Annotated in this window: 37 protein-coding genes and 1 pseudogene; 31 read left to right on the plus strand and 7 right to left on the minus strand. The window is 33.7% G+C overall.

Annotation, left to right across the window (positions count from 1 at the left end; translation table 11 throughout):
- A partial coding sequence (locus tag UMM65_RS15990) for a DUF4138 domain-containing protein (protein WP_321977974.1) occupies nt 1-478 on the plus strand: 478 nt, incomplete at its 5' end.
- 39 nt (nt 479-517) lie between these two features.
- Nucleotides 518-1,261, plus strand: a complete 744-nt coding sequence (locus UMM65_RS15995; RefSeq protein WP_321977975.1) for a hypothetical protein — start codon at nt 518-520, stop codon at nt 1,259-1,261.
- 183 nt (nt 1,262-1,444) lie between these two features.
- Here UMM65_RS15995 and UMM65_RS16000 read toward each other — a convergent pair whose 3' ends face one another.
- Complete coding sequence (locus UMM65_RS16000; protein ID WP_321977976.1) at nt 1,445-2,728, minus strand: site-specific integrase; 1,284 nt, start codon at nt 2,726-2,728, stop codon at nt 1,445-1,447.
- Nucleotides 2,729-3,447: 719 nt separating this feature from the next.
- Here UMM65_RS16000 and UMM65_RS16005 point away from each other — a divergent pair.
- From UMM65_RS16005 to UMM65_RS16010, 3 genes are all read left to right on the plus strand, one after another.
- A complete protein-coding gene (locus tag UMM65_RS16005) occupies nt 3,448-4,047 on the plus strand; it encodes a helix-turn-helix domain-containing protein (protein ID WP_321977978.1) in 600 nt (199 codons plus the stop codon).
- A gap of 232 nt (nt 4,048-4,279) precedes the next feature.
- Nucleotides 4,280-4,480 carry a transposase gene (locus tag UMM65_RS17670; RefSeq protein ID WP_415859568.1) on the plus strand — a complete coding sequence of 67 codons (201 nt, stop codon included), beginning with the start codon at nt 4,280-4,282 and terminating at the stop codon, nt 4,478-4,480.
- A 17-nt stretch (nt 4,481-4,497) separates the two neighbouring features.
- On the plus strand, nt 4,498-4,956 hold the full coding sequence (locus tag UMM65_RS16010; protein ID WP_321978037.1) for a Dps family protein: 459 nt from the start codon (nt 4,498-4,500) through the stop codon (nt 4,954-4,956).
- Between the two features lie 78 nt (nt 4,957-5,034).
- Here the strand turns inward: UMM65_RS16010 and UMM65_RS16015 are convergent, their stop codons facing one another.
- Nucleotides 5,035-5,634: an RNA polymerase sigma factor gene (locus UMM65_RS16015; RefSeq protein ID WP_321977980.1), complete on the minus strand. Its 600-nt coding sequence runs from the start codon at nt 5,632-5,634 to the stop codon at nt 5,035-5,037.
- Nucleotides 5,635-5,750: 116 nt separating this feature from the next.
- On the opposite strand from UMM65_RS16015, the gene UMM65_RS16020 reads away from it, so the two are divergent.
- The 6 genes from UMM65_RS16020 to UMM65_RS16045 all read left to right on the plus strand — a co-directional run bounded on the left by UMM65_RS16020 (nt 5,751) and on the right by UMM65_RS16045 (nt 15,121).
- On the plus strand, nt 5,751-6,908 hold the full coding sequence (locus UMM65_RS16020; protein WP_321977982.1) for a FecR family protein: 1,158 nt from the start codon (nt 5,751-5,753) through the stop codon (nt 6,906-6,908).
- 97 nt (nt 6,909-7,005) lie between these two features.
- Nucleotides 7,006-10,557 carry a SusC/RagA family TonB-linked outer membrane protein gene (locus tag UMM65_RS16025; RefSeq protein WP_321977984.1) on the plus strand — a complete coding sequence of 1,184 codons (3,552 nt, stop codon included), beginning with the start codon at nt 7,006-7,008 and terminating at the stop codon, nt 10,555-10,557.
- A gap of 24 nt (nt 10,558-10,581) precedes the next feature.
- Nucleotides 10,582-11,982, plus strand: a complete 1,401-nt coding sequence (locus tag UMM65_RS16030; RefSeq protein WP_321977986.1) for a RagB/SusD family nutrient uptake outer membrane protein — start codon at nt 10,582-10,584, stop codon at nt 11,980-11,982.
- 71 nt (nt 11,983-12,053) lie between these two features.
- On the plus strand, nt 12,054-12,719 hold the full coding sequence (locus tag UMM65_RS16035; protein WP_321977988.1) for an MORN repeat-containing protein: 666 nt from the start codon (nt 12,054-12,056) through the stop codon (nt 12,717-12,719).
- 14 nt (nt 12,720-12,733) lie between these two features.
- Nucleotides 12,734-13,924 (plus strand): TlpA family protein disulfide reductase, encoded by a 1,191-nt coding sequence (locus UMM65_RS16040; RefSeq protein ID WP_321977990.1) that lies wholly within the window; start codon nt 12,734-12,736, stop codon nt 13,922-13,924.
- Between the two features lie 12 nt (nt 13,925-13,936).
- Nucleotides 13,937-15,121, plus strand: a complete 1,185-nt coding sequence (locus UMM65_RS16045; protein WP_321977992.1) for a peroxiredoxin family protein — start codon at nt 13,937-13,939, stop codon at nt 15,119-15,121.
- Nucleotides 15,122-15,377: 256 nt separating this feature from the next.
- Here UMM65_RS16045 and UMM65_RS16050 read toward each other — a convergent pair whose 3' ends face one another.
- Together UMM65_RS16050 and UMM65_RS16055 are read right to left on the minus strand one after the other, a co-directional pair.
- A complete protein-coding gene (locus tag UMM65_RS16050) occupies nt 15,378-15,581 on the minus strand; it encodes a hypothetical protein (protein WP_321977993.1) in 204 nt (67 codons plus the stop codon).
- A gap of 324 nt (nt 15,582-15,905) precedes the next feature.
- Nucleotides 15,906-18,713, minus strand: coding sequence for a M16 family metallopeptidase (locus UMM65_RS16055; protein WP_321977995.1), 2,808 nt, complete (start codon nt 18,711-18,713; stop codon nt 15,906-15,908).
- Nucleotides 18,714-19,405: 692 nt separating this feature from the next.
- Between UMM65_RS16055 and UMM65_RS16060 the strand changes: the two genes are divergently transcribed.
- The 3 genes from UMM65_RS16060 to UMM65_RS16070 all read left to right on the plus strand — a co-directional run bounded on the left by UMM65_RS16060 (nt 19,406) and on the right by UMM65_RS16070 (nt 24,130).
- Nucleotides 19,406-21,421 carry a protein-disulfide reductase DsbD family protein gene (locus tag UMM65_RS16060; RefSeq protein ID WP_321977997.1) on the plus strand — a complete coding sequence of 672 codons (2,016 nt, stop codon included), beginning with the start codon at nt 19,406-19,408 and terminating at the stop codon, nt 21,419-21,421.
- A 19-nt stretch (nt 21,422-21,440) separates the two neighbouring features.
- A complete protein-coding gene (locus UMM65_RS16065) occupies nt 21,441-22,463 on the plus strand; it encodes a TlpA family protein disulfide reductase (protein WP_321977999.1) in 1,023 nt (340 codons plus the stop codon).
- A 167-nt stretch (nt 22,464-22,630) separates the two neighbouring features.
- The gene (locus tag UMM65_RS16070) at nt 22,631-24,130 is read left to right on the plus strand and encodes an aminotransferase class V-fold PLP-dependent enzyme (protein ID WP_321978001.1); all 1,500 of its coding nucleotides are present in this window, start codon (nt 22,631-22,633) and stop codon (nt 24,128-24,130) included.
- Between the two features lie 124 nt (nt 24,131-24,254).
- On the opposite strand, the pseudogene UMM65_RS16075 reads toward UMM65_RS16070, so the two are convergent.
- A pseudogene (locus UMM65_RS16075) lies at nt 24,255-25,073 on the minus strand (IS5 family transposase).
- 904 nt (nt 25,074-25,977) lie between these two features.
- On the opposite strand from UMM65_RS16075, the gene UMM65_RS16080 reads away from it, so the two are divergent.
- The 17 genes from UMM65_RS16080 (at nt 25,978) to UMM65_RS16160 (ending at nt 44,292) form a co-directional block, all read left to right on the plus strand.
- Nucleotides 25,978-26,313 (plus strand): single-stranded DNA-binding protein, encoded by a 336-nt coding sequence (locus UMM65_RS16080; protein WP_321978003.1) that lies wholly within the window; start codon nt 25,978-25,980, stop codon nt 26,311-26,313.
- Between the two features lie 76 nt (nt 26,314-26,389).
- Nucleotides 26,390-26,770 carry a DUF6876 family protein gene (locus tag UMM65_RS16085; protein WP_321978005.1) on the plus strand — a complete coding sequence of 127 codons (381 nt, stop codon included), beginning with the start codon at nt 26,390-26,392 and terminating at the stop codon, nt 26,768-26,770.
- A gap of 11 nt (nt 26,771-26,781) precedes the next feature.
- Complete coding sequence (locus tag UMM65_RS16090) at nt 26,782-26,979, plus strand: hypothetical protein (RefSeq protein WP_321978007.1); 198 nt, start codon at nt 26,782-26,784, stop codon at nt 26,977-26,979.
- Nucleotides 26,980-27,514: 535 nt separating this feature from the next.
- Nucleotides 27,515-28,063, plus strand: a complete 549-nt coding sequence (locus UMM65_RS16095; protein WP_321978009.1) for a BfmA/BtgA family mobilization protein — start codon at nt 27,515-27,517, stop codon at nt 28,061-28,063.
- A gap of 1 nt (nt 28,064) precedes the next feature.
- Nucleotides 28,065-29,093 (plus strand): MobB family relaxase, encoded by a 1,029-nt coding sequence (gene mobB, locus UMM65_RS16100; RefSeq protein WP_321978011.1) that lies wholly within the window; start codon nt 28,065-28,067, stop codon nt 29,091-29,093.
- Between the two features lie 8 nt (nt 29,094-29,101).
- A complete protein-coding gene (locus UMM65_RS16105) occupies nt 29,102-30,535 on the plus strand; it encodes a type IV secretory system conjugative DNA transfer family protein (RefSeq protein ID WP_321978013.1) in 1,434 nt (477 codons plus the stop codon).
- 61 nt (nt 30,536-30,596) lie between these two features.
- Nucleotides 30,597-31,010, plus strand: coding sequence for an HYC_CC_PP family protein (locus UMM65_RS16110; RefSeq protein WP_321978015.1), 414 nt, complete (start codon nt 30,597-30,599; stop codon nt 31,008-31,010).
- Nucleotides 31,011-31,118: 108 nt separating this feature from the next.
- A complete protein-coding gene (locus UMM65_RS16115) occupies nt 31,119-34,868 on the plus strand; it encodes an efflux RND transporter permease subunit (RefSeq protein ID WP_321978017.1) in 3,750 nt (1,249 codons plus the stop codon).
- Nucleotides 34,865-36,082, plus strand: coding sequence for a TolC family protein (locus UMM65_RS16120; protein WP_321978018.1), 1,218 nt, complete (start codon nt 34,865-34,867; stop codon nt 36,080-36,082). Before UMM65_RS16115 ends, UMM65_RS16120 begins: the two co-directional genes overlap by 4 nt.
- Before the next feature lie 28 nt (nt 36,083-36,110).
- Nucleotides 36,111-36,701, plus strand: a complete 591-nt coding sequence (locus UMM65_RS16125; protein ID WP_321978020.1) for a DUF3347 domain-containing protein — start codon at nt 36,111-36,113, stop codon at nt 36,699-36,701.
- The gene (locus UMM65_RS16130) at nt 36,702-37,157 is read left to right on the plus strand and encodes a heme-binding domain-containing protein (RefSeq protein ID WP_321978022.1); all 456 of its coding nucleotides are present in this window, start codon (nt 36,702-36,704) and stop codon (nt 37,155-37,157) included.
- A 73-nt stretch (nt 37,158-37,230) separates the two neighbouring features.
- A complete protein-coding gene (locus UMM65_RS16135; protein ID WP_321978024.1) occupies nt 37,231-39,732 on the plus strand; it encodes a heavy metal translocating P-type ATPase in 2,502 nt (833 codons plus the stop codon).
- Between the two features lie 4 nt (nt 39,733-39,736).
- Entirely contained in the window at nt 39,737-41,509 is a 1,773-nt protein-coding gene (locus UMM65_RS16140) for an efflux RND transporter periplasmic adaptor subunit (RefSeq protein WP_321978026.1), read from the plus strand.
- 23 nt (nt 41,510-41,532) lie between these two features.
- Nucleotides 41,533-42,384, plus strand: coding sequence for an RteC domain-containing protein (locus UMM65_RS16145; RefSeq protein ID WP_321978028.1), 852 nt, complete (start codon nt 41,533-41,535; stop codon nt 42,382-42,384).
- Nucleotides 42,385-42,660: 276 nt separating this feature from the next.
- The gene (locus UMM65_RS16150) at nt 42,661-42,939 is read left to right on the plus strand and encodes a helix-turn-helix domain-containing protein (RefSeq protein WP_321978030.1); all 279 of its coding nucleotides are present in this window, start codon (nt 42,661-42,663) and stop codon (nt 42,937-42,939) included.
- A 49-nt stretch (nt 42,940-42,988) separates the two neighbouring features.
- Entirely contained in the window at nt 42,989-43,633 is a 645-nt protein-coding gene (locus UMM65_RS16155) for a hypothetical protein (protein WP_321978031.1), read from the plus strand.
- The gene (locus tag UMM65_RS16160; protein WP_321978032.1) at nt 43,630-44,292 is read left to right on the plus strand and encodes a P-loop NTPase family protein; all 663 of its coding nucleotides are present in this window, start codon (nt 43,630-43,632) and stop codon (nt 44,290-44,292) included. Before UMM65_RS16155 ends, UMM65_RS16160 begins: the two co-directional genes overlap by 4 nt.
- A gap of 2 nt (nt 44,293-44,294) precedes the next feature.
- Here UMM65_RS16160 and UMM65_RS16165 read toward each other — a convergent pair whose 3' ends face one another.
- Together UMM65_RS16165 and UMM65_RS16170 are read right to left on the minus strand one after the other, a co-directional pair.
- Nucleotides 44,295-44,720, minus strand: a complete 426-nt coding sequence (locus UMM65_RS16165) for an exodeoxyribonuclease X C-terminal domain-containing protein (RefSeq protein WP_321978033.1) — start codon at nt 44,718-44,720, stop codon at nt 44,295-44,297.
- Between the two features lie 190 nt (nt 44,721-44,910).
- Nucleotides 44,911-45,516, minus strand: a complete 606-nt coding sequence (locus UMM65_RS16170; protein WP_321978036.1) for an N-acetylmuramoyl-L-alanine amidase family protein — start codon at nt 45,514-45,516, stop codon at nt 44,911-44,913.
- Between the last annotated feature and the right edge of the window lie 373 nt (nt 45,517-45,889).

The raw sequence follows: 45,889 nt of genomic DNA on the forward strand, positions 1-45,889 counted from the left end.
CCCTAAAAAGGAAAAAGATGAAAATAAACAGGTTCAACAAGATTCTTTGCTAAAATCTCAAACTCAAAACCCCTATCAATATCGAAAAGAATATTTTGAAAAATTTAGTGCGTATTTGCTGACCAAAAAACATCCGGTTCAAAAATCAAGACATGATAAGGCTATATTATTCTCCCTTAAAAAGTTGGTCTATAACCGTTCTGAAGTATATGCGGTTATAGAAATCAATAACAGATCAGGAATTGATTTTGAAGTCGATTATATTAATTTTTACAGTGTGAATGCCAATAAAAGAAGAAAATCTTCCTTTCAGAAATTACAAATAAAACCTATATTTACTTATAATCTTCCTGAAGTATTCAAAAATGGAAAAACTAATAAGTTTGTTGTGGTAATGCCCAAATTTACCCTAGGGGATTCTGAAAAGCTATCCATTCAAATTAATGAGAAAAATGGGAATAGGGAGTTGAAGATGTAATTTGGTAAGAATAAGTATATTGGTCAAAAATTTAAAATTATGACCGAAAAAATTCTTCAGCATTATAACAATGAACTTATCTTTGAAAAAATAGCTTCCAAGAATTTTACATGGAAAATGAAGTTCATCAATGGTATTGTATTTACCCATTTATTGATTAGCTTTAGTATTGGCTTTGCAGTTTTGTTTAATTCCTGGGTTTGGTTACTGTTATCAATAATTTTCAGTATTGATTTGTTTTTATTTATACTTTTCAAATTAGGTTTGTTTGCAGTTGTCAATAGAAGAAAGAATATTGCTGTACAAGCGTACCTTAAGAAATTTTTTAAAAAAAATGAATCTGATTTACCCCGAGCTATATTGAAGTTTAGAAAGAAAGAGATGAAAATGCTTTTTAAAAATCAAGGATGGCGATTAGATTTTAATTTTGTACTCGGAGAATTACATCAGAAGTTAGATTCAATGCACAAAAAATTTATCTTATTTACTTTAAGCACAATTACGGCCGTAAGTGGAGCTTTTATTTTATTATCCAAAGCCTTTACAAATTCGGACGACTTTTTTGCCCATTTAACCACCGTAATAAATAATGGAATTGAGAAAATTCCAGAAGAACTGGTTCCAACTTATGTAATAACTACCATATCGTATTTATTTATTCATGTAATGATTACTGTAATTCCCTCAATGATTCTAAAAATTTGTTATGATTATCATTTTAGGGGTATCAAAGAATTAATAGAGTTGTTACAAATACTTGAAATTAAACGTAAAAGTAGGTAAACAAAGACACTATCCTAAAAAGTGTGTAAGTTAAAATAACTTGAGTCGGGTTTTATTCTTAAAATATTATATACTTTATTTTCTACGATAGATTAATCTTTTTAATTTAAAGTAGAAACTTAATCCGTGACCAAACTATACCTGGTTATTATAGATCATCGCAAATTGAAATCAATTGCCCTATCACACTATTTTCAAATGATTGTAGGCCGTGTCCCTGTATTCAATTTTCTTTCTAGAATTAGTTTTTAGTTTTGCTTTTAATTGGTTCATATCTTTGCTGATTTTCTTTTCAACTACCCTAGCATATCTCTGGGTTGTCGATAATTTTTTATGCCCCAATAACTTAGATACGGTTATGATAGGAACCCCGTTTAAAAGTGCTACTGTAGTTGCAAACGTATGACGTGCCACATGAAAGGTAAGGTTCTTGTCAATATTGCTGAGTTTAGCTATTTCTTTAAGATATTTATTGATTTTTTGGTCGCTATATACCCTTAGAAGCGAATAGCTGTTCCCAATACATGGATAATCCTTGTATTTTTCTAAAATTTCTTTGGCTTCGTCCAATAATGGCAACTTTACGGGAGTACTCGATTTCTGGCGTCTTACCATAATCCATTGCTCTCCATCTATTCCATTGACAATGCTCTGTTTTTTTAAGTTCTTTACTTCTATATAACATAGCCCCGTATAACAAGCGAAAACAAAAATATCCCTTACCAAATTCATGCTTTCATTGGATATTGGAACAACTGCGATTGCATCTAGCTCAAATTGTTCTAAAAAAGGACCATCAAATTCTTCATATTTCAATTCGTACAATGCGAACGGGTTTATTCTGATCCAACCATGTTTAAAGGCTATGTTCGTAAGCTTTTGCAAACGTTCGAGATGCTTCATGATTCCATTATTGTTCAATGGTTGGGATTGGCGTAGGGGAGGGCAGGTATGCAGGTAGCTTTCAAATTTCACAATAAATGAATAGTCCAATTGGCACAAATGGACATCATTCGATTTGAATTCTTTTTTAATAAAGCGGTCAATATATTTTTCGGTAGCACGGTAATTCTTAATGGTTCCCTGGGCTAATTTTTTTAGTTCCTTGTCCCTGTGATATTCTATAAGTTCTTTGCAGGTCAAAATAGCTTTATCCTTGCCCAAATACCGTTGCTTTACGGCATGTGCCGTAATAAACCTGCCTTCTTCTTTGAGTTGTTCGTAAGCTTTTTTAATTTTGGAATGTACATCATCAAGAACTTCATTGATGTGTTTTGCGTTTTTCACCCTTTTCTTTGCTCGACTTGCTAGAGTGCACCAATGCTCTTCTAAAACGGCTTCCTTCGTACTTACATCAACGGGAGTACTATCTATCCAAATCCGTGCATAGATGGGTGCGGTCCCATCTTTTTTGATTGAAGACTTTTTCAACCAAAAATGGACGTTAAATGTGTGTGTAGTTGTCATTACTTTCGTTTCTAATTAAAAAATCAGTTAAACGAAAGCCAAATCGCCACGAAAGTCAAATACGGGCCGTGAACTGTAAATTTAGGAATTTATTTCCAAAAAAATAGGACACGAAATAGGACACTAAGAGATATGCCCTCAAATGGAAACAAAAAAAGCCAGTAAAAATGTATTTTACTGGCCTTCATTTGTTTAGGTATTCAATGTTTTGTTTCAATACCCTATCTGTCGGGGTGGCAGGATTATACCCAAACCACACAATATTATAGTTATCAGTCTGTTACAGATTCTGAAACTTAACTGTTAGCCGATTTGTTGACGATATTATAAATGAACTTAAAGTAAAATGCTTTACTTTCTGATGGTGCAAATATATAATTTGTAATATTCCAAACCAATATAAAAAGTCATTTATTTTATGGCTTTTATTTGCTCTTCAAACTCTGTTTATTATATCCTGTTCATCTATTTCAATATAGGTCTTTTATGCGGTTAACTTCTATAGAAAAATTTGTGGTAGAGAGTATTCATACAATATTTCCGAAATATAAACGTCGCAAAATATTTTCGGAAAAGGGATGGCATAAAGCCATCTCTTCTTCCATCGCTTATTCCGTTTCCTTTCCGCTCCAAAATTTTGTCTTTCGTTTGGTCGATGCTCAAATATTGTTTAATACTATTTCTTTTGTTAATTTACTCAATAATTTGTATATTGCTATATGGCAAAACAAATAGACATAGTTATTCATGAAAGTGAGTCAGAGTTAAAGGCTTTACTTAATCAACAGACCAAGCTGTTGGAATATCAGAGGGCAAAAGCATTATTATTAATAAAACAAGGTAAAGTTAGCTACACTTACCAATTGGCAAAAAAGCTTAAGCGTGAACGTAAGACTATATATAATTGGCTAAAGCTATATGCCCAAGAAGGGATAGCCTCTTATTTAAAGATAAAAAGTCGCGGTTCTCGCAAAGAGCAAATTCCTAAAGAAGTTAAAGAAGCACTATCAGTAAAGTTATCGGATTCATCCACGAGCATAACAAGTTATGTAGAGCTTTTGGAATGGATTGAAAACCATTTTGGTTTGGTTTTAAATTACAAGACACTTTACAGTCATTGTCGAGCCCATTATAATAGTGTTCTAAAAGTAGCACGAAAATCCCATCATAAAAAAGATGACAAGGCTGTAGAGGCCTTTAAAAAACTACCGGATAGGCTACTTGAGGTTAGAACTATTCTAAATAAAGATAAGTATGATAGTATGAACCTTTACTTTCAAGATGAAAGCAGGTTTAGGTTGATGACCAAACAAAACTAGTAGGAAGATACCAGCATAGTTATAAATGGTTATGGCTTTAGGGCTGTTTCTCACCTATTACAGAAGATAGTTTCTATTGGAGACACCATGGTTCTCCAATACTATCTTTAAAGGGTTCCTTAACGATTTTAGTAAACAAAACCCTAGAGAACTTAAAATCATCATCATCGATAACGCAGGATTCCGTGCTTGTCAAAGCATTAGTGTCCTTGATAATATCAAACTTATATGAATTCCGCCTTACAGTCCTGAACTAAACCCTGCCGAGAAAGTTTGGCAATGGATGAAAGCTAAAGTGACAATGAAACTCTTTAAAGATATTACAATATTGCAAGATAAAATTACAGAGATGGTTAATCAGCTCAATCCTCGGTTAGTTAAATCTATTACTGGCTATGAATTATACTCTAAAACATTTTTTGAGTATTTTTAAATCAGAAATGGTATAACATAGGTTTAGATAATACAAAAGCAAAAGAGTTAGCAGATTCGTTAAATGATTTGTTGGCTAATTATTCAATTTTTTATCAAAACACAAGAGGCTTTCACTGGAATATTAAAGGCGATAAATTTTTTGAATTACACGTTAAATTTGAAGAGTTATATAATGATCTTTTTGTAAAGATAGATGATATTGCCGAAAGAATACTTACGTTAGGTTACCATCCAAATCATCAATACACTAGCTATTTAAAAAGTTCCGAAATTAAAGAAGCGACTAAGGTAAGCAATGGCAATGAGTGTGTAGCACAAATTTTAAATGCTTTTAAAACATTATTGATAAAACAGCGACATATTTTAGACTTATCTTCAGAAATTGATGATGAAGGCACTAATGCTCTAATGAGCGATTATATTAGAGAGCAAGAAAAATTGGTTTGGATGTATAGCTCTTTTTTACAGGAATAATTTTTTTAGGACACAAGAAATTGTACGTGTAAAATTTTTATCATTAGCCTATTAAACTGTTAATAAAACGCTACATCATTAATCTAAATTGTAGCTTTTAAAAGTATTTCTAAAATCAAATAGCAAAAACAATATAGGCTTAATTTTATCGCCAAGCTTGTCATTAAGTATTTTAAAAGCTCTTGTTATGTGCCCTTCGACAGTTTTAATAGAAATGTTTAAATATTCTGAAATTTCAATATGCGTAAGACCTTCTTTTTTACTTAAAATAAATATTTTTTTGCACTTATAAGGCAGTTGTTCAATTTCTTTATTGACGAGATTCATTAAAAAGTCAATATCAAGCTGTTTATCGTCTATAACCAGATCTAGTGCTTCTAAGTACTTCTTTTCTAAATAAAGCAGCTTCTTGTCTTTTCTAAATTCGTCAATAAATTCATTATACACAGAGCGGTAAAGATAATTTTTTAATGACGAAGAAAATTCAATCTTTTTTCTTTTTGTCCAAATCTTTACAATAACATTTTGGACGATATCTTCGGCTTGAACATTATCTTTTGTTAAAGAAAGTGCATAAGCACATAATTTATGATAATAAAGATCCATAAGCATGTCATATGCCTTGCCGTCTCCAGTTTTTAGACGTGCAATTAAAAAATGATCTTTATTTATATTCAATTTTTAAAAAGTTCTAATGGTTTTTAGTTTGCCAAATGTAAAAAAAATGAAAAGAAAATAAAAGAAAATAGAGGGGGTAATAAAATTTACACGTCTATATTGTAAACTAAGCATAAATGGGTAAGTCAAAAATAGAATTAATTATTATTAAATTTCTAAATAATGAAGCAGGATATGATGACCTTAAAATTTTAGATTTTTGGCTAGGGAATACTGAAAATTTACCTTTTTTTAATCGATTTGTAAAAACAAATCATATAACAAATTTATGTATGAGCGAATTTAATGTAGAAGAAGCAAGATTAAATATTAAAAGAAAGTTAAAAGAAAGAAAAAGAAAAACTTTCAAGAAAAACTTTTATAAAACAACAGCAGTAGCTGTACTTGCGTTCTTACTAAGTGTGCCATTTTGGTATAATACAACTACTAAAAATTTAGAATATAAAACTGTAGAAGAAAAGGCTATCGTTCCAGGTACTAACAAAGCTATTTTAACTTTAGAAGATGGCAAACAAATTACTATCGAAGAAGATAAAAACTTCGCCACTAATAAAGTTTATAGTGACGGTAAGGGGTTAGTGTATACGAAGAAACAAAATGATAAAATAACTGCTACAGTTGAATATAATTACATTACTGTGCCTAGAGGAGGCGAATTCTACGTTGAACTTTCAGATGGCACCCAAGTTTGGTTAAATTCAGCATCAAAATTAAAATATCCTGTTTCATTTGTTAAAGGGAAGACCAGAGTTGTCGAATTACTATATGGTGAGGCTTATTTTGATGTTTCTCCCAGCTCAAAAAACAATAATTCAAAGTTTAAAGTAACTTCTAATTTACAAGACATTGAAGTTTTAGGTACCAAATTCAATATTAATGCGTATCAAGATGAAGAATATATAATTACCACCTTGGTTGAAGGGAAAGTGTTAGTAAAGAATCTGGTAAACAATAATTTTTTAACTCCAAGGCAACAGGCTATAATGAATATTGATACAGGAACTATTGAAGTGCTTAATGATGTAAATATTTCAGAGGTAATAGCCTGGAAAAATGGCATATTTAGTTTTAAGAATATGGCATTAAAAGATATAATGAAAACCCTTTCAAGATGGTATGATGTGCATGTTATTTTTACTAATCCTGAAATTGAATCAGTTGAATTTACAGGAGTATTAGGTAAAGAACAATCTATTGAAGAAATTCTTTTAACTATTGCTAATCCTAATGATTTAATATATGAAATTAAAGATAAAACTATAATTTTTAAATAAAAAATAAGGAAACATGGTTCGAATTTTCAGACACAAACCATTGTTTCCCTTTCTAGGTATTAATTAAAATAAATATTAACTAACACTTTACAAATTTATGGAATTAAAATTTACTACGGTGCTTTTCTTGGCTAAGAGAAGAACGCTTATACTATTTATGAAAATATTTATATTCTTATTTTGCACAGCAGTCTTTAGTTTATCCTCTGGTAATGTTTTTTCGCAAAATGTTAAAATTAATATAGACTCAGATAAATTAGTGACAGCAGATGAAGTTTTTGAAATGATAAAAAAACAAACTGATTATCGTTTTGTGTACAAGTCAGATGCATTTAAGGCAAGCCCAAAGATTCAATTAAAAAAAGGCTTAATCAAAGCACACGACTTAATTATAAAGGTATTATCTCATGGTGATTATGCATATCAATTAACAAAAAACAGAACTATTCTTTTAACAAAGAAACCTGAAGTTGCTAATTCTTTACAAGATGAGGTTAAAGGTGTTGTAACAGATAATGAAGGGCTACCATTGCCTGGAGTAACTGTTATTGAAAAGGGTACAACAAATGGTGTTGCTTCAGACTTTAATGGTAATTATACTATTAAAGTTAGCAGTGCTGATGCAATTTTGGTTTTTTCTTATATTGGGTATACCACTCAAGAAGTTAAAGTAGAAAATCGTTCTGAAATAAACATTCAGCTTATTCAAAGTGCTAATCAACTTGATGAGGTAATAATAACAGGGTATCAAGAAATTAAAGCAAACGAAACTACTGCTGCGTATAAAAATGTCACTAACGAACAATTGGACCGAAAAACCAGAACTAATATTACAAATAAGTTAGAAGGTTTGGTTCCTGGGCTTGTTCTTACTCCAGATCCTACGGAAGAAGGTGCAAGAAAATTAAATATTAGAGGTTTGGCAACTGTAACAGGTAATGCTAATCCTCTTATAGTAGTAGATGGTTTTCCGTTGGTAGGTGATCTTTCTACCATTAACCCAAATGATGTAGAAACCATAACCGTATTAAAAGATGCCTCAGCAGCTTCTATATATGGATCTCAATCTGCAAATGGTGTTATTGTAATTACTACAAAAAAAGGAGCTTTAGGAGAGAAATTTAGAGTAGATTACACCAGCAGTTACGCTATAACACAAGCTCCAGATCTTTCATATAGCTTACAAAGAGCTACTACTGATGATATAATTGATCTGCATCAAGGCACATTTGTAGACGGTTCACCTTCTTTTCTAGATGCTACTTTTAATATTGATCGCGTTTATAACGCATTGAATAGGGCACAATTTGGCGTAATTACACAAGATGAAGCCAATAACATCATCAACGGATTACGTGGAACAGATAACTTATCACAACTACAGGACGAACTAGTTAAAGATGCCACAGAATTGCAGCAAAATGTTTCCATAAGTGGTGGGTCTGCTAAAAACACCTATAGAGCCTCTTTAAATTATGTAAATAATAAACCAAATACACCAACTCAAAATGCAGATAGAGTTATTTTTGATTTAAGAAATAGTTCGCAACTATCAGATAAAATAAAATTAGATATTTCTGGAAATTTTTCGCTTTTCAATTCTAAAGAAAATATTTTAGATAGAAATGTATTGTTGGGTTTACCAGCGTATAATCTTTTAAGAGATAGTAATGGCAACCCATTACCAGTAGAATTAGGCTCTCTTGGTGTATCTACTGGTGATATTCGAACAGGTGGTAAAAGCCCATCAGAAATACAGCGATTAATAGATTTAGGTTTATTAGACGAAACCTTTATACCACTATCAGATTTTAACGAACGATCGATTAGTAGTAAAAGTTTTAATATGAGACTTCAGGCTTTATTAAATATAGACATCTTAAAAAATTTAAAGGGTACTATTGGATTTCAATATGAAAATGGTAATTCAAAAAGTGATCGTTTTGCATCAGGTGATTCCCGAGAAATGAGAAATATAATCAACAATGCCGCAAGCAACTCATTTACTGGGAGTCCAGAAGATTATAACATCCCCTTAGGAGGAAGTTTAAGAGCTACCAGAGGCGATAGAGAATCATATACACTCAGAGGTCTATTAAATTTTAATAAGAATTTCTCTAATTCTGATCATATAATTAATAGCATCGCAGGTTTTGAATTAAGAAGCATTTCCTCTACAGGTAGCATTGTGACTCGATTTGGATACAACCCTGTTAGCTTACAATTCCAGTCTATTAACGAATTGGGATTGAGAGAGGGTATACCCACACAAGATTCTAATAGTAGTATCCTATTTTTTGATGTTAATGACCCAAATTTAGGTTTCAACAATTTTACTGAGCAAGTAAATCGCTTTGTTTCTGCTTATGGAAACGCTTCCTATACTTACAAGCGTAGATATACCGCTTCTGGAAGCATACGTGTCGACCAATCTAATCTATTCGGCACAAATCCTAAGTTTAGATATAAGCCTCTGTGGTCTGCTGGCTTAGCATGGAACGTATCAAACGAGCCTTTCTTTAATGTCGGTTTTATAGATAACCTAAACCTGCGTTATACCTATGGTGTAAATGGTAATATAGATAATTTGCAAGGTCCCTTTACAATTGCCCAAACTCAATTTGCATTTAGAACACAATCACAATCTAATCGCATCTTAAGTCCTGCTAATAATCAGCTTAGACGTGAAAGTACATATACATCAAATATTGGTTTAGACCTATCTGTTTTTAAAAACCGTTTAAACCTTACCTTAGATTATTACAACAGAAATAGTGAGGATTTACTTGCACCTGTACAGACAGATCCAACTAGTGGATTTCCAACTTTAGTTTTAAACCAATCTTCCATTGAAAATAAAGGTTTTGAAATAGGGTTAAATGCTAATATAATACAATCAGAAAATTTTCAATGGTCTTCAAATATCAACCTTAGAACAAATAAAAATTTGGTGAAGAGAGTCTTTATCGAAAATGATCTTCCTGCCTTTAGAGTTGCCGTACCTGCCATAGTTGAAGGGTTTCCTGCCAATAGCTTGTTTAGCTATCGATTTGGAGGGTTAGATGAAGAAGGTCGTGCTACCGCAATTAAGGAAGATGGTACGGTAATTACAGATTCTAGAGCAGCAGAAATTACTGATCTTGTGCATACAGGTACCGTAGACCCAACAGTTAGTGGTGGTATTACGAATAATATAAGATATAAAGGCTTCGAACTGTCATTTTTATTTGTCTATAATGGAGGGCATGTAATGATTAATGATACGTATGGCGGCATATATTCGGCAGTTCCTATTTCATACCATAGTGATGTAAATCGTAGATGGAGACAGCCTGGAGATGAAGCTACTACAAATATTCCTGCTGCAGCGTCAGCACCTCAGAATATTGAGAGATTGTTTACCCGTGCCGACATTAATGTATTAGAGGCAGACTATCTAAAATTAAGGGAGCTTATCTTTTCGTATAATTTTAATGAAAACGTATTGTCTAAAACGCCGTTTAAAGATTTAGGTATAAGATTTCAGGCAGATAATCTTTTTTATTGGGCTAAGAATGATGAAGGCATTGACCCAGAAGCACATGGTTTAGGAAGACGTTTTTTCTCTATTGAGCCAACATTTACATTTGGTATTAGAGCATCGTTTTAAATTAATATAATAACAGACGAAATAATGAAAAATATAACAAAATTTTTAGCATATACCTGTATCACAATTTTATTTTTTAGCTGTGATGATTATTTAGATGTGGAACCTACAGGCTTATTAATTCCTACTACAATAGAAGATTATGAGTTATTATTAAATAGCAATGAAATTGTCAGTTCAAATGATGAGAGGGTCATCTTTTATGCTGCAGACGATTTTTATGATATACAAAGCCCATTTTATCTTCTTTTACCAGAAGGTAGCAAACAACGTGCTTCTTATATTTGGGATGAGGTTATTTACAGTGAAGATCAAAACCCTACATTATGGGCTGTACCTTATAGAAATATATTCACATATAATTTGATAATTGATGAAATTGATGCTGCTGAGGGTAATAATGAAGATTTAAAAGCATCTATTAAAGCAGAAGCACTAACAGGTAGAGCATTAGAATATTTATTATTGGTAAATACATTCGCCAAACATTACGACAGTAATACGGCAACATCAGACTTGGGTGTTCCTATTATTACGATGCCTGATGTTAACTTACCTACGCCACGCAGATCTTCTGTCGAAGACGTTTATAATTTTATCATTGAGGACCTTACCCAAGCTATAGGTAACTTGCCTTCAGATAATACGAGTCGTTTTAGGGCAACCAAAGCAGCAGCTTATGGCTTACTTGCTCGTGCTTACCTTTTTCAAGGCAAATATACTGAGGCATTACAAAACGTAGAAAGTGCTTTGGATGAAAACAGCTTTTTGGGCAATTATACAAGTATTGTCACAGAAGACCCAAACTTCGATAATGCAGCTCAATTCCAGGCAAGAATAGCTCTAGAAGACGTATTTAATCAAGAACAGGTATACCACCGTAACTTTCAAGCATCAGGAGGTTTTAGCGGTTTAGGATACATAACTCCTGAAGTTGAGGCCTTATTTGAAGATGGTGATTTGAGAAGATTAGTAAGCCTAAACGATTTTGGAGGATTCTTCTCGGCACGACTTTGGCAGGCATTTCCTATGCTCTCTAATCATGCCATTTCGGTACCAGAAATGTATGTAATTAGAGCTGAATGTAATGCCAGGCTTGGCAATCTTCAAAGTGCGTTAGATGATATCAATTTGATTAGAAAAAATAGAATTTTGCCAGATTTTTATCAAGATATTATGTCATCTGATGCCGATGAAGTATTGCAAAAGGTATTAAATGAAAGAAGGATAGAATTATTGGCAACAGGTTTGAGATGGTTTGATCTAAAACGCCTTAATAAAGAGCCGCAGTTTGCAAAAACAATAACGCATACCTTAGATGGTGTAGATTACACATTAGAACCCAATTCTAATAATTATGTATTCCCTATTCCGTTACAGGTTATTGGGTTTAATCCAGATATGGAGCAAAATCCTAGAGATTAAAATAGTACTAACAGATAACACCTAAAATTTGGAAACTCTTCAGGTTTTAGGTGTTTTTAACAAAGCTTCAAATGAAAAGAATATATGTTTTAACATTCGTGATATTACTGTTTAATAGTGTTGCTTATGCTCAATCAGAGTGTGAAGTTAAGCTTCAATCAATCAACACCACATATAAAGGGGCATGTAAAAAGAAACTTGCTCATGGTAAAGGAGAAGCTAAAGGCGAAAAAGACACTTATATAGGCGACTTTAAAAAAGGATATCCGCACGGCGAAGGCACCTATACATGGGGAAATGGTAACATATATAAAGGAAGTTTTGCAAAAGGTAAAATGGATGGAAAAGGCGTGCTAACACTTGTTAAAGCCAACGGAGAAACAGAAATACAAGAAGGCTATTTTAAAAAAGGGAAATACCTAGGTAAATATAAAACACCCTATGTAGTAACAAATAATCAAGGAGTTAGAAAAGTTGATTTTCAAGAAGTTTTAAAGAAAACTACTAACGAAATAAAAATAACCATCTATGCGAATGGTAGAATTATTAATCCGCCATTAACAATTACCGATGCTAACAATTCGTTTATTGAAAATAGAAACGATGCTGTTGTACTTAAAAATGTAAATTTTCCAATAAAAAATATTGATGTCTCATTTACTTTTGAGTCTTTTTCTTATAGAGCCATTTTTGATATATACAAAGAAGGCTCTTGGCAGATAGCCATCTCATTATAAAATTTAAAGCTTATATGTCTTACAGATACTTCTATTTAGCTTTTACGCTAATATTCCTGTTTTTTTCTTGTCAACAATCTAAAAAGCAACAAGACACATTACCTCCAAACACTTTTAAAGTTTCTGGTAAAATAGAAAATTTAGATACAAAGGTGATGTTTTTTGACGGTAGAGATGCATCGGGTAACCGTGTTTGGGATACCATAAAGGTTGACCATGGTTTTTTTGAATATACAGGAAAAACCTTTGCACCAAGCCAGGTTAAAATCTGGCCAAGAATAGAACGTATTGAAAAAAGACCCAATAAAAGAAGTTCTATAGCCACACCTTCCAATAAATTTAAGTTTTTTGTATCTGATGGTGCTATTGTAAAATTTGATGGAAAAATTACCGATTTTGTTGAGGCGTATCCATCTGGTACAACAATTAATGAGGAGCTGGCTTCTTTAAATAAAGTGTTATATCCACTTCAAAATAAGCTTGCTAATTTCAAGGTTTTACGAGCAAAGTCTAATGAAGCAGAACAGAAACAACAACTTACAGATTCTATAGCTAATGTAGAAGCGATAATTTTAAATAACACTATTGATTTTATAAAACAAAATCCTACTTCTGAATTATCAGCCTTTTTAGTAAACGATTTAAATGCCAAATCCTTAATTTCTAAGGAAGAAATAGCAACCCTTTTTAAGGAACTCGATGGCGAAGCGTTAAAAACAAGTACTTTTTACCAATCGCTTAATACAAGAGTTATTGCCCTCAAATCTGTGGTTGTTGGTAATATGGCTCCTGCAGTAATCAGCACCGATTTAATAACAGGTAGTAAATTTAATTTAAACGACTTACGTGGTAAGATGGTGTTGCTAGATTTTTGGGGCACCTGGTGTGGACCTTGTGTTTCTGAAATGCCTAGACTAAAAAAATACCATGAGCAGTATAAAAATCAATTGGCCATTGTAGGCGTAAACCAAGGCGATCGATTAAAAAAAGTGCGAAAATTTGTGAACGATCATAATTATAACTGGCATCATATACCAGCGAAAGATTCACTAAAAAATTTAGTCGATGTTTTTAACGTTACCATATTTCCAACCAAAGTATTACTTGACGAAAAAGGAAAGATAATATACCATAAATCGGGTGTTGGAGATGATGCTTTTAAATTAATTGAACGTACTCTCAGCAATAAGTCAAATACGCATTAATACTTACGTAAAATGAAACCATTAAAAAATAAGACACTACACAAACTACCTATAATTGTACTGCTTACAATACTTACTGCATGTACAAAAGAAAGTAAAACCATAGCGATAGATGTCAAATTACCAAATTACAGTATTAAAGATTCTACAAATTTACTGTACTTAGTCAATAAGATTAGTTTAGACATTGTAGACTCTTTGAAGTTAGGCAGGGAAAATTACATTTTTCATATAGATAAAAAGCCTTATGAGGAAATATATTATGTGGGTGTGGGAAAAAACAAAACTCCCAGATCTTCTCTCGTAAGTTTTTTTGCTGGAGATAAGGATATGCAGATTGAGGTTGAAACAGAAAATAATGAAACTATAGCATCAACCATAAATGGGAAGGAGAAAGAACAAGTAACATACGAAGAATACTTAAAACGTATAAAAGTTATAGAAGATAAGGAAAAGGATTTGAATGTAAAGTGGGATCAGTTGGTTAAGGAAAATAAACAAAGAGATTCAATCTTAAGAGCACCTTTAGATTCAATTTATACAGAAATAACAAAAGAATATAAAGCGTTTTATGATGACTATATTGCCAATAATACAAATGCGACATCATTATACCTTTTAAATACTAAGCTTAGGTTTAAATATAATGCTGAAGAACTTACAAGTATGTTAACAAAATACCCAAGCGAGTACAGCTCAACTTTGGGATTTTTAAAATTAGAAGAGAAAATAGAGATACTTAACAATTTAAAAATTGGAGCCATTGCACCAGATTTTACAATACCTGACGTTAACGGCAACCCAGTCTCTCTTAGTTCTTTTAGAGGAAAATATACGCTTATAGACTTTTGGGCATCTTGGTGTGTACCTTGTAGAAAAGAGAATCCGCATGTGGTAGAAGCCTATAATTTATATAAAGATAAAGGCTTCGAAGTGTTAGGTGTATCGTATGACTTCCCTGGAAAAAGAGAAGCGTGGCTAGAAGCCATTGAGCATGATAAATTACCAGGGACACAAGTTTCAAATTTAATGGGTTGGAAAGATCCTACGGCAAAGTTATACAACATCAGAGGTATTCCAGCACCATTTTTGATAGATCCTGAAGGAAAAATAATTGCAAAATATGATGAGCTTAGAGGAGGCAATAACCTAATCAAAAAACTTTCAGAAATATTTGATACTAAAGTGGTTAAATAAAAAGGTATAAGTAAGTCTTACTTAGTATTTTTGACTATTGTTACTTTGCACTGGTGTACTATGCTTTATAGTCATGTACTAATTTTTTCAAATTGAAGCTATCTCTAGCAAAATATTCACCATTATTCACTTTTCCAAGAATTTGTGGACACCTTTTAAAGAATCGTTTCGCTGAACGTTTAAAAGCCTTAGGTTAATTATAATAAAAAAATAGGTATTACTTTGATAAATAGGTAACAAGGTTGTTTGAAAAATACTAATTTATATGGGGCATAGTAATTTTCCCAAACAATTGAACCAAACAATCTACTTGATTGTTTTCATAAATTAATGAATTTAACCCATTAGCAACACCACCTCTCATATTCCTTAAATTATAGATTTTTATGGTATCAATTGCAATGGGTTCATTTTTAGCGTTCCTTTTCAAATCAACCAAATCTAGTTTATGTTGTAACATTAATGATTTCAATAACTTATTTGAAGATTTATCACTATAAAATTAAACATAATTAACTTCTAATTCCACTCAATCTTTAGTTTTTTCTCCTTTAGGTTTGTCTTTGGAAAAAAAGATTGACTTGTTATTAGTGGGATTTTGGAAACCATATCCTGTTTCGATGATGTCATTAAGCGTCAGTTATTTAAGTTTAACAAATGAATTACTAAATTGTTCTTTCTTTAGAACTCTATATCCAAACTGTGCGTTTAAATTCCAAATCCAACATAATGATGTTATTAATACAATTGATTCGTTTTAACTATTGTAATCGGTATCCTTTATCTACACTTTTTTAGGCTTAATTACAATCTCATACGATTTACCTTTTTTAACGATTTTCTTGGCGACTTTCTTAATATCTTTTTTACTAATAGCATTAAGAATAGCTTCAAAATTTTTAGGATCGTCTAAATTATAACCGTCTCTGTAAAATGTCTTTAACAATGACATTTTATAAGCGTTATGTGTTTTGTTTTGTTGCCTGTCTTTTCTATAATTTGTCAATGCTTTGTCGAGATCTTCTTGTTGTATTTTGCCTTTGCAAATTTTAGAAGTTTCTGAATGTACAATAGCAATGAGTTTCTCAGCCAAATCTGGGTTACAATCAAAACTAACACTTAAATAGGCCCTACTTTCTGGCTCTTTAACTAAATACGAATTCACCCTAGGTGAATAGACGCCACCCTCCTGTTCTCTAAGCCTATCTAGCAATCGTAATTCTAAAATATCGCCTAATGCCCTTACCAGATAATTGTTAGTCACATTATACTTCATGTCTAATTTGTAAGTTAAATTGACATTAGTCTTGGGGTCTTCCATAGCGATAAATATATCCTTGTCTATCTTATCGGCATTCCATTGTATATGGTGGTCGGTAAACCTTTCAAAGTCGTTATTAGTGGGAATGCTCGCAATGTATTTTTTTAATAACGGTTCAATTGTTTCAGGTTTCACGTCCCCAACTATAAAGAATTCAAAATCTGCAGCGTTTTTAAACCTGTCTAGATAAACGGCTTTTGTTCTTTCGAAAGAAACCTTATCTAAATAAGATTTGTCATAAATTAGTTTTCTAGGATTGTTTTTTCCATAGAGCGTAGTTATGATACTGTCTCTTATTTTTGAATTTAAGTTTTTGCTATTGGCAGTAATAGAATTTTTAATATTCTTTTTTAGAACAGTAAATGCTTCTTTATCAAATCTTGGTTTTACAAAATCTAAATGTACTAATTGTAACAACGTTTCAACATCTTTTGCTGTAGAAGCACCTATAAGCTCTTCCCTTGTTTCTCTAATATTAAGTCTTGTAAAGGCTGTTTTACCTGTTAAAAGCTTCTTTAAATCGGACGCTTTATAGTTTCCAACTCCTGAATTTGATTTAAGACTATTTACCAATGTTGCTTGTGCAAAATCTTGATTATTTAGTAAAGACGTTCCTCCAGGGCTTATTGCTTCAAGAGAAACAGCGTTTTTCTGCTTATCGGCAAATTTATAATGCACTTTTATACCATTACTTAAATTATAAGTTGTAGCATTTAATGCTTTATTGTTTATGGTACTTGTTATGGTGCCCTCTTTTATGTCAACCCCTTCCAATAAAGTTTTTCCCTCAAATGAATCTTTATAAGGTTTTAGTGTATAGTCATTTTCAACGTTATTTAGTATTTCATTTACTTCGGCTTTAGTTAAATTATGATGTCCTTCTACGCCAGTAACATTAATAAATCTATTCTTTTTTGTATATAATTTTTTAATAGTCTTATGAACATCTTCTGGTGTAATATTAGATAGCAGTTGTTTTACGAGATCATATTGCTTAACGATGTCTATTATAGTAATATTATTTAAATAGTCATCTTTAATTTTATTAATAATAGTACCATGGGCGATTTCATCTTTTTTACTAACCAGTGTTTCATAGTAATTTAAAAGTAATTTAACAGATCGATCTATTTCTGCAGCGGTATATCCATATTTTACAGCTCTATTCAACTCAGTAACTACAGCCTTAAAAGCATCTTGTTGCTGGTTGGGTTTGGGTGAAATAGTTATACTCAACAGATTATTTACCCTTGAAAGTTGTGTATAATTAATACTGGCCGACAAAAAGGGCGCATCTGGCTTTTCTGCTTCATCGGCAATTCTTGTAGTAACTAAAGAGGTGGCCATATACTCAAGAAGCTCATCGCGTAAACTATTTACTGTTTGCGTCTCTAACGATTTTTTATGTCGAATACCTAGCTCTATACGTGAGGTTGAAATTTCAGTATCCATACCTAAGCTGTACAAAAGTTCGTCATTTTCGGGTATTTCTACTACAAATCGTTCTCTGGGATTTTTAACAGCGGGTATTTTAGAAAATAGGCTCTTTATTTTAGCTTCAATAGCATCTACATTAATATCTCCTATTATAGCTATTGCCTGTAAATCAGTACGATACCAGTCGTGATAAAAATCACGCAATGCCTGATATTTAAAATTTTCCACGATACGCATTAAGCCTATAGGTAGTCTATCGGCATATTTAGAATGATTGAAGGTTACAGGTAGTGAGGTTTTAAATAAACGCATATTACCATTTTGCCTAGAGCGCCATTCTTCTTTAATAACGCCACGTTCTGCATCAATTTCTTCATCTGTAAGCAATAAATAGTTACACCAATCGTGCAGTACCAAAAGTCCTTTATCTATTAAAATTGGTGTTGTTGGCACATTATTTATGTTATAAACAGTCTCATCAAATGAGGTATAGGCATTGATATCCCTTCCAAAAATCAGCCCTTGTTTTTGAAACGTGTTAAGTATACCCTTGCCTTTAAAGTTTTGTGTACCATTAAATGCCATGTGCTCTAAAAAATGGGCCAGACCTTGTTGGTTATCATTTTCTAATATAGAACCCACGTTTTGAATAATATAAAAACTGGCAGCTTTTTCTACAATATCTGTGCTTTTTATATAATAGGTAAGTCCGTTAGGTAAGACTCCTTTTTTAATACTCTTGTCTATTGGAAGTGCTGCTTCCAAGTTTATTTTTTGTGCATTTAATTGTAGAAATGATAAGGTTATAAAAACCAGTGTAATACTATTTTTCATTTTTTATAATACGTTTAAAATTAAAAAAACAGCACCAATAATGTGCAGGTGCTGTTTTTACCAAACTAATTCAAATAATTTAACTAAAAAACCAATTTATGAAATTGTAATTTTATGTTAGGACGGTTTAACATTGCTACACCCTTTGTAATAAATGTTAAAATTTTGACAACATATTTTTAGAGAGAATGTTATATATCTTGTTATACTTATTGAAGATTAAATCTTTCTTTTTAACTGTTGTAATTCGGTTCTGGCTACAGAACGAATATCATATTGATCTACTTTTGTAGCTTTAAGATATATGCCATTAGATATTAAAATTCAACAGATGAAATTCTTAATCTTACCATAAGATTTTACTTAGTTTCTCAATAAACATCCAGCATATTTATTACATGTTGTAAGACACTAATTTCTTCATTAAACTCATATTGACTTTTAGTGTTTAACCGAAAATGAGATGAAACTTATTCAGATAAGGCACTTTTTTAGGAAATAGAAAAAGTCAAGATAAGTTCATTATGTATTTAACATACAGTCTAAATAAAATCATGCTTTCTATTTTTTTAACAATTTAAGTTAGGGGTAAGCAAAAAATTCTTCGTCATAGATATTAGAAACAGAAAGGTGTAAGGCTATTGCTCATTATTTTAAGTAATAGCCCTTTTAATAAAAATAAAAATTTAACAATGAAAAAAATATCGATTTTACTTTTTCTTTTACTTATAGGGTTCACTTCTAATGCACAAATACATGAACCTGTATCATGGGAAACCTCTGTCGAAAAGGTATCAGATAATCAATTTGAATTAATAAGTCGGGCTATTATAGATAGAGGGTGGCATTTATATTCTCAAAATGTTCCAGAAAATGGACCAATACCAACAACATTTACGTATGATAGTGAAGGTGGAAAGATAGAACTTATTAACGGTACTATTGAAGAAGATGGGCATACAATTAATGATCCTGTTTTCGATATGAAAATCAAATTTTTTGAAAGCAATGCTATTTTTAAACAGAAGATAAAAGTACCTAAGGGCATTACAAGTGTTTCTGGTATTGTTGAGTTTATGGTATGTGATGATGCTAGATGCTTGCCACCTACAGAAGTGGACTTAGTATTTCATATTCCTGATAACGCTTCGATCTCTACAGCAACATCAAACTCAATAATAACCAAAGAAAAAACAAGTGCCTCACAATTAAAACCAGAAGCATCAAAGACTAATTCTATAACTATTTCAAATGCACAAAAAACAAAAAGAAAAAAAAGTTTATTAGGTACTTTTCTTATAGCTTTTTTGTTTGGTTTTACAGCGTTATTAACCCCTTGTGTGTTCCCGATGATACCCATGACAGTGAGTTTTTTTACAAAGCAAAGTAAAAACAAAGCACAAGGCATACGAAATGCTATAATTTATGGCATATCTATAGTTGTAATTTATGTGCTTCTTGGAACCATAGTTACTGCTATTTTTGGTGCAAGTGCTCTTAATGCCTTATCTACCAATGTTTGGTTTAATATTATCTTCTTTTTGCTATTAGTAATCTTTGCAGCATCTTTTTTAGGTGCTTTTGAGTTAACCTTACCGAGTTCATGGGGTACAAAAGTGGATGCTCAAGCAGACAGAGGAGGCCTTATAGGTATCTTCTTTATGGCATTGGCATTAGCCATAGTATCTTTTTCATGTACTGGTCCTATTGTTGGAACCATTTTGGTTGAATCTGCAACTGGTGGTAGTATGATTGGACCAATTATTGGTATGTTAGGTTTTTCTTTAGCTATAGCTCTGCCTTTTGCACTATTTGCAGCGTTCCCTGGGTGGATGAATTCGTTGCCAAAATCTGGAGGTTGGTTAAATACAGTTAAGGTAGTTCTAGGTTTTTTAGAATTGGCGTTTGCTTTTAAGTTTTTATCAAATGCTGATTTAGTATTACAACTACATTGGCTAGAACGTGAGGTATTTTTAGCTATTTGGATCGCTATTTTTGGAACATTAGCATTATATCTTTTTGGGAAGATTCAATTACCACATGATTCTCCCTTAACACACATATCTGTAGGTAGATTAAGTTTAGCATTAATATCGTTAACATTCACACTTTACATGCTACCTGGATTATGGGGTGCTCCCTTAAATTTAATAAGTGCTTTCCCGCCCCCTCAACATTATAGTGAGTCTCCATATGGTGTTGGTTTTGCAAAAAGCGGTGGTGCTATTGCAACTAATCACGATCAACTGCCTGAAGGAGCTCATTTAATGGCTCCACATAATATTTTGGCTTTTAATGATTATGATAAAGGTTTAGCTTATGCAAAGAAAGTTGGAAAGCCGGTAATGATAGATTTTACTGGGCATGCGTGCGTGAATTGTAGAAAAATGGAACAAAATGTTTGGGTAAAACCTAAGGTACTAGACATTTTGAAAAATAAAGTTGTGTTGATTTCACTTTATGTGGATGATAAGCGAAAACTAAATGAAAATGAAATTGTTGATTCAAAACTAAAGCCAGGAAAAAAATTAAAGTATATCGGGCAAAAATGGAGTGAATTGCAAACTATTAAATACAAAGCAAATTCACAACCCTTTTATGTATTAATGGATCATGATGAAAAAAACTTAAACGATCCTGTAGCATATACGCCCGATGTAGATGAATATTTAGCATGGTTAAATAATGGATTATCAAATTTTAAATAATAATTATAAATATAAAATAATGAGAAAAATAGTATTTATTATAATTGCTATACTGGCGATACAATCCTGCAAAAAAAATGAAATAAAAGATTATGTAACAATATCTGGAAAAATTACTGATAAAAACTCAGACTCACTAGTTGTTTTAGCAAGAAACTATTCTAAAAAAATTAAAGTAAATACAGATGGAACTTTTCATGATACCCTAAAAGTAAAAGATGATAATAACTTTGTTATATATGATGGTAAGGAACAAAGTTCTATTTTTTTAAAAAATGGCTATGATTTAAACATAACCCTTGACACCAAACAATTTGATGAAACTATTAAATACAATGGTGTAGGTTCTCAGCCAAACAACTATTTGGCAGAAAAAACAATACAACAAGAGCAGTTTTTAGCTAAAAATAATGATATCTATTCGCTTGACAAAAATACGTTTGATACTAAAATAAATACATTCTTAAGCGATTTAGAAACAAAGCTTAAATCGGCTAAAAATTTAGACTCCTTATTTATTGCACAACAAACCAATGTTTTAAATTCTACTAAAAAACGATTTTATAATACTTATAACGAGAAGCAATACCTGTTAAACGAACTAGGCAATGGTAAAACTTCGCCCGAGTTCGTAAACTTTGAAAATAATGCAGGAGGCTTCACCTCATTAAGTGATTTAAAGGGAAAATATGTTTACATAGACGTATGGGCTACTTGGTGTGCACCTTGTAAAAAAGAAATCCCATTTTTGAAAGAATTAGAAAAATCCTATCACGATAAAAATATCGAATTTGTTAGTATATCTGTAGATCAAGAAAAAGATCATGATAAATGGAAACAAATGATTGTTGATCAAGAATTGGGAGGAATTCAATTATTTGCTAACAAAAGCTGGAATTCCAGTTTTATAAAAGACTATAGAATTAATGGCATTCCGAGGTTTATTTTAATTGACTCTGAAGGAAATATCGTGTCTTCAGAAGCTCCAAGACCATCTTTAAAAAAAGACATACAAGAATTATTTAGGGGGTTAAATATATAGTTCATGTTATGTCATGTTATGCTTCTTAAAAAATAAGATTCCATCTTAAAGCAGTTAATAAACTAAGATTTTAGATAAATAACTGAGTTTTTGAAAGAAAAAAGTCATTTTAAATATTTACAGGATGGCTTCTTTATTCAGAGAATTGTTAAAATTCACAAAACAGAATGTTAAATTTTAAAAGAAAGAATAAGTTCTCGAATTTAGAAGAATACTTTCAAGAGTTTAGAAAATATATCATAGGTAATGATGTCGTTTTTGAATCTAGTTACGGCAATCAAAAATTATTATATGCAGATTGGGTAGCTAGCGGGCGTCTTTACAAGCCTATTGAAGATACCATACAGCATATTATTGGCCCAATGGTAGCCAATACACATTCATTTTCTAGTGAAACAGGTAAAGCATCTACATATGCTTATAAACATGCAAGACAAATCATAAAAAAGCATGTAAATGCTGATGAAAATGACATTTTAGTAACAGCAGGAACAGGTATGACAGGTGTTTTAGCCCGTTTGCAACAAATAATGGGATTACGATGGCCTGACAGTATAAGAAATAATGTGCAACTTGCTGAAAATGAAAAACCTGTAGTCTTTATATCACATATGGAACATCACTCAAACCATGTTCCATGGATGGAAACAATAGCCGATGTTGTTATTTTAGAACCAGATGAGCATAATATGGTTTGTCCACATAAACTAACACAAGCTATCCAAAAGTATAAAGATCGTTCTTTAAAAATAGGCTCATTTACAGCATGTTCGAATGTGACAGGAATTATTACTCCTTATCATAAATTAGCAAAAATTATGCATCAGTACAGAGGGTTTTGTTTTATAGATTTTGCAGCTTCTGCTCCCTATGAAAAAATTGACATGCACCCTACAGATCCTGAAGAACGTTTAGACGCAATATTTTTTTCACCACATAAATTTTTGGGCGGGCCAGGTACTTGTGGTATATTGGTTTTTAATAAAGATTTGTACAATACAAAAAGTCCTATTGTACCTGGCGGAGGAAATGTTAAATGGACAAATCCATGGGGAGAATATCAATACTTTGATGATATTGAGACTAAAGAAGATGGAGGAACACCTGGTTTTTTACAAGTGATGAAAACCGCCATGGTTATTCGCTTAAAAGAAAAAATGGATGAAACGAATATACAAAAACGAGAAGAGCAATTACTTACGATTTTGTTTAAAAAATTAAAGGAGATTGAAGGACTTTATATCTTAGGAGATTTAAAAACAAGAAGAATTGGCTGTGTATCTTTTGGTATTGAAAATATACATTATAACCTTATTGTCAGACTCTTAAATGATAGATTTGGTATACAAGTGCGAGGGGGCTGGTCTTGCGCCAGTACTTATAGTCATCATCTTTTTAAGATAAAGCCGCAATATTCTAAAGAAATCATGACGGGTATTAACAATAAGGATTTATCTCATAAACCTGGTTGGGTACGTTTATCGATACACCCAACTACAACTGAAGCAGAATTAAGTTTTATTTGTTATGCTATAGATAAAATCGTTGAGAATATAAATGAATGGAAAAATGACTATGTATATTGTGCAAGTACAAATGAGTTTGAAAACCTTAAAAAAGACGATTCAGAAATGGTAGAATTAACTAAGAAATGGTTTGAGGTTTAAAATTAGAAATTTCTGTGGTTAAATGGCGAGTTTAAGTTTTCAGAAAACAAATACACAAGAGTTACTAATAAATAACTTGTTTAATTTCTAAAATAGTTTCTGAATTAAAATACGATAAATCAATTTAAAAGATGAACTCATTTAAAGTTTTTTTTTGATAGAATTTTTTAAGTACAATTACCATAAATGCTATATAATTAAATCCTTTCCAACTGATCAGGGTTGTATCGAATCTATTTAAAAGAGATCGAAAACTATCTATCCAAGCATTAGTTCTTTCAATGGCATATCTTTCTTTATATAATTTTTGATCAAAATAAAATTCATTATCACTACCGCCCCTATTACGTTTGTTCTGGGCAAATCGCAATAATCCCTTTAGATTCACAGATATTTCTTAATGCTCTGGTGTCAAACCCCGCATCTGCATATAAAAACAACCCGTCCACGGAGATCTCGGCCTGTTCCAAAGTAGCGGTAACTTCTTCAAAATGGACCTCTATATCGAACACATCGTTGTAGTTGCCGCTAACAGGTTCTGACATCGCTAAGGCAAACCTTGTCGGTCCGTCAAATATTGGGCATTGGTGATTTTACTTTTTTTCCTGCCTTGGTACCCAACCTGTTCGCTACCTTTCAAAGCCGTGGTATGGCTACCGTCCAAATCACCGCTGGACAGAGCAAGCTTTGATCTGTGGTTCGACAACAAGTGGGTTCAGCACGCTTTCCACGAACCCGATTTGCACCACTTTCTATAATTGTGGAATACCGATTGATAACTTATGGAAGTGCCCTCGAACAGGGCACCTACCGGCAAAAACTCCCATTGGATGCCGTTTTTCAGCTTGTAAAGTATGTAATTTACAAGCTCCGCCAAGGAAACTTTTGGTTTTGGACCTCTTTTTCCTTGTGGTAAATATGGGATTATTTCCAATTCTATCATATCTTTGCTCAGTACTATGGTACATAGGGTTGTGTTTTTATGTTTAGCAGCACAAATTTCTACAACCCTTTTGTATTTTCAAAAACTTTAAATGAGTTCAGTACATATCTATAGTTTTAAGTATAATTTTATTTTTCTTTCGATAAGAAGAAGTGGGAAATAAATACATCTGTGGTTATATCTCTTATAAAAAACGGCGATTTTGGTTAACATTCCACTCAGCTCATTCCCCTTCATTCCACGACTTCCTGCAAGAAAAAGCAGGAAACCACTACGCTTCGGGCAAAGAGCTTCTCTGCAGCTGGTCTTGGACCCGATTCCCGTTTTTGGCTTTCCACTTCGCTACCCCTTCCCGCTTTGCTGGGAAGGAACGCTTCATTCCCAAGCCAAAACCGTGAATCAAGTCCGCTTCTCATCGGAAAGTCAAAGCCTCGATTTTCTTAACAGAATTAACGGCAAACCCTTCTTGAGTCTTTGCTCGATAATTCTTAAAAACCGAACCTTTGCCTTACACATTTTAAGGGGTTTATAACGGATGAAGCTTTTATTGTTTTTCGGGACAGCGAAAAACAGGCAGTGCATAACCAATTCTAGATTAAACCCAGCCGCTCATTTCGCTTAACTGTCGGTACGCTCAAATCACGACCAGATTTAAAAGAATTGCTAATGCCCTTATGGAACTTGTCAAGACTATACGAGTTTTAGTGAAAAATAAGGTTTCTACTTCCTTGAAAATCCAAGGATTTTACTACGTCGCAAACACACCTGATTTATTCCCTAAAAGTCTTGACAAAACCCACTTAATCCATTGTGCGGAGAACGAAAGAAATCAAACAAACACCCCATAAAATTTAATTCAGTTTAAACCAAAAAGGGAAATTATTAATCTTTTAAATCTTGTATTATGAGTACTATTAAAAATCACGTACAGTTAATTGGAAATGTTGGACAAGAGCCAACCATTACGAACCTTGAAAGTGGTAAGAAAGTAGCCCGATTGTCATTAGCTACCAATGAAAACTACAAAGACAGTAAAGGCGAAAAGCAAACGGACACCAATTGGCATACCGTTGTCGCTTGGGGCAAGACTGCCGAAATCATCGAAAAGTATGCCGATAAAGGCAAAGAAATCGGTGTGGTCGGAAAACTAAAGACACGCACCTACACTACAAAGGACGGTAATCAACGCTATGTTACCGAGGTGGTAGCAGATGAAATCCTGTTGATGGGTAGTAAGTAAAAAACAAAGAGGGCACTAGTACCAGTTTTCAATTAGTTCGTGCCCTCTTTTAGTTATTCACTTTAAAAAATGAACAATGAAAGCACAAGTTAACGAAATAAAAGAGCGGTTGCAATATTTTAGTGGAACAGAAATGTTCTATCAAATCCCGCTATTGAAAACACGATTTACGGACGGACTTAAATATTTAGCCAACGTAGCGGAATGCTTTTGGCTGATAACAGATGTCTCGGTAATTGCCAAAAGTCTCTTGAATCGAAGCCATTTTATCACAATAGACTTCAAAAGACTGTCCGAGAAGAAACAAGATTATTCAGGCTATGAAGCCGAGATAATTTACAGCGATGGAAACGGTAATATATTGGTAACACATCGATACCATTTTACCGATTTTCCACTGGACGAATTGAGGTTATATTTTGTCGACAATACATTGATGTTACCGAGCGAATATTAAATCGTAAAGCTATGGTACACTTAAATTATAACAACCTAGATGGCGAGACCCAAGAACGGTTGCTTTCGATGTCAAAAAAGGAAGTTGAAAAAAGGTTTGGGGAGCAATTGAGGAACTATGCCAGGGAACACTATGTAAATTACCAGACCCTGTTGGAAGAAGAAGCGATACGAAATCTATACAATTATAAGTATATTTTCAATATCTAAACTAAAATATAAGGATTAGACCTTTGAGTTTTCAGAGGTCTTTTTTTGTGCCTCTATTCGTAAAATAGTTAGGGCAAATATTTTGAAACTCGACGTCTTAGATTTGGGTTTTCATAGAAATCCTATTTTTTGGTATCAAAACCAACTATTTGAGAACAATTCGTATTTCAATCTTATACCTAAATAGAATATCTTTGAAAGACTATTAAGCAGTACCAATTTTAAGTATCGTTATCCCTCCCAGTAATTCGGGATTGATTTGACTTTCGCCGATAACGATACCCACCAAAAATTAGACATATTGGAATTTTTAATTCCGAAAAAGCAACTGACTTTTTAGTCAGGTTGTTTGAAAAATTTTGTCCCTACGGGACGAGAAGCAAGAGGGTAACACGCCGAGGCGGTGTTAACGATTGGTTTTTAGTTGTAATTATTTGATTTTCAAATAGTTAATATTAGTTGAATTTTAGTGAATAATAAAGTTTTACAGTAAATCCTGTTGAAGCCCCTTTAAAATGGCAATTTTTTACAGTAAATGAACTCAAATCATCAAAAAAAATACAATTTTTCTGCCATCAGTATCAAACCAAAAGTGGCAACTCGTTTTCGGAAATTTTCCAAAAGAATTACCCGTTCACATACTAATACGCTAGAAGCAATGATGAACTTTTTTGATTTGAACGAGCTATCCCCAAACGAATCTTTGGGTGCAAATATGAGAACTTTGGAAAATAGCTTAAAAAAACGAATCAATGCCCTTGTAGCCATTATTAAGGATATTGAAAAGAACCAGACCAAACCTACCAATGCGATGTTGGAACTGCTCTTTCAGGAAAACCCAGAAGAGGCATCTCCACAAGAAGAACTCTTTGAATTTGAACAACAAGAATTGATTACCGAAAATGAGGAACTGAACCATTACCGAAATCGTTACGAAGAAATTCAGCAACAATTACATTCCGTAAAATATGATTTGAATAAAATAGTCGATAAGACCACTTATGTAAAAGGCAGTTTTGGAGGTGGCTATTTAAAACTGGATTTGACCAAAGAAGAATTTGAGAACATAAAACAAAAATTATAAAATGTATATCACAGTAACCAAACAAATTTTAGACGGTAATTATGCACAGAGTTCAGCAGATTTTGTCGCATATCTTGAAAAAGAGAATGAGGGAAAATCCATTGATGAAATGGAACATTTTTTTAACCAATATGACGAGGAAATATCAAGTGCCGAAGTCATACAAGAAATAGATGGTAATAACGCTAAACTTAAAAAGACAGAACCCAAGTTTTATTCCATCACGGTCAATCCGAGTGCCTATGAATTGAAGAAATTACAAAATCATTCCGAAGAACTAAAACAGTACACCCGAGAACTGATGAAGGAATACGCGAAATCATTCAACCGTGAAATTAATGGGCGAGCTGTTACCGTAGATGACATAAAATACTATGCTAAAATTGAACATCAGCGGACGTATAAAGGAACGGACAAACAAATTCAAGAGAACCAACCTTATGCCACCAAGATACTTCAAATTAAGAACGATATCCGGAAAATTGAAAGCGGCGAATTAAATGGGAACATCAAAAAGTTACAGCAAAAGATGTTCCGGTTGGAAAAAGAAGCTCCACATCAACTAGATGGCAAACGCATTGTTAGAGGGATGCCAAAAGAAGGCTCTCAAAGCCACATTCATATTATTGTGAGTAGAAAGGATATGTCCAACAAATACAGTTTGTCCCCTGGAAGTAAATACAAGGCTTCAGAGACTGTGTTTAATGGAAAACCTGTAAAGCGTGGATTTGATAGGGATAAATTCTTTAAGGCATCTGAAAAGGCCTTTGACACCTTATTTCAGTACAAAAGAAATTATGTTGAAACCTATAAGGCTCGTAAAACATTTCTACAAAATCCGAAACTGTATTTTTCTATCCTTTCGGGATTGCCAACCAATGAAAAAGCGACTGCCTATAAATTACTTGCAAAATCTGGAGTTCCAATATTGAACATCCCAACAAACAAAGTGCAATTGGCAATTAAGGTAATCAAAAAGTTTAAAAAAGGAATTGACCGAGCCGTACAGTCGGGTTCTATTGGGATATGAATATGTTAATGCCACAAATCATTCTTTACATTGTTGTGCCGTTATTGTTTATAGGTACGGTCTTATATGTGTTTCTTCATGAGGAACAGTCAGGCAACGGAAATAAGAAATATCTGGTACGCTTTAAGCTCCGTCGTGGAAAATTTCAAATAGAAAATATAAAAAGAGGTGCATCAGTTATTGGTTCTGCGGGAAGTGGAAAAACCGAAAGTGTTATCTATAATTTTCTTCAACATTTCAGTAAAAATCAATTTTGTGGTATCATTCACGATTATAAGGATTTTGAACTTACTGAAATCGCCTACCCCTTATTTAAGGAAAAGGACACTAATTTTTATACTATTGCCTTTGACCAAATCCATTTTCGTGTAAACCCCATTGCACCAAGATATTTGCCCAATGAAGAAAGCGTTAATGAATTATCAAAAGTGCTCATTGAAAATCTTTTAGAGTTTGATGAATCCAGTACCAACAGTACTACAAAATTTTTTAGTGATGCCGTAGAAGGCTTAATGGGTGGATTGATATGGAAACTAAAAATATCCTATCCGCAGTATTGCACCTTGCCCCATTTAATTGCAATTTTTCAATTAATGAACACCAAGCAATTAATCTCATTTTTAAGTTCCAATATTACGTCCAAGAGTATGGCAAGTGCTTTTATCAACGGAATGGATTCCGATAAGCAAACGGCAGGTGTAAAAAGCACGTTGGCCAACGCATTTAAAAAGATAGGTTCTCAAAAACTATTTATGGCACTATCAAAAGATGAAGTTCCACTAAATATAAATAGTAGTGAAAACCCAGCAATTATTTCAATAGTAAACCACCCCAAATATGAATCGGCATATTCCCCAATCATTGCAGCTATAATGCATACAGTCATTAAGCAAATGAGCATAAGAGGACAACTGCCTTCCTTTTTAATGATGGAAGAAGCTCCAACTATAAAACTGCTTAATATGCACCGTATTCCCGCAACTTTACGAAGCTATGATATTGCCACAATTTACGTGATGCAAGACAAAATACAGAATGATATGCTATATGGAGATAAAGCGAGTAAGGCTATTTTAAGCAAACTTTCCTATCAGTTTTTTGGCAAAGTTAATGACCCAGATACTGCCAAATATTATGAACGGTTTTTTGAATTGGTCAAGATGGAAACCACAAGCATCAATAAAGGATTCAATCTCAATTTCGATACCCGAATTACCAAAGGCGAAAAGGAAGTGTCCAAACGTAGAGCAGATGTTTTTTTCCGTCTAAAACAAGGGGAATTTATCACTTTTGCGGATGGAAAAGACAAAAGAGTTCAATTTAAACTACAAGCTATTCAAAAAGAAATTCCCAAGCCATATAAACACTACACAGAAGATGAATTGCGTCTAAATTTTGAGCGGATTTATAGAGATATAAAATCCACTTTTAAACTGAACTGAAATTATTTTTAGCAAAAATTTTAACATAATTTATTTGATTTTTTATAACTTTGCATCACCGATGAAGCAAATTTTTCATAAAATATCATCCTTTTTAATGGCAATTGTAGTGCTTTTTTCTACAATGTCATTCACTATTGATATGCATTATTGTGGAGATACTTTAGTAGAAACGTCAGTATTTCATAAAGCCGAGGGTTGTGGAATGGAAATGGAAAACCCTTCAACTGAAGGTTGCTCCATTAAGGTAAAAGATTGTTGTTCTGATGAACAATTAATCATAGACGGTCAAGACGAATTAAAAATATCTTTTGACACACTAACATTTGACCAACAATTATTTGTTGCTTCATTTATATACACTTACATCAACCTTTTTGAAGGTTTAGAAGAAAATGCAGCTACTTACCAAGATTATAAACCACCCCTCGTCATAAAGCAAATCTACAAGCTCGACGAGACTTATTTAATTTGATTTTTAAACAATAGATTTCTTTTATCCGGTGGATGCATTCCATTAGGATAATTCTTTGTATTCGGTGTTTTCGCAACACCAATGTCTAATTGTTTAATTATCAATATAATGCTAAATAAAAGCATAAAATTTCTAATAGAAAATAAACTTGTTGCAGTATTACTACTCGTGCTATTTATAGGATGGGGAATAGTAAATGCACCTTTCAATTGGGATACTGGTTTTTTACCAAGTAATCCCGTAGCCGTAGATGCCATACCAGATATTGGAGAAAACCAACAAATAGTTTTTACCAAATGGGATGGTCGTTCTCCGCAGGATATTGAAGACCAAATCACTTATCCATTAACAACATCACTTCTTGGAATTCCAGGCGTTAAAACCATTCGTAGTTCGTCTATGTTTGGATTTTCGAGTATCTATATCATTTTTGAAGAAGATATAGAGTTTTATTGGAGTCGCAGTCGTATTCTCGAAAAATTAAATTCATTGCCAAGTGGATTACTTCCCGAAGGAGTAAATCCCGCTTTAGGGCCAGATGCAACGGGATTAGGTCAAATATTTTGGTACACGCTAGAAGGTCGTGATGAAAAAGGTAACGTTACTGGTGGATGGGATTTACACGAGTTGCGAAGCATCCAAGATTACTATGTAAAATATGCCTTGTCATCTGCAAGTGGTGTTTCAGAAGTAGCCTCTATTGGTGGCTATGTTCAGGAATATCAAGTAGATGTGAATCCAGAATTGATGCGTCAGTATAATATTGGCTTGCATCACGTTGTAAAAGCCGTAAAGGAAAGCAATAAAGATATTGGTGCACAGACATTGGAAATAAACAAAGCCGAATACTTGGTACGTGGCTTGGGTTATGTTAAGTCTATTGCAGACATTGAAAATGCCGTAGTAACATCTGAAGATTATACAGCTATCAAAATCAAAGACATTGGTAAAGTGTCTTTAGGTCCAGCAACTCGTAGAGGAATACTGGACAAAGAAGGTGCGGAAGTCGTGGGAGCGGTTGTTGTAGCTCGATATAGTGCAAACCCTATGGAAGTCATCAACAATGTCAAAGAGAAAATAAACGAATTAAGTGCAGGGTTGCCTTCAAAAATATTGGCAGACGGAAGGACTTCACAAGTAACCATAGTGCCTTTTTACGATAGAACGGAACTGATACAAGAAACATTAGGAACGCTCAACGAAGCATTGACTTTAGAAATTCTGATTACCATTTTGGTCATCATCATTATGGTATTTAATCTTCGTGCTTCGGTACTCATATCCGGACTATTGCCAGTTGCGGTTTTAATGGTTTTTATAGCAATGAAACTTTTTGGCGTTGATGCCAACATAGTTGCATTATCAGGTATCGCTATTGCCATTGGTACAATGGTAGATGTAGGTGTCATACTCTCGGAAAACATTATCAGGCATCTTGATGAAAATGATAGCAAATCACCCATAAACACCGTTGTTTACAATGCTACTGCCGAAGTATCTGGAGCAATTGTAACGGCTGTAATGACCACTATAATCAGTTTCATTCCTGTATTTACAATGATTGGTGCAGAAGGTAAATTGTTCAGACCATTAGCATTTACAAAAACATTTGCATTAACGGCTTCCATAATTGTTGCCTTATTCTTAATCCCACCATTTGCAGCATTCTTATTCAGAAAGAAAACCATAAAAAAGATGTCTGGTTATATCATCAATGGTGTTCTAATAGCACTTGGTATCGTAGCATTACTATTTGGGCACTGGCTAGGATTAATCCTAATTGCGTTTGGAGCTACTTCCCTTATAAAATTACAAGATAGAATAACGGAAAAACGAGCCAACATTTTAAATATAGGTATTTCAGCTTTTGCGATAGTTTTTCTTTTGGCTGAATATTGGCGACCACTAGGTGTAGATAAAAGCATCTTTTGGAATCTCATTTTTGTTGGGCTTATCTGTTTTGGATTATTGGGAGCATTTACGGTATTCCGAAGATATTATACACGAATTTTAAGATGGGCTTTAGCCAACAAGATACTTTTCCTATCCATTCCAACCCTTATTGTTATTGCTGGTTTTTTCATTATGAAGAATACCGGAAAGGAATTTATGCCATCATTAAATGAGGGTTCGTTTCTACTTATGCCAACTTCAATGCCACACGCAGGAATAGAAGAAAACAAGCGGATTTTGCAACAGTTGGATATGGCGGTAGCCAGTATTCCAGAAATCAAAACCGTTGTTGGTAAGTCAGGTAGAACAGAATCAGCTTTAGACCCCGCACCTTTATCAATGTACGAAAATGTTATTCAGTATAAACCTGAATATATGTTGAATGAAACAGGAGAACGCCAACGCTACAAAGTAAATGATGAAGGCTTCTTTATTCGGACAGATGGCACTTTGGTTGAAAATCCAAATAAGGCAGTAGGTTCTAAAGAAGTTGAAAACGCTCGAAAAGTTGGCAAAAAAGTTTTGATAACAGTTAGCGAATCATCCGATAACCTCATTCCTGATGAAGATGGCGAGTTTTTTAGAAACTGGCGACCAGAACTAAAAAACCCTGATGATATATGGAAAGAGATAGTAAAAGTAACCAAGCTGCCTGGTGTTACTTCAGCACCTAAATTACAACCCATTGAAACCCGATTGGTAATGCTGCAAACAGGAATGCGAGCACCAATGGGAATCAAGGTAAAAGGCCAGAATTTAAAACAAATTGAGGCTTTTGGCATTCAATTGGAAGATATTTTGAGACAAGCGGAAGGCGTTAAGACCGAAGCTGTTTTTGCAGATAGAATAGTTGGAAAACCCTATCTATTAATTGATATAGACAGAGAAAAACTAGCACGTTATGGTATATCCATAGATGATGTTCAAAATGTGTTAAAAGTAGCTGTAGGCGGAATGGTATTGACCCAAACCGTTGAAGGTCGTGAACGTTACGGCGTTCGTGTTCGTTATCCAAGAGAATTACGGGAAAACCCAAACGATTTGAAACAAATTTATGTACCTGTTGAGAAAGGTAGTCCTGTACCATTGAGCGAGTTGGCAACCATTCGATATGAACAAGGTCCACAAGTCATAAAAAGTGAAGATACTTTTTTAGTGGGTTATGTGCTGTTTGATAAACTGGATGGATTTGCCGAAGTAAACGTAGTTGAAAATGCCCAAGGGCTTATTCAGCAAAAGATAGATTCGGGAGAATTGGTAGTACCAAAAGGCATCAACTATCAATTCACGGGAACATATGAAAATCAATTAAGAGCAGAGGCAACCTTATCGGTTGTAGTGCCATTAGCATTACTCATTATCTTTTTGATTTTGTATTTCCAGTTTCGTTCGGTAGCCACGTCATTAATGGTCTTTACAGGAATTGCCGTTGCATTCGCTGGTGGTTTTGTAATGATTTGGCTGTACGGACAAGACTGGTTTTTAAACTTCAATTTTTTCGGGGAAAATTTACGGGACTTGTTCCAAATGCACACAATCAATTTAAGTGTTGCCGTCTGGGTTGGTTTCATTGCCTTATTTGGTATAGCCACAGATGACGGTGTAGTAATGGCAACTTATCTGACCCAAACTTTTGATAGAAACACACCCGAAACAAAACAGCAAATAAGAGCCTCGGTGGTTGAAGCTGGAGAAAAGCGTATTCGTCCTTGTCTGATGACAACGGCCACCACCATATTGGCATTGTTGCCAGTCTTAACGTCAACAGGTCGAGGAAGCGATATAATGATTCCTATGGCAATACCAAGTTTTGGAGGTATGGTCATCGCCTTAATTACATTATTTGTTGTTCCTGTTTTATACAGTTGGAAACACGAGGCTCAACTTAAAAGAATAGCGAAATGAAGAAAATAATTTTAATAGCGATTGGACTTTTAACCTTTGGATTTTCAAATGCACAGCAATTGGAAACACTTATTGATGAAGGATTGAAAAACAGTCCTGAAATCCAAAAATTTGAATTGCAATACAGTATTGTTTCTGAAAAGATAAACGAGGTAAATACCATACCCAATACTGAATTGGGAGTTGGGTACTTTGTTAGCGAACCAGAGACAAGAACAGGAGCTCAACGCTTTAAAGTGTCCGCTAAACAAATGATACCCTGGTTTGGCTCTATTACGGCAAGAGAGAATTATGTGAGTTCCCTAGCCGATGCCAAATACGAGGATATAGTTATTGCAAAAAGAAAGTTAGTGGCTTCCGTTTCGCAATCCTATTACAATTTGTATGCTAACAAAGCAAAGCAAAAGGTGTTAGTGCAAAATATTGAATTGCTCGAAACCTATGAGACTTTGGCATTGACTTCTGTTGAAGTTGGAAAAGCTTCAGCAGTAGATGTATTGCGGTTGCAAATGCGTCAAAATGAGTTGGAACAATTAAAAGAGGTATTGGCTCAACAATATTTAGCGGAACAAACCGCCCTCAATAAATTGTTGAACCGTGATAAGGATATTGTTGTGAATGTAGTTGATGAATTGACCATTCCTTCTGAAAGCACTTTGGTTAATACAGAAAACTTATCCCTACATCCGGAATTGATAAAATATGACAAGCTGTACCAATCTGTTGAGCAGTCAGAACTATTGAATCAAAAGGAAAGCCTTCCTATGATTGGTTTTGGGCTGGATTATGTCAATGTTGACAAGCGACCTAATATGGATTTTAGCGACAACGGAAAAGACATTGTAATGCCAATGGTATCGGTATCAATTCCGATTTTCAACAAAAAATATAAATCGCAGACCAAACAAAATGAGTTACAACAGCAGGAAATAACGGCACAGAAACAGGAGCGATTGAACAAGTTGGAAACCGTTTTAGACAAAGCCGTAAACGATAGGATTTCTGCAAGAATCAGTTATAAAACGCAAACCAAAAATTTAAAACAGGCTAATGATGCCGAAGAAATTTTAATCAAGAGCTATGAAACTGGAACTATTGATTTTAATGATGTTCTGGATATTCAGGAATTGCAGTTGAAGTTTCAAATGAACCAAATAGAATCCATTAAAACCTACTATGTACAAACCACAATCATCAATTATTTAAGTAACTAAAAACTAGTATAATTTAAAATCAATAACAATGAAAAAAGTAAGATTAACAACAACAATTATGGTAATGGCTTTTGTAAGCCTAACAGCAATGTCTTGTAAAGACAATAAAAAGCAAGATTCCCAAGATGCGATGCATTCTGAAATGAACCACGAGAAAATGAATACATCCAATGATATGATGGATGTTAATTCGCAGAATTCGGGTGTACAGAAAGTATTGGCAGATTATATGGCACTTAAAGATGCTTTAGTAGAAACCGATAAAGACAAAGCTGCTAAAGCTGGAAACAAATTGAACAACACTTTGAGTGAATTTGATATAAGCGGCTTTACTGCTGAACAGCAAAAAGAGCTTAAAGATATTATCGCAGATGCCAAAGAACACGCAGAGCATATTGGCAAGAGTGAAATGGACCACCAACGTGAACATTTTAAAACATTGAGCAAGGATATTATGGATATGGTGTCAATTACCGGAACGGTAAACACTTTGTACCAACAATTTTGCCCGATGTATGATGGTGGTAGTGCTTGGTTAAGTATGAACGAGGAAATTAGAAACCCTTATTACGGCAGTAAAATGCTGAAATGCGGAAAAGTGCAAAAAGAGATAAACTAAATGAGAATTGTGAAAATCATAGCATTGGTCATATTGTTGTGTTTTGTAGGCATACAGTTTATGTCCACGGAACTAAACCAAACTACTGTTGTGCCAAAAACTGATTTTTTATTGGTAAACAATCCACCAAAAGACATCAGTACATTATTGGAAGGATCCTGCTATGATTGTCACAGTAATAATACAAACTATCCTTGGTACAATAAAATCCAACCCATCGCTTGGTTCCTCGAAAATCATATAGCCGATGGAAAGGAAGAATTGAATTTCAATGAATGGGATGCGTATTCCAACCGAAGGAAGAATAGCAAATTAAAGTCAATTATGAGCCAGTTAAAAGATGATGAAATGCCACTTTCATCTTACACCTTAATTCATAGGGATGCGAAACTATCAAAATCTGAAAAGACCTTGGTTATTGATTATATAAAGAAACTAAAAGACAATTTAGAATAAAGCCCTGATATGGGAAGGAAATACTGATTAATTGGTTAATAGCCCTTCCCGTGTCAGGCACAAAAAGAAAATAATGAAACACACATATCACATTCACGGAATGACTTGCAACGGATGTCGCAGTCACGTAGAGGAAACACTTTCAAAGGTAGATGGTGTTTCAAATGCTAAAGTTAATTTAGAAAAATCAGAAGCCACTATCGAAATGAAGCAACATATAGCTATTGAAACATTTCAAGAAGCATTAAAAAACGATGGTGGAAAATACAGCATTCATAAATCAGGAGAACATCATCAACATTCCGAAAATAAAAAGAAACAGCACCCTAAAGGGAAAGGCACAGGTACGTTCTATTGCCCAATGCATTGCGAAGGAGATAAAACCTATAACAAACCAGGCGATTGTCCTGTTTGCGGTATGGATTTAGTGGAAGAACAAAATGTTTCTACTTCCCAAAAAGAACAATGGACGTGTCCTATGCATCCAGAAATAGTAAAAGATGAAGCTGGTTCGTGTTCCATTTGCGGAATGGATTTAATATTAATGCAACCAGACCTTTCTGCTGAAGAAAAAACCTATAAAAAACTGTTGAAAAAGTTTTGGATAGCAACTGCATTCACATTGCCAATATTCTTAATGGCTATGAGCGAAATGCTCAACAACAATCCATTGTACGATATAATGGAACAGAAATATTGGAATTGGATTCAGTTTGCACTTTCAATCCCAGTCGTATTTTACGCTACGCGGATGTTTTTTGAGCGTGCCTACAAAAGTATAAAAACGTGGAATCTTAATATGTTCACACTTATTGGGATTGGTGCAGGAGTAGCTTGGTTATTTAGCGTTTTTGGAATGATATTTCCAGATATATTTCCGGCACAGTTTAAAACCGAATCTGGTGCAGTACACGTCTATTTTGAAGCTGCAACGGTTATTCTAACGTTAGTGCTTTTAGGTCAGTTGTTAGAAGCTCGTGCACATAGCAAAACCAATTCCGCAGTAAAAGAACTATTAAAGTTAGCACCCAACAAGGCAACAAAAGTTGTAGATGGAGAGGATATTGAGGTAAGTATAGACGAAATTAAACTTAAAGATATTCTAAAAGTAAAGCCTGGCGATAAAATTCCCGTGGACGGTATTGTTAACGAAGGAGAAACAAGCATAGATGAATCTATGATTACCGGAGAGCCTATTCCCGTAAATAAAACCGTGGATGATAAAGTGAGTAGTGGTACTATTAATGGCAATCAATCCTTTTTAATGAAAGCTGAAAAAGTAGGTAGTGATACATTACTTTCCCAAATTATACATATGGTCAACGATGCCAGTCGTAGCAGAGCACCCATTCAAAACTTGGCAGATAAAGTTTCAGGTTATTTTGTGCCAGTAGTCGTTATTATTTCATTCATCACGTTTGCAGTTTGGGCTATTTGGGGCCCAGAACCGGCTTACGTTTATGCCTTGGTAAATGCAATTGCCGTATTAATTATTGCTTGCCCTTGTGCATTAGGTTTGGCAACACCTATGTCCGTTATGGTGGGGGTTGGCAAAGGTGCTCAAAATGGTGTGTTGATTAAAAACGCCGAAGCTCTCGAAAAAATGGATAAGGTTGATACGCTAATCGTTGATAAAACAGGAACTATAACGGAAGGAAAACCAACAGTAGATACGGTAGGTACTTTTAGTAAAAATATTAGCGAAAGCGAGATTCTTCAATACATTGTTTCATTGAATACTAATAGTGAACATCCACTTGCCGAAGCGACCGTGAAATATGGTAGTGAGCAAAATACTAAAACTTTAAAATCTGACGGGTTTAACGCTGTTACAGGAAAAGGTGTTGAGGCTGTAATAAATAATAAAAAAGTAGCATTAGGAAATCCGAAAATGATGGAATATACGAATGCGGAAATTTCTAAAGAAATGAAGCAAAAAGCAGAATCTTTTCAAAAACAGGGTAAAACAGTTTCTTATTTGTCGATTGATAATGAGATTGTTGGTTACGTAGTAATAGGCGATAAAATAAAGAAAACAAGTGCTAAAGCTATAAAAGAACTTCAAGACAAAGGTATAGATGTTGTAATGCTTACGGGAGATAACCATAATACAGCACAAGCGGTTGCTTACGAACTTAACTTGGCAGATTTTAAGGCAAGTATGTTGCCCGAAGATAAACTCAAAGAAGTAGAAAAATTACAGGCAAAAGGCAAAATAGTTGCTATGGCGGGCGATGGTATCAACGATGCCCCAGCATTGGCAAAAAGTGATGTAGGAGTAGCGATGGGAACAGGTACTGACGTTGCCATAGAAAGTGCAATGATAACCTTGGTCAAAGGTAATTTACACAGTATAGTTAAGGCGAAAAATTTAAGCCATTCCGTAATGAGAAACATAAAGCAAAACCTATTTTTTGCACTCGTCTATAATACATTGGGGGTACCTATTGCAGCAGGTGTTCTATTTCCATTTTTTGGAATTCTACTATCGCCAATGATTGCCGCTTTAGCAATGAGTTTTAGTTCTGTTTCAGTAATTGTAAACGCATTAAGATTAAGAAATATTAAAATATAATAAAATGAAAAAATACATAGTTTATATTGGGATATTAGCTATAGGGCTACTATTGGGATGGGTAATTTTTGGTGGTTCACCCGATAAAAAAACAGAGCATAACCATAATGAAGTAGCTGAAACCAATCAAATGTGGACGTGTTCAATGCATCCACAAATTATGCAACCAGAACCAGGCGATTGTCCTATTTGTGGTATGGATTTAATCCCTGCGGAAAGTGGTGCAGATGGTTTGTTGGCAGACCAATTCAAGCTGTCTGAAAACGCAATGGCGTTGGCCAATGTACAAACATCCATAGTTGGCAATGGAAAAACAAATGAAAATACTATAAAGCTATCAGGAAAGATTGTGGAAAATGAAGAATCGAATGCAGTTCAAGTCAGTTATTTTTCTGGAAGGATTGAGCGTTTGAATGTGAGTTTTACCGGAGAAGAAATCCGCAAAGGGCAATTATTGGCCACTATTTATTCCCCTGAATTATATGCGGCTCAACAAGAGTTGATTACGGCAGCTTCTTTAAAAGAATCGCAACCTGAATTGTACAACGCTGTAAGAAACAAATTAAAACTCTGGAAATTATCAGAGAGCCAAATAAATAAAATAGAAACATCAGGAAAAGTTTTAGAAAACTTTCCTGTTTATGCCACAGTTTCGGGTACGGTTTCAGAAAAATTAGTAGAGCAAGGCGACTATATAAAACAAGGACAGCCGCTATTGAAAATCGCAAAACTAAACACGGTTTGGGCAAATTTCGATGTCTATGAAAACCAGATTGATTTATTCAAAAAAGGGCAAGAAGTGGCAATCACTACCAATGCATATCCAAATAAGGAATTCAAAGGTAAAGTTTCGTTTATCGACCCTGTGTTAGATACACGAACCAGAACGGTAAAATTAAGGGTTGTATTAAATAATACTGATGATGCCTTTAAGCCAGGAATGTTTGTTGAAGGCAAAATTAAGGGTGTTTCTTCAACTCAAAAACAAGCATTAAATATCCCATCCACAGCGATTTTATGGACAGGAGAACGTTCCGTAGTATATGTAAAAACAAATCCAGACGAACCAGTTTTTGAAATGCGAGAAGTAAAATTGGGCAATACCATAGGAGAAAATTACGAAGTGCTAGACGGTTTAGAAAGTGGCGATGAAATAGTTACAAATGGAACTTTTACAATTGATGCAGCAGCACAATTGCAGGGTAAAAAATCAATGATGAACAAGGAAGGCGGAAAAACAATGACAGGACACGAAGGACATCTTGGAATGGAAACAACAAATACCAACGAAAAAACAGACCATTCTGAAATGAATGAACGCATTAAAGTGTCCACAAAATTCCAAGAACAACTAAAAGATGTTTTTGAAAATTATACAAATCTAAAAGATGCGTTGGTAAATGATGACCCTAAAAAGGCAAAAGAAACAGCTACTACTGTTGTTAGTAGTTTAGGCAAAATCGATATGAAATTGTTATCAGATAAAAATGCTCATAACCATTGGATGAAGTTAGAAAACGAAATCAAAGCTTCAGCAAATTCAATTGCTTCTGAAACACAAATAAAAGAGCAAAGAAATCATTTTAAGCATTTGTCATCACACTTAATAAGTGCTGTTGAAATATTTGGTATAAACCAAAAAGTGTATAGCCAATTCTGTCCTATGGCAGATAATGATAAAGGTGCTTATTGGTTAAGCAAAGAAGAAAAAATATTGAATCCCTACTTCGGTAAGGCGATGCATAATTGTGGCAATGTAACGAACACTATTGACTAAAGACCTCATAATCGCAGTACGGAATGGGTAAAAATTTCAAGGATATATTAAAAGAACTAGACAATGAATTAGATATTCTTGAAATAGAGGAACAAGATATTTTGCTCAAAGCTGAAAAAGGGATAAAACTTGCAAAACAAACCCTTAAAACAGTTAGAAGTATTGTTGTTGACTATGAGTTTGAAACAAAGTTGGAGGAAATTACTTTTTTCAAATGCACTAAACCAAAAATTTACAGTAAGCTCATTTATTATGTGAAATTATTTAACATTGAAGGTAAAAGACCAAGGGGAAGCAATAAATCTCAAGTAAAATATTTGAACAATTATATTGAAAAACTACAAACTTACTTTAACGACAATCTTGACTTTTACCATTATTATCGCAGAGAAGCAACCGTGTTTGATGAACAATATTTTTTAAGAGGTAAAGCGGATATTAGGCTATTCCCAGACTCACTTCACTTTTTTGTTGATGAAGAATTTGCAACAAGCCACGATAGTACCGTAGCCACAATTTTAGCTTATGACCTTTTGATTGTACACCTAAAACGAGAGATTGATAAATTAGAAAATAATAACAATTATGCAAATTTAAAGATGTTACAAAGGAAAACGAAAATTACGTGGACAGCCCACAAAATATATTTAATTGAACTGATTTACGCTTTGCATAGCACAGATGTCATCAACAACGGTACTGTTGACATTAAGGATATTGCCTATTTCGTTGAAAAAACATTTAAAATTGATTTGGGCGATTATTATAGAGCTTTTCTGGAAATACGAATGCGTAAAAACGGTAGAACCAAATTTTTGGATATTCTGAAAGAGCAGTTAACCAAAAGAATGGATGATACTGATAACATAAAATAAAAAACACCCAAGATGCTCTAACTTGGGTGTTTCTCTTTTTGGGGAAAATCTCATTTTATTTGGTGGTTTTTAGATACCTTATTTTTGTAGGAAAGTACTAAAACGCCCTATTGTATATCATTGAAAATGAGAGAAAAAAAACACCCAAGAAGCCCCACCTTGTGAATAAAATCCATTAAACCACCTCAATTTTGTAGAACGAAAGTCAAATCAGGTCAGGGGCTATCATTTTAGATGAAAGCAGAACGGTAGTCCCTTTCTTTTAATCCGTTCTATATGCCTACAAGTATTATTACCACAGACGACCTTCGGGAGTTCAAGATGGAACTGCTCGATGATATTAAGCAAATTCTCAACGAACAATCAGGTCATATTACCAAAAGGTGGCTAAAATCCCCTGACGTAAAAGAACTTTTGGGAATCTCTTCCGGTACTTTACAAAATTTAAGAATCAATGGAACATTACCCTATACCAAAGTAGGCGGTGTACTCTATTACGATTATGAAGAAATAATGAACGTGATGGAAAATAACAAAATCCATAACAAATTTTAAAATTGTTTTGGAACAGGTCAACTACATAAAGCACCTAAATGCCGTATTCTTGCAATTTTCAAAAGACAGTCGTTTAAATCCTACGCACATCAGTTTGTACGTGGCATTGTTCCAGTTATGGAACAACTATCACTTTCCTGTAGAATTCTATATCAATCGAGAAGAAGCGATGAAACTTTCCAAAATCGGTTCAAAAACCACTTACCACCGTTGTATCAAAGAACTGCACCATTGGAAATACCTCTTGTATGAACCCTCTCACAATCCGTTTAAAGGTAGCCGTATCAAGATGTTCAATTTTGGGACAAGTGCTGGACAAGCTCTGTACCCAAGCAGTACCAATATCGGGACAAGTAATGGACAAGCGGTGGTATCTATAAACAAACCTATTCAAACTATAAAAAACAATACAAACGGGAATAAACTTGACCAGCCAAAAAATGAGAATGAAGTCATTGATTTTTTTCAAAAAGAAAATTGGCCAGAACTGGAGGCTAAAAAATTTTACAACCACTACCAAGGTATCGGCTGGAAAGTAGGTGGTAAAACAAAAATTGTCGATTGGCACGCCACAGCTCACAACTGGATGATAAAAGCGGACGAGCTCAAAACAGAAAAAATAATGGTCGCAGTTAGTCAAAATACGGACAACCTAAAGACAAGTTCCAACAAAAATTATAATGAACCCCTATGAAGATTTACCAACCACATATCATCATCGAGGGCAGCGTCCAATACAAATTAGGGGAACTAAAAAACAATCAGTTACTATACGATTTTGATAAAATGCTCATTTACCTCAATGCCAAAGGAAAACTGTTATTTGGCAAAAAGTTTAAAATCTTTGAAGAAGACCGAGATATTCTGTTCAAGCTCTGCAACTATTTCATCAAGGATGAAACGAATTGCAAAAAGCTAGACATAGACATCAATAAAGGCATTTTACTTTCTGGTCCTGTTGGTTGCGGCAAGACCAGTTTAATGAAATTGTTACGCCATATTGTACCACATCAAAAATTGTATGAGGTTATACCAACACGGAACATTGCCTTTGCCTTTAATAATATCGGTTACACTATTATTGAGAACTATGGGGATAAGAAATTTTATTGTTTTGATGATTTAGGTGTAGAACCGACCGGAAGGCATTTTGGGAAAGATTGTAACGTAATGGGAGAAATTATACTATCCCGTTATGATTTATTTTTAAGTAACAAAATTAAAACACACGCTACTACAAATCTAAATGCTAAAGAACTGGAGGAACGTTACGGTAATAGAGTACGTTCAAGAATGCGACAATTGTTCAACTTAATTGCCTTTGACAAAAGTAGTCGTGATAAAAGAGCTTAAATCTAATTTTGGTTTTCTTCCTCTAAATGAAGTAACTCGTGAATCATATCGTTTTCATCCAAATATTCTGCTAACCACTCTTGTTGAGATAACCAATTGATATACTCTCTATCAGATTCCCAAATGTCTTCAACGAATTCCCCTCGATATTTACCAAAACTAAACTTTGTTCCATAATCTTGTTCTTTAACTTCAGTTTTGAACAATTTATGATACGCTTCCATCAAACCTTCCTCTCTACATCTGTAATACAACCATTGTTTTTTATAGCCCTTGTATTGTCTTCTTTTTTCAAGGTATTTTACTTTCTCAACATCAGATAAATCCTTGTAAGAATGTCGCTTGGCTTTACGTGGAAATAGTAAACCAAAGGTCATCCCCAAGGTGTTTTGAAAGACGTTTAAAAAGAAAATTGCTAGTGCTCTCATTTTTTAACTTGGCAAAAAATTGGTGTATTTAGAACATTAAATTTACGAAAAATGCTCGAAAAATTTAGGACTTAAATGCAAAAAGACATAGGCTATTTTTCGGCAAAAGATTTAAAAACAATATATATTTCTTTAAAAAAAGAGGAAATTATTTCTCTCAAACTCTTTACAATCTCAACAAACAATTCTTTCATAATCCAGTATTAAAATAGTTATACAATCCCATTAAAATAGCCAAAGCCATAGCTCTAATATTTTTGGGCTTTAAAAAGTAGTCCGCTTCATCTGTGTTGGTAACAAAACCCATTTCAATGAGTATTGAAGGGCGATACTTGGTATTCTCACGCAGCACTTGAAAATTCGCAAATTGCACACCTCGCTTTTTAAACCCCAATTTCATAGTACTTTCATCCAGAATGGATAATCCGAGTGAAATGGATTCTTTTATGTGTACTTCTTCATCACTAGAACTATGCACATAAATATCAATTCCTTTTGAAGAAGTGGCAGAGGCATTACAATGTAATGACACAAATAGGTCTGCCTTTAAACTTTCAGCCAATCGGTTTCTGTCTGATAAGGAAATCAACGTGTCATTGTACCTGGTCGAATACATATCAAATTTGTCATTCAATAGGATTTTGTTCAGCCTTAAAATTTCATTGGCAATACGTAACGCTACATTCTTTTCTTGTACTTTATTTTTTCCAATTGCACCTGTATCTTTTCCGCCGTGTCCAGGGTCGATGACAATGACATTTTTTGTTTGCAAATCCTGACCAAAAATGAAGCACATTTTTAACAGCATCAGCAGAAAAATGACGTTTTTGGGCGTTACCCACTTCCAAAATTTTAGAGTTATTAACATAGTACTTCTAGATTTTCATAAAATTTGATGCCAATTCGCATCAAATAAAAACAATTCATATCAAAAATTATTTTATTCACAATTTATTGATTATCAGTTATTTGCATTGTAATATACAGTATTTTTCATATATCAAAATTGACGTAAAATTAAATCACTTTGAGTATGAAAAAATCACATTATACCATTTCTCTTGTTAATTTACTCAATTATTTGTAAATTGCCTTATGGCAAAACAAATAGACTTACACATTAAAGAGAGTGAATCAGAACTAAAGGCTCTTATGAATGCTCAAAGCAA

It is taken from the genome of Aureibaculum koreense (genome assembly GCF_034296135.1).
GTDB lineage: Bacteria > Bacteroidota > Bacteroidia > Flavobacteriales > Flavobacteriaceae > Aureibaculum.

What these genes read in the sequence shown, in the direction of transcription:
- UMM65_RS15995 (WP_321977975.1), top strand. Translation starts at nt 518, where the DNA reads ATGACCGAAAAAATTCTTCAGCATTATAACAATGAACTTATCTTTGAA.
- UMM65_RS16000 (WP_321977976.1), bottom strand. Translation starts at nt 2,728, where the DNA reads ATGACAACTACACACACATTTAACGTCCATTTTTGGTTGAAAAAGTCT.
- UMM65_RS16005 (WP_321977978.1), top strand. Translation starts at nt 3,448, where the DNA reads ATGGCAAAACAAATAGACATAGTTATTCATGAAAGTGAGTCAGAGTTA.
- UMM65_RS16020 (WP_321977982.1), top strand. Translation starts at nt 5,751, where the DNA reads ATGGGTAAGTCAAAAATAGAATTAATTATTATTAAATTTCTAAATAAT.
- UMM65_RS16025 (WP_321977984.1), top strand. Translation starts at nt 7,006, where the DNA reads ATGGAATTAAAATTTACTACGGTGCTTTTCTTGGCTAAGAGAAGAACG.
- UMM65_RS16030 (WP_321977986.1), top strand. Translation starts at nt 10,582, where the DNA reads ATGAAAAATATAACAAAATTTTTAGCATATACCTGTATCACAATTTTA.
- UMM65_RS16035 (WP_321977988.1), top strand. Translation starts at nt 12,054, where the DNA reads ATGAAAAGAATATATGTTTTAACATTCGTGATATTACTGTTTAATAGT.
- UMM65_RS16040 (WP_321977990.1), top strand. Translation starts at nt 12,734, where the DNA reads ATGTCTTACAGATACTTCTATTTAGCTTTTACGCTAATATTCCTGTTT.
- UMM65_RS16045 (WP_321977992.1), top strand. Translation starts at nt 13,937, where the DNA reads ATGAAACCATTAAAAAATAAGACACTACACAAACTACCTATAATTGTA.
- UMM65_RS16050 (WP_321977993.1), bottom strand. Translation starts at nt 15,581, where the DNA reads ATGTTACAACATAAACTAGATTTGGTTGATTTGAAAAGGAACGCTAAA.
- UMM65_RS16055 (WP_321977995.1), bottom strand. Translation starts at nt 18,713, where the DNA reads ATGAAAAATAGTATTACACTGGTTTTTATAACCTTATCATTTCTACAA.
- UMM65_RS16060 (WP_321977997.1), top strand. Translation starts at nt 19,406, where the DNA reads ATGAAAAAAATATCGATTTTACTTTTTCTTTTACTTATAGGGTTCACT.
- UMM65_RS16065 (WP_321977999.1), top strand. Translation starts at nt 21,441, where the DNA reads ATGAGAAAAATAGTATTTATTATAATTGCTATACTGGCGATACAATCC.
- UMM65_RS16070 (WP_321978001.1), top strand. Translation starts at nt 22,631, where the DNA reads ATGTTAAATTTTAAAAGAAAGAATAAGTTCTCGAATTTAGAAGAATAC.
- UMM65_RS16080 (WP_321978003.1), top strand. Translation starts at nt 25,978, where the DNA reads ATGAGTACTATTAAAAATCACGTACAGTTAATTGGAAATGTTGGACAA.
- UMM65_RS16085 (WP_321978005.1), top strand. Translation starts at nt 26,390, where the DNA reads ATGAAAGCACAAGTTAACGAAATAAAAGAGCGGTTGCAATATTTTAGT.
- UMM65_RS16090 (WP_321978007.1), top strand. Translation starts at nt 26,782, where the DNA reads ATGGTACACTTAAATTATAACAACCTAGATGGCGAGACCCAAGAACGG.
- UMM65_RS16095 (WP_321978009.1), top strand. Translation starts at nt 27,515, where the DNA reads ATGAACTCAAATCATCAAAAAAAATACAATTTTTCTGCCATCAGTATC.
- mobB (WP_321978011.1), top strand. Translation starts at nt 28,065, where the DNA reads ATGTATATCACAGTAACCAAACAAATTTTAGACGGTAATTATGCACAG.
- UMM65_RS16105 (WP_321978013.1), top strand. Translation starts at nt 29,102, where the DNA reads ATGCCACAAATCATTCTTTACATTGTTGTGCCGTTATTGTTTATAGGT.
- UMM65_RS16110 (WP_321978015.1), top strand. Translation starts at nt 30,597, where the DNA reads ATGAAGCAAATTTTTCATAAAATATCATCCTTTTTAATGGCAATTGTA.
- UMM65_RS16115 (WP_321978017.1), top strand. Translation starts at nt 31,119, where the DNA reads ATGCTAAATAAAAGCATAAAATTTCTAATAGAAAATAAACTTGTTGCA.
- UMM65_RS16120 (WP_321978018.1), top strand. Translation starts at nt 34,865, where the DNA reads ATGAAGAAAATAATTTTAATAGCGATTGGACTTTTAACCTTTGGATTT.
- UMM65_RS16125 (WP_321978020.1), top strand. Translation starts at nt 36,111, where the DNA reads ATGAAAAAAGTAAGATTAACAACAACAATTATGGTAATGGCTTTTGTA.
- UMM65_RS16130 (WP_321978022.1), top strand. Translation starts at nt 36,702, where the DNA reads ATGAGAATTGTGAAAATCATAGCATTGGTCATATTGTTGTGTTTTGTA.
- UMM65_RS16135 (WP_321978024.1), top strand. Translation starts at nt 37,231, where the DNA reads ATGAAACACACATATCACATTCACGGAATGACTTGCAACGGATGTCGC.
- UMM65_RS16140 (WP_321978026.1), top strand. Translation starts at nt 39,737, where the DNA reads ATGAAAAAATACATAGTTTATATTGGGATATTAGCTATAGGGCTACTA.
- UMM65_RS16145 (WP_321978028.1), top strand. Translation starts at nt 41,533, where the DNA reads ATGGGTAAAAATTTCAAGGATATATTAAAAGAACTAGACAATGAATTA.
- UMM65_RS16150 (WP_321978030.1), top strand. Translation starts at nt 42,661, where the DNA reads ATGCCTACAAGTATTATTACCACAGACGACCTTCGGGAGTTCAAGATG.
- UMM65_RS16160 (WP_321978032.1), top strand. Translation starts at nt 43,630, where the DNA reads ATGAAGATTTACCAACCACATATCATCATCGAGGGCAGCGTCCAATAC.
- UMM65_RS16165 (WP_321978033.1), bottom strand. Translation starts at nt 44,720, where the DNA reads ATGAGAGCACTAGCAATTTTCTTTTTAAACGTCTTTCAAAACACCTTG.
- UMM65_RS16170 (WP_321978036.1), bottom strand. Translation starts at nt 45,516, where the DNA reads ATGTGCTTCATTTTTGGTCAGGATTTGCAAACAAAAAATGTCATTGTC.